General features: G+C 38.5%; 53 protein-coding genes (2 of these 53 running past the window's edge). 32 read left to right on the plus strand and 21 right to left on the minus strand.

Annotation, left to right across the window (positions count from 1 at the left end):
- From FBD94_RS20695 to FBD94_RS20715, 5 genes are all read left to right on the plus strand, one after another.
- A protein-coding gene (locus tag FBD94_RS20695) for a hypothetical protein (RefSeq protein WP_136881616.1) crosses the window boundary here: on the plus strand, positions 1-328 show its 3' portion. The gene continues 143 nt to the left of window position 1, outside the view; 328 of the gene's 471 nt are visible here — the last part of the coding sequence; the start codon falls outside the window, past its left edge; it ends in the stop codon at positions 326-328.
- 161 nt (positions 329-489) lie between these two features.
- A complete protein-coding gene (locus tag FBD94_RS20700) occupies positions 490-948 on the plus strand; it encodes a JAB domain-containing protein (protein ID WP_136881617.1) in 459 nt (152 codons plus the stop codon).
- Between the two features lie 506 nt (positions 949-1454).
- On the plus strand, positions 1455-1967 hold the full coding sequence (locus tag FBD94_RS20705) for a DinB family protein (RefSeq protein WP_136881618.1): 513 nt from the start codon (positions 1455-1457) through the stop codon (positions 1965-1967).
- A 90-nt stretch (positions 1968-2057) separates the two neighbouring features.
- A complete protein-coding gene (locus tag FBD94_RS20710; RefSeq protein WP_136881619.1) occupies positions 2058-2639 on the plus strand; it encodes a DUF4833 domain-containing protein in 582 nt (193 codons plus the stop codon).
- 36 nt (positions 2640-2675) lie between these two features.
- On the plus strand, positions 2676-2870 hold the full coding sequence (locus FBD94_RS20715; protein WP_131612536.1) for a hypothetical protein: 195 nt from the start codon (positions 2676-2678) through the stop codon (positions 2868-2870).
- Here the strand turns inward: FBD94_RS20715 and FBD94_RS20720 are convergent.
- The 5 genes from FBD94_RS20720 to FBD94_RS20740 all read right to left on the minus strand — a co-directional run bounded on the left by FBD94_RS20720 (position 2859) and on the right by FBD94_RS20740 (position 7953).
- Positions 2859-4166, minus strand: coding sequence for a sensor histidine kinase (locus FBD94_RS20720; protein WP_136881620.1), 1308 nt, complete (start codon positions 4164-4166; stop codon positions 2859-2861). The genes FBD94_RS20715 and FBD94_RS20720 overlap by 12 nt on opposite strands.
- A gap of 105 nt (positions 4167-4271) precedes the next feature.
- A complete protein-coding gene (locus FBD94_RS20725) occupies positions 4272-5210 on the minus strand; it encodes a sulfite exporter TauE/SafE family protein (protein WP_136881621.1) in 939 nt (312 codons plus the stop codon).
- Between the two features lie 129 nt (positions 5211-5339).
- Entirely contained in the window at positions 5340-6695 is a 1356-nt protein-coding gene (locus FBD94_RS20730; protein WP_136881622.1) for an MATE family efflux transporter, read from the minus strand.
- 129 nt (positions 6696-6824) lie between these two features.
- Complete coding sequence (locus tag FBD94_RS20735) at positions 6825-7448, minus strand: AlbA family DNA-binding domain-containing protein (RefSeq protein WP_131612546.1); 624 nt, start codon at positions 7446-7448, stop codon at positions 6825-6827.
- Positions 7449-7467: 19 nt separating this feature from the next.
- Entirely contained in the window at positions 7468-7953 is a 486-nt protein-coding gene (locus tag FBD94_RS20740; protein WP_136881623.1) for a DUF4442 domain-containing protein, read from the minus strand.
- 79 nt (positions 7954-8032) lie between these two features.
- Between FBD94_RS20740 and FBD94_RS20745 the strand changes: the two genes are divergently transcribed.
- From FBD94_RS20745 to FBD94_RS20780, 8 genes are all read left to right on the plus strand, one after another.
- Entirely contained in the window at positions 8033-8338 is a 306-nt protein-coding gene (locus tag FBD94_RS20745) for a phosphoribosylpyrophosphate synthetase (RefSeq protein WP_131612526.1), read from the plus strand.
- A 65-nt stretch (positions 8339-8403) separates the two neighbouring features.
- Positions 8404-8598: a coproporphyrinogen III oxidase gene (locus tag FBD94_RS20750; protein ID WP_131612524.1), complete on the plus strand. Its 195-nt coding sequence runs from the start codon at positions 8404-8406 to the stop codon at positions 8596-8598.
- A 142-nt stretch (positions 8599-8740) separates the two neighbouring features.
- The gene (gene hemF / locus FBD94_RS20755) at positions 8741-9637 is read left to right on the plus strand and encodes an oxygen-dependent coproporphyrinogen oxidase (protein WP_136881654.1); all 897 of its coding nucleotides are present in this window, start codon (positions 8741-8743) and stop codon (positions 9635-9637) included.
- A gap of 129 nt (positions 9638-9766) precedes the next feature.
- Positions 9767-12382, plus strand: a complete 2616-nt coding sequence (gene gyrA, locus FBD94_RS20760; protein WP_136881624.1) for a DNA gyrase subunit A — start codon at positions 9767-9769, stop codon at positions 12380-12382.
- A 39-nt stretch (positions 12383-12421) separates the two neighbouring features.
- Positions 12422-13498, plus strand: coding sequence for a tetratricopeptide repeat protein (locus tag FBD94_RS20765; protein ID WP_131612520.1), 1077 nt, complete (start codon positions 12422-12424; stop codon positions 13496-13498).
- A gap of 85 nt (positions 13499-13583) precedes the next feature.
- On the plus strand, positions 13584-14732 hold the full coding sequence (locus tag FBD94_RS20770; RefSeq protein ID WP_136881625.1) for a tetratricopeptide repeat protein: 1149 nt from the start codon (positions 13584-13586) through the stop codon (positions 14730-14732).
- Positions 14733-14898: 166 nt separating this feature from the next.
- Entirely contained in the window at positions 14899-17058 is a 2160-nt protein-coding gene (locus FBD94_RS20775; protein ID WP_136881626.1) for an FUSC family protein, read from the plus strand.
- Between the two features lie 57 nt (positions 17059-17115).
- Entirely contained in the window at positions 17116-17526 is a 411-nt protein-coding gene (locus FBD94_RS20780) for an organic hydroperoxide resistance protein (protein ID WP_131612514.1), read from the plus strand.
- Here FBD94_RS20780 and bioB read toward each other — a convergent pair.
- The 4 genes from bioB to FBD94_RS20800 are packed head-to-tail and all read right to left on the minus strand — an operon-like array spanning position 17523 to position 21656.
- A complete protein-coding gene (bioB, locus tag FBD94_RS20785; RefSeq protein WP_131612512.1) occupies positions 17523-18533 on the minus strand; it encodes a biotin synthase BioB in 1011 nt (336 codons plus the stop codon). The two genes, FBD94_RS20780 and bioB, sit on opposite strands and share 4 nt — an antisense overlap.
- A gap of 12 nt (positions 18534-18545) precedes the next feature.
- Positions 18546-19895, minus strand: a complete 1350-nt coding sequence (gene mgtE, locus FBD94_RS20790; RefSeq protein ID WP_131612510.1) for a magnesium transporter — start codon at positions 19893-19895, stop codon at positions 18546-18548.
- 27 nt (positions 19896-19922) lie between these two features.
- Positions 19923-21041 carry a magnesium/cobalt transporter CorA gene (gene corA / locus FBD94_RS20795; RefSeq protein WP_136881627.1) on the minus strand — a complete coding sequence of 373 codons (1119 nt, stop codon included), beginning with the start codon at positions 21039-21041 and terminating at the stop codon, positions 19923-19925.
- 3 nt (positions 21042-21044) lie between these two features.
- The gene (locus tag FBD94_RS20800; RefSeq protein ID WP_131612506.1) at positions 21045-21656 is read right to left on the minus strand and encodes a WbqC family protein; all 612 of its coding nucleotides are present in this window, start codon (positions 21654-21656) and stop codon (positions 21045-21047) included.
- A 77-nt stretch (positions 21657-21733) separates the two neighbouring features.
- Between FBD94_RS20800 and FBD94_RS20805 the strand changes: the two genes are divergently transcribed.
- Positions 21734-22576, plus strand: a complete 843-nt coding sequence (locus FBD94_RS20805) for a lysophospholipid acyltransferase family protein (protein ID WP_235884581.1) — start codon at positions 21734-21736, stop codon at positions 22574-22576.
- Positions 22576-23589: a glycosyltransferase family 2 protein gene (locus FBD94_RS20810; protein ID WP_136881629.1), complete on the plus strand. Its 1014-nt coding sequence runs from the start codon at positions 22576-22578 to the stop codon at positions 23587-23589. Before FBD94_RS20805 ends, FBD94_RS20810 begins: the two co-directional genes overlap by 1 nt.
- A gap of 3 nt (positions 23590-23592) precedes the next feature.
- On the opposite strand, the gene FBD94_RS20815 is transcribed toward FBD94_RS20810, so the two are convergent.
- Positions 23593-24558, minus strand: a complete 966-nt coding sequence (locus FBD94_RS20815; RefSeq protein WP_136881630.1) for a M20/M25/M40 family metallo-hydrolase — start codon at positions 24556-24558, stop codon at positions 23593-23595.
- A gap of 7 nt (positions 24559-24565) precedes the next feature.
- Complete coding sequence (gene aroQ, locus FBD94_RS20820; RefSeq protein ID WP_169472375.1) at positions 24566-24985, minus strand: type II 3-dehydroquinate dehydratase; 420 nt, start codon at positions 24983-24985, stop codon at positions 24566-24568.
- Positions 24986-25030: 45 nt separating this feature from the next.
- Between aroQ and xerD the strand changes: the two genes are divergently transcribed.
- Positions 25031-25930 carry a site-specific tyrosine recombinase XerD gene (gene xerD / locus FBD94_RS20825; RefSeq protein ID WP_136881632.1) on the plus strand — a complete coding sequence of 300 codons (900 nt, stop codon included), beginning with the start codon at positions 25031-25033 and terminating at the stop codon, positions 25928-25930.
- Here the strand turns inward: xerD and prmC are convergent.
- Positions 25927-26790 (minus strand): peptide chain release factor N(5)-glutamine methyltransferase, encoded by an 864-nt coding sequence (gene prmC, locus FBD94_RS20830; protein ID WP_136881633.1) that lies wholly within the window; start codon positions 26788-26790, stop codon positions 25927-25929. The two genes, xerD and prmC, sit on opposite strands and share 4 nt — an antisense overlap.
- A 47-nt stretch (positions 26791-26837) precedes the next feature.
- On the opposite strand from prmC, the gene ribD reads away from it, so the two are divergent.
- The 6 genes from ribD to mnmA all read left to right on the plus strand — a co-directional run bounded on the left by ribD (position 26838) and on the right by mnmA (position 31893).
- Positions 26838-27890 (plus strand): bifunctional diaminohydroxyphosphoribosylaminopyrimidine deaminase/5-amino-6-(5-phosphoribosylamino)uracil reductase RibD, encoded by a 1053-nt coding sequence (ribD, locus tag FBD94_RS20835; protein ID WP_136881634.1) that lies wholly within the window; start codon positions 26838-26840, stop codon positions 27888-27890.
- Positions 27887-28744, plus strand: coding sequence for an EamA family transporter (locus FBD94_RS20840; RefSeq protein ID WP_136881635.1), 858 nt, complete (start codon positions 27887-27889; stop codon positions 28742-28744). Before ribD ends, FBD94_RS20840 begins: the two co-directional genes overlap by 4 nt.
- The gene (locus FBD94_RS20845; RefSeq protein ID WP_131612488.1) at positions 28744-29358 is read left to right on the plus strand and encodes an IMPACT family protein; all 615 of its coding nucleotides are present in this window, start codon (positions 28744-28746) and stop codon (positions 29356-29358) included. The genes FBD94_RS20840 and FBD94_RS20845 overlap by 1 nt, the downstream gene beginning before the upstream one ends.
- Positions 29359-29404: 46 nt before the next feature.
- On the plus strand, positions 29405-30271 hold the full coding sequence (locus tag FBD94_RS20850) for a nucleoside phosphorylase (RefSeq protein WP_136881636.1): 867 nt from the start codon (positions 29405-29407) through the stop codon (positions 30269-30271).
- A gap of 88 nt (positions 30272-30359) precedes the next feature.
- Positions 30360-30677 carry a hypothetical protein gene (locus FBD94_RS20855; RefSeq protein WP_131612484.1) on the plus strand — a complete coding sequence of 106 codons (318 nt, stop codon included), beginning with the start codon at positions 30360-30362 and terminating at the stop codon, positions 30675-30677.
- Positions 30678-30801: 124 nt separating this feature from the next.
- Positions 30802-31893, plus strand: coding sequence for a tRNA 2-thiouridine(34) synthase MnmA (gene mnmA, locus FBD94_RS20860; RefSeq protein WP_131612482.1), 1092 nt, complete (start codon positions 30802-30804; stop codon positions 31891-31893).
- 6 nt (positions 31894-31899) lie between these two features.
- Here mnmA and FBD94_RS20865 read toward each other — a convergent pair whose 3' ends face one another.
- The 3 genes from FBD94_RS20865 to FBD94_RS20875 form a co-directional block, all read right to left on the minus strand.
- Complete coding sequence (locus tag FBD94_RS20865; protein WP_136881637.1) at positions 31900-32847, minus strand: metallophosphoesterase; 948 nt, start codon at positions 32845-32847, stop codon at positions 31900-31902.
- The gene (locus FBD94_RS20870) at positions 32825-33583 is read right to left on the minus strand and encodes a 5'-nucleotidase C-terminal domain-containing protein (RefSeq protein WP_136881638.1); all 759 of its coding nucleotides are present in this window, start codon (positions 33581-33583) and stop codon (positions 32825-32827) included. The genes FBD94_RS20865 and FBD94_RS20870 overlap by 23 nt, the downstream gene beginning before the upstream one ends.
- Before the next feature lie 108 nt (positions 33584-33691).
- Positions 33692-34204, minus strand: a complete 513-nt coding sequence (locus FBD94_RS20875) for a glutathione peroxidase (protein ID WP_131612476.1) — start codon at positions 34202-34204, stop codon at positions 33692-33694.
- A gap of 227 nt (positions 34205-34431) precedes the next feature.
- On the opposite strand from FBD94_RS20875, the gene topA reads away from it, so the two are divergent.
- The 4 genes from topA to pbpC all read left to right on the plus strand — a co-directional run bounded on the left by topA (position 34432) and on the right by pbpC (position 45644).
- Complete coding sequence (gene topA / locus FBD94_RS20880) at positions 34432-37014, plus strand: type I DNA topoisomerase (protein WP_136881639.1); 2583 nt, start codon at positions 34432-34434, stop codon at positions 37012-37014.
- 126 nt (positions 37015-37140) lie between these two features.
- Positions 37141-37545, plus strand: coding sequence for a hypothetical protein (locus FBD94_RS20885; protein ID WP_131612472.1), 405 nt, complete (start codon positions 37141-37143; stop codon positions 37543-37545).
- 88 nt (positions 37546-37633) lie between these two features.
- Positions 37634-43216, plus strand: a complete 5583-nt coding sequence (locus tag FBD94_RS20890; RefSeq protein ID WP_136881640.1) for an alpha-2-macroglobulin family protein — start codon at positions 37634-37636, stop codon at positions 43214-43216.
- 37 nt (positions 43217-43253) lie between these two features.
- A complete protein-coding gene (gene pbpC / locus FBD94_RS20895) occupies positions 43254-45644 on the plus strand; it encodes a penicillin-binding protein 1C (protein WP_136881641.1) in 2391 nt (796 codons plus the stop codon).
- Between the two features lie 2 nt (positions 45645-45646).
- On the opposite strand, the gene FBD94_RS20900 is transcribed toward pbpC, so the two are convergent.
- From FBD94_RS20900 to FBD94_RS20910, 3 genes are all read right to left on the minus strand, one after another.
- A complete protein-coding gene (locus tag FBD94_RS20900) occupies positions 45647-46336 on the minus strand; it encodes a lysoplasmalogenase (RefSeq protein WP_136881642.1) in 690 nt (229 codons plus the stop codon).
- 114 nt (positions 46337-46450) lie between these two features.
- Entirely contained in the window at positions 46451-46768 is a 318-nt protein-coding gene (locus FBD94_RS20905; RefSeq protein ID WP_136881643.1) for an RNA recognition motif domain-containing protein, read from the minus strand.
- Between the two features lie 152 nt (positions 46769-46920).
- Positions 46921-47772, minus strand: coding sequence for a dienelactone hydrolase family protein (locus tag FBD94_RS20910; protein WP_136881644.1), 852 nt, complete (start codon positions 47770-47772; stop codon positions 46921-46923).
- 400 nt (positions 47773-48172) lie between these two features.
- On the opposite strand from FBD94_RS20910, the gene spt reads away from it, so the two are divergent.
- The 3 genes from spt to FBD94_RS20925 all read left to right on the plus strand — a co-directional run bounded on the left by spt (position 48173) and on the right by FBD94_RS20925 (position 51556).
- Positions 48173-49378 carry a serine palmitoyltransferase gene (gene spt / locus FBD94_RS20915; RefSeq protein WP_131612460.1) on the plus strand — a complete coding sequence of 402 codons (1206 nt, stop codon included), beginning with the start codon at positions 48173-48175 and terminating at the stop codon, positions 49376-49378.
- A 70-nt stretch (positions 49379-49448) separates the two neighbouring features.
- The gene (locus tag FBD94_RS20920) at positions 49449-50567 is read left to right on the plus strand and encodes a hypothetical protein (RefSeq protein ID WP_131612458.1); all 1119 of its coding nucleotides are present in this window, start codon (positions 49449-49451) and stop codon (positions 50565-50567) included.
- A complete protein-coding gene (locus FBD94_RS20925) occupies positions 50564-51556 on the plus strand; it encodes an NAD-dependent epimerase/dehydratase family protein (RefSeq protein ID WP_136881645.1) in 993 nt (330 codons plus the stop codon). Before FBD94_RS20920 ends, FBD94_RS20925 begins: the two co-directional genes overlap by 4 nt.
- Positions 51557-51562: 6 nt before the next feature.
- Here FBD94_RS20925 and xseB read toward each other — a convergent pair whose 3' ends face one another.
- From xseB to FBD94_RS20940, 3 genes are read right to left on the minus strand one after another with little or no spacing between them, the layout of a single operon-like run.
- Complete coding sequence (xseB, locus tag FBD94_RS20930; protein WP_131612455.1) at positions 51563-51772, minus strand: exodeoxyribonuclease VII small subunit; 210 nt, start codon at positions 51770-51772, stop codon at positions 51563-51565.
- A complete protein-coding gene (gene xseA / locus FBD94_RS20935; protein WP_136881646.1) occupies positions 51747-53141 on the minus strand; it encodes an exodeoxyribonuclease VII large subunit in 1395 nt (464 codons plus the stop codon). Before xseA ends, xseB begins: the two co-directional genes overlap by 26 nt.
- Positions 53116-54135: a S66 peptidase family protein gene (locus FBD94_RS20940; RefSeq protein WP_136881647.1), complete on the minus strand. Its 1020-nt coding sequence runs from the start codon at positions 54133-54135 to the stop codon at positions 53116-53118. Before FBD94_RS20940 ends, xseA begins: the two co-directional genes overlap by 26 nt.
- A 350-nt stretch (positions 54136-54485) precedes the next feature.
- Between FBD94_RS20940 and FBD94_RS20945 the strand changes: the two genes are divergently transcribed.
- The 3 genes in view from FBD94_RS20945 to FBD94_RS20955 are tightly spaced (at most 32 nt apart) and all read left to right on the plus strand, a layout consistent with a single transcriptional unit that may run on beyond the window.
- A complete protein-coding gene (locus FBD94_RS20945; RefSeq protein ID WP_136881648.1) occupies positions 54486-55517 on the plus strand; it encodes a DUF6807 domain-containing protein in 1032 nt (343 codons plus the stop codon).
- A 32-nt stretch (positions 55518-55549) separates the two neighbouring features.
- Complete coding sequence (locus FBD94_RS20950) at positions 55550-56908, plus strand: 3-keto-disaccharide hydrolase (protein WP_136881649.1); 1359 nt, start codon at positions 55550-55552, stop codon at positions 56906-56908.
- A gap of 13 nt (positions 56909-56921) precedes the next feature.
- On the plus strand, positions 56922-57671 hold the 5' portion of the coding sequence (locus FBD94_RS20955) for a Gfo/Idh/MocA family protein (protein ID WP_131612445.1). The gene runs 609 nt beyond the window's last position; the window shows 750 of its 1359 coding nt (coding positions 1-750); the start codon lies at positions 56922-56924; its stop codon lies beyond the right edge, outside the window.

The following is a 57671-nucleotide window of genomic DNA, read 5'->3' on the forward strand; positions in this document are numbered from 1 at the left end:
GCTTGCGTCAACTAGTATAAACAAGGATTGGGATTTGATTGTAGGTGAGAAACGTATTCAGGTTAAGGCACACGCAAAGGCTGCTACAAATAAGAATAGAAAGACCCATATAAGCTATAGTGAAGCAGCGTTGATAGATGAACTCATAATAGTAGTGTTCACTCAGGATTATGCTTTGAGAGAGTTCTATAGTGTCCCTTGGTCAAAAGCACTTCAGTTAATTAGCCACAATAAAGGTGGTAGCATCCTTTCTTGGAATAGGCTAAAAGCTTATCGATTGGATATAGAATCACTGCCTAATCAGCCAGTTGTTAGTTTATTTAAATAGAAGATTGTATTAATTACTCCACAAAGGTAAGCTTGTCCTAGCGACACGTACAAAGAAGTTCCGGCATAAACCCACAATAGCAGCCGCACAGTCCATTTATTCCGTTGCCTCTTTACTTAGTCGTTCGGAAAGCTTGGTTGGTTACCATAATTAATAAAACTATGGTACATAACACATTATTTAAAGTGGCCGAGGTCGAGCTGACCTACAAGCCTAAGTACAAACCATCTGAACGACCTCAGATCAGTACCTCTAAGCAAGCGCATGAGGTCTTTATAGCACATTGGTCACTCGGTAAGATCGAACTCATTGAAGAGTTTAAAATCCTTCTGCTGAATAGAAAGAACAGGGTATTGGGGATAGTAGATATATCTATGGGTGGAGTTACAGAAACACTTGCCGACCCGAAGGTCATATTTGCTGTTGCTCTTAAAAGTGGCGCTAGTGGTATCATCCTCTGCCATAATCATCCGAGTGAAGAATTGCAACCAGGTAAAGCAGATGTAGACCTAACAAGGAAGCTACAACAAGGAGCACGACTCTTGGACATCTTGATACTAGATCATCTGATCGTAAGTAAGGATGCATTTTATAGCTTCGCTGATGAAGATATGATGTAAATTATAGGGACAGACACGGGGACAAAATGGGGGACAAGACCTTCAATACAGCCTCTAAATGCTATATTAGCACATACTATTAAAAGATAAGTAACAGAATTATTAACTCATGCAACACCTTAGGTGTAGAACATAACTACCTAAAAATCACCGCTTAAAAAGGTCTATAAAAAAAGAAAGAGGCGACTCATCCAAGCTCTCCTCTACTCTAACCAAATATAAACCTGTATGAACGGGTTTTCTCTTTAAGTTCTATCAGAGTTGTTAAAACATCTGAGTAGAAGCTGTTGTTTCATTATTTAATAAAACAAATATACGGAGTTATTTCTATATAGTGTATATGATACACTATTGAAATTTCAATTTTATGACACTAAAATAATATTTGTCGCAAACAACCTCTTTTTTGACGCATTTAAGCCCTTTTTTCTCATTTAGTTAACGTAGATTTATTTTAATAATAACATGAAATTGTTACACTTATTACACCATTAAAGAATAAAACCATGAATAAGAATGAAATTGTTAAGGAATTGAAAAGTACAATAACAGAATTTCAGCAGTTAATTTCATCTTTTGATGAACAGCAGCTAAACGCTGTGCCTTTTGAAGGAAGCTGGACACCAGCTCAGGTTGCCCGGCATATCTGCAAGGCAAATTCAGGCTTCGCAGAGGCATTAAATGGCCCCGTTCAAGATACAGATAGAGCGCCAGATCAATCGGTGAAAACTATTGAACGTATTATGCTAGACTTTACAACAAAAATGAACGCACCAGCTTTTATACTTCCCGAAATGAAAGCGTACAATAAGGAACGTCTAATAAATACTTTGGAAGACATAAAGGTTGATGTAAGCAAAGCGGTTACCGATCTGGATCTTACGCAGACCTGCCTGTCATTTGAGTTGCCAGGACTTGGGCAAGTTGCCCGATTGGAAGCCGTTTATTTTATGATCTATCATACACAACGACATGCACATCAACTGAAAAACATTAAAAACAAACATGCCGTAAATTAAAATAAGGTAAACCTAATGTAAAATAACCATCGTGCCATTAAGGTATGGTGGTTTTGGCTTAAATTTGATCTCCATTAAAATGTAGGAAACATGAAATCTCTAAAATCTATCGCTCATCTTCTCATATTATCTTGGTTTTTCATTGCTTTATTTGCAAATGTTAGTGCTTATGCGCAAGCTGTTGAAACCGGAAATCCATCTCCATTAAAATTTCCTACACCACAGGGGATAGCCAATCAGCTTTTTTACCTTCAAAGGGATCCGAATACGAATACAATTATATGTGAATTGAATGTAGACAAGAACGGAGAGGTAATTGAAAAAGATCCTATAAAGGTATATTGGCTTAGGTACGGTGAAGAAGGGGAGAAAGAGGATTTAAGTTATATACAGCGGAAATTTGCTTACGGTATCCAGGCTAAAGCGATTGGTGATGATCAATATGAGCTAAGATTCGTTTCGCATAAAAATCTTCCCATGTATTTGATGAAATCTGCTGAAGATAAAAAATACCATGTTTACGTTACAGTAAACAAAAAGAAAATCCAGCTAGAGCGCATATTTCTTAGAATACAAGGTGGATCGTTCTGGTTACCTAACGTGAAGTATGTAGAATTAAAAGGAATCAATACCGCTAATAAAACCCCGATAATTGAAAGAATAAAAGTTTAGTTTTTACTATCTTTAAATAACCAAATATTTAAAGTCATGGAAAAAGAAGAGATTAAATCACTACTGGAGATTATAGATCAACAAGTTAGTTCTTCAATACTTGGCGGGATGGAAGAGACCTATGAGGAACTAGAAAGACTGGGTTACATAACCATAGTAAGAGATCGTGTGCAACACTCGGCATCCCTTACACCCGAGGGATTACATTATTTAGAGATGTTAAACAGGTAAGCTTACTGTAAATTTGCTGCCTTTGTTTTTAGCACTTTGAACCTGAATGCTGCCTCCGTGCTTTTCAATAAATTCTTTGCAAAGTACCAAGCCAAGGCCAGTACCAGTTTCATTATTCGTTCCAAGGGCAGTCGATTTGTTGTCTATCGTAAACAGGTTTTCTAACGTTGTGTTATCCATGCCTATGCCATGATCAACAACTGTTATACTAATGAATTCCTTTGGTGAACTTTCATCTTTAATTTGCTCAGAAAGTACTTGTACCTCACCTAAATTTGGTGTGAACTTGATCGCATTAGACAATAGGTTTCTGAATACAGTATGAATCATATCCTGATCTGCAAAAATAGAAATATCCTGGTCTGTTAGATTATTGATCGTAATGTCTTTATGTGCGGCCACTATTTTAAGCACTTCAATGCAGGATTCTACAGTCTGATGCAAATTGAGCTGAACAGGGCTATAGGTGATATTGCCGCCTTGATTTCGAGCCCATAACAGCACATTATCTAATAATTTCGAACTATTATAAAGGCTGTTCTGCAAGAGTCGGTATACCTTTTTACGCTCAGCTTCATCATCTTCAAAACTTCCCATTTCCAGCAATTCAGCAAGTGCTAGTGTAGAGCTGATAGGCCCTTTTAAATCATGGGCAAGGATAGAAAAGAATCGGTCTTTACTTGTATTTGCCTTTTTGAGCTCCCTGGTAGATTGAGCAAGCAAACGGCCTTGAATAAATCTAGCCATACTGCTATTCCAGCTAATGATGCCCGATGCGAAAGCAATAAATGTGATACACAATCCATTGATTGCATTAAAAAAAAGCTGATGTGGATATACTTGAGTGTATGATATCCCAAAGTAAAATAACGCATAGGTAATACTTAGCAAGACAAACAGATTCAAGGGCCGAATCAACAAGCTCATAGGAGCCAATAATGAAGCCATTAAAAATGCAGTGAGGGAAGTTCCTATAGTTTGGGCGTAAATAGTAGTTAATGTTCCCCACTGCATCAAGGTAATAAATACAATGTAGGGCAAGATTGCTGCTATATAAGAATTTTTAGCCCGATATCTCCAGACGTAATTACCGATAAGGAACAGAACAAAAAAAGCAATGATAGTGTAGCTATTAACTAATACCACTTTATCCACGAAAGCCATCTCAATAGATGTATTAATGGTAAAGCTATATCGATAAAAAAGCAATACGATACTTGCTACTAGAACCGACAGTCCTGATATCAAGATTGACCCAAGAAGATTAGCTCTTCTAATCTCATTCTTGATGATCAAATTGTTTATTGCTGCACTTTTAAACTGTCTTCGTAATAGGTTAATACGCTTTGTTATTATAGGTTGAATAACAAATTTATTCTTTTATTTGATAAATAAAAGAGTTTAAATCATCTTTCCAACTGTCATCCAGATAATACGGATACTTGACAGAATTACAATCACTGCAACTCCAATAAACATTTTTTTGATAGGTAATTTACCAACCAAGCGCGCAGCTATTGGAGCGGCAACTACTCCTCCGATGATTAGGCCAATAATGGATTGCCAGTGACTAACGCCCAAGATAAAAAAGAAGGTAATGGCACTTGCCATCGTTACAAAAAATTCAGTTAAACTAACGGTACCAATCACATATTTTGGGGTGCGACCTTTTGATATCAATGTAGAAGTCACCAGAGGGCCCCATCCACCACCACCAAAGGAATCTAAGAAACCACCAGCGCCAGCAAGCCATCCTGCTCGCTTTACTTTTTGTTGCTTTGGCTTATGCTTAAAAGCATTGCTAAGTATTTTAATGCCCAGCAATAGTGTGTACACGGAGATAACTGGCCTGATCCATTGAGAAAAAGCCTCTCCAGCATAGCCAAGCAATACCGCTCCAACAATTGCACCCAGCACACCAGGAATTAATAAGGTTTTAAAAAGTTTCTTATTTACATTTCCAAAGCGGTAATGACTAAAACCTGATGCTCCACTAGAAAACATTTCGGCAGTATGAATACTACCAGATATCACTGCAGGACTTAAACCTCCAGATAGCAACAGGGTAGTAGATACTACTCCATATCCCATACCTAAGGCACCATCGACCAATTGGGCGAAGAAACCGACAGCGAGCATCCAAAAGAACTTTTCATCCATTTGAGCGTATACCCCTTGTCCTAAAGCGACTAAGGATTCGTACGTCAAATAAGAGTAAGCCGCATAACCTATAAATAAAACCGCAAGGATAAGCAAGCACAAATAAGCTATTTGGCGCCATTTTTTTTCTTGTGATTTACCGGGAATGGTTATTTCGATTTCGTTCTCTTGTAAGCCCATTATATATAATATCTATCTAATTAGTCGACAATATTAATTCAACTTTTTGAATAAACAAAATAATTCTACTAAAATAATAGACTTTGTTTTAGAATACTCGTTTAGCCGTGAATAGGGGACGTTTTTTCTTTAAGCGATTAGAACTCTGGTTTTCTTTTGAAATCGAATAAACAAAAGGGTAGAAGCGGTAAGTAGTCCGAAGGTTAGTCCATACCAGATTCCATCAACTCCTAAACCTAGCACAATACCAAGCAAGTAGCCCAAAGGTATACCAATCACCCAATAAGCAATAAAGGTAATGAGGGTAGGGATGTTCACGTCGCCAATGCCTCTTAAAACACCGAGACCGACCACCTGTGTACCATCAAATAATTGAAAGAAACCGGCTATAATCAGCAGATGTGCAGCAATATTAATTACTGCCATATCTTCTGTGTAGATATAAGGTAGAATGTTATTGGCCAAGATAAATAACAAAGCTGTAGCACACATAAACATAAGTATGACGTGGTAGCTGGCAATCGCAGATTTTCTTAGGTCAGTAAAGTTTTTCTTACCAAAGTTGTTACCAGTTTTAATGGTTGCTGCTGATGCGATACCGCTAGCCATCATATAGGTTACTGAGGCCAGATTAATAGCCACTTGATGTGCGGCTTGCTCTACGGCGCCAATCGTTCCAATTAATATCGCTGCACCGCTAAATGCACTAATTTCAAATGAATATTGTAATGCAACGGGAGCACCAATTTTTGCAATCTTTAGACTTCTTACTTTATCGATTAAGCCAAGGCGGAAACTTCTGGTGTATGCTGCGAAATATTTTGAACGAAGTACATAAATCGACATCACTATAGCCATTAAAGTACGGTCTATCAAAGTACTTAAACCAACACCTTTAACACCCATTGGCTCAATACCAAACATGCCTTTTACAAAGATTATACCCAAAATGACGTTGAGCAGGTTTCCCCATATAGAAACAAACATCGCTTGTTTGGTAAAGCCAAGTCCTTCGGCAAACTGCTTAAAAGTTTGGAATATCATTAGTGGAACGATAGATATGGCCAAGTAACCAAGATAAGGCTTAGCATAAGCAACAACTTCTGGCGATTGCCCTATATGATCAATAGCTAACAAGGTACCGAAATACACAAAAATATAGAGCAGGATAGACATCAGGATGTTTATGATCAAACTATTGGAAAGTAGTTTGCCACATTCATCATAATTTTTACGACCATTTTCTTGTGCAACGAGAGGAGTTAATCCATATGAAATTCCAAGGCCCAAAACCAAGATGAGCATAAACAAACTGTTTACCAGGGAAACGGCGGCGAGCTGAACGGTACCTGCAAAATGTCCGACAATTACACTATCCGCCAAATGCACTAGCGTATGCCCCAATTGAGACACTACAATAGGCATAGCAAGACGTAAATTATCAGAATAATAAGGTTTGTACCTCGTGTATAAGCTCTTCCACATTTTGGCAAAAGTCGGCTTTTTTGTGCTGATTTACGACTCTGTCGACCTTGTTTATTTCCGAATCCTACTTTAAAACGTTTAAAATAATATTGTAGATTATGAAATGAATTTAAGATGACACGACCTAACTCAAATCTCAGTGAAATATTCTTCCTTTTCGGAGGAATGAGGCCTGATTACACCACTTAAGATCAAACTTACGAGAATCTTTTGAGCTTGTCTGTACGAACTCCGGGTAAGTTTACTAAACTCTTTTAAAGTGATCCGACCTTTCTCTGCAAGGTATTCGAAAAGCGCTGCCTCTTGTTCCGTATAGGTAATCAGTTGTCCGGAAGTATCAGCACTCTTTTTAATGACATCTACAATGATTTTACTGGCAAGCAGACTTTTGTCCTTTACCCGGTAATACACCCACCATTTTTTATTTTCGTCAAGCGCATAATGGGGTTTGGTTTCGCTACGCGCAATACTCACAACAAGCACCAGTTTACCATCAATATGTACTTCTTCAAATTCAGGTTCAATAGCTGGTTTACAAAACTGATGTGCAGATTTCGTAATCATATAACGCTCTTCGTCTTCTGATTTTACACCTTTGATACTACCATCATCGGCAACGCCAATTAACAGTTGTCCGCCCTTATTATTGGCAAACGCAACCAGACTTTTAGCTATTTTCTCATTGCTGGTAATCGTTTTCTTGAAATCCAACATTGTGCCTTCACCTTCTAAAATTAGTCTCCTGATATTCATCTGTGTACTCCTTAAAGCGTTAATAAGCGATACGCGATTGTTCTCCCTGATGTAAACTCCTGATATAAACTTCATTCATTACTATAGCACAAAGTTCTCCCTCTGCATTGGTAATTTCCATTGGATAAGCCTTTACAAATTTGCCGTAGGTGTTTAAGGTTTCTATAGCTTCGTTCAGCATATCATCTGTAATGGTAATGGTAAAATACAAATGACCCCGACCGGGTTTTAAATATTGAATTGAAGCACTTTTAAGCCATACACGCACTTTAAAGCCGGCTCTTTGCAGGAGTTGGTCAAACAATAAAGCGTAAAATGGATCTGTTGCTGCATATATGGTTCCGCCAAAAATAGAACCGTTATAATTCTTATTCAATATGCTCTTTGCAATCTTCACATCAACCCCTCGAAAGCCCTTATGAAATTTACGAATCCAAATACGTTGGAACAATAAAGGTGGGTATAAACACAAGGCCCACTTAAGGGTTTTTTCTGATACAACCATGATGCTTAAAGATCAGAAAGATTATTGAACTATAAAATTTTATATATGATGATAAAGTAATTTTTTAGTAAATTAGGGTATGTATATATACGACACCCTTACCGCCGCAGTTGCTGATCTTGAAAAACGAGGTTATGAGTATGACTTTAACCTTTCAGCCGAATTTATTGAGTGCAAAGCGATAGATATTCAGTTGATGCCAGAAGAATTTGAAATAGACGAATTTTACCGTTTTGAGGGGATGACAGATCCTGATGACAGTTCGGTAATTTATGCCATTTCTTCTCCAGTTGGTAATTTAAAAGGAGTAATCATTGACGCTTATGGCGCTTACGCAGAAAATATATCGCCCGAGCTTTTAGATAAGCTAAAGATGCATCACTGATTTTAAATTATTAAAACCTTTAAGGGGTTTGAGTTGTTAAAAAGATGAATTTAAAACAGAACCACATGAAAAAACTAATTTTAAGCATAGCTGTTGTCGGTACTTTAACCTTAGCAGTTTCGGCATGTAATTCTACAAAGAGTGTCTCCGGTGGTACAGACACTATGAAAGTGGATACAACTATAAAGCCAGTTGATACCGTAATGAAGGATACGATAAAAACTCCGCCAGATACAACTAAAATGCCACCGGCACAATAAAAACAAACATTAAACGAGATAGAAAAGAGGTAGATCATCAGTGATTTTTACCTCTTTTTTTATGTCAAAACAATGTACTATCTACAATTTTTAGGAAGATCATTTTTTATTAAGGTTAACTTTGGACTTAGTTTTAATGGAAATGGTGTTTAAAGATCAAGTAGTAGCGGCCTATCAAAAAATTCAGGATGAGATTTGCAGCAGTTTAGAACTGGCTGATGGAAAGGCAAAATTTGAAGAAGAGGTTTGGAGCCGGGAAGGTGGCGGTGGCGGCAGAACCCGGATCATGCAACATGGAAGTGTAATTGAAAAGGGTGGTGTTAATTTTTCTGCAGTACATGGGAAATTACCAGATGCTGTTAAAAAAGCATTTAAAGTAGAAAATGATGAGTTTTTTGCAACTGGAGTTTCTATTGTGATGCATCCATCTAATCCCTTCGTACCGATCATTCACATGAATATTCGTTATTTCGAAATGGACGAGCAGACCCGCTGGTTTGGTGGTGGTATCGATTTAACTCCTCATTATGTTATAGATACTGACGTAAGGTACTTTCATCATCTTTTAAAGCAAACCTGCGATCAGTTTGACCCTGGTTTTTATCCGAAATTTAAAACCAATGCTGATGATTATTTCTTTATCAAACATAGAGAAGAAACAAGAGGTGTTGGCGGTATTTTTTACGATCGATTAAAGCCTGAAAATACGGGCTTATCCTTCGATAACTTATTAGCTTTCTCTGAAGCAGTAGGAAAAACTTTTATCCCCGTATATACAGAGCTGATTGAGCGCAACCGTGATCATGAATATACAGAGCAGGAGCAAGAATGGCAATACTTGCGCAGAAGCAGGTATGCAGAATTTAATCTGGTTTATGATTCGGGCACTAAATTTGGCCTGGAAACGAATGGTCGGATAGAGTCTATTCTGATGAGTCTGCCTCCAATGGCAAAATGGACATATAACCATCAACCTGTTTTAGGTAGCCCTGAAGCATACACGCAAAGTAGGCTCAAAAAGGGAATAGTATGGGCTTAATGGCTAAATAAAGCCAAAATTTCTAGGTTAAAATTTTTCCACAATGCGTCTTTATGGCGCATTTTTTATTAGATTCGCAAGGTTATAAGAATACCGCATTTAAATCGTTCTTAAGGAACATTACTATTTATGGCAGAAGATTTAGAAAATCAAGAAAACGACAAAATAATTAGAATCGATATTGACGAGCAAATGAGATCCGCTTACATTGATTATTCAATGTCGGTTATCGTATCAAGGGCTTTACCTGATGTGAGGGATGGATTAAAACCGGTACACCGTCGCGTGTTATACGGGATGCTTGATCTAGGGTTAGCAAACAATAAACCATATAAAAAATCTGCACGTATTGTTGGTGAGGTACTAGGTAAGTATCACCCACATGGTGATTCATCAGTATACAATACCATGGTAAGGATGGCTCAGGATTGGAGCTTACGTTATTTAATGGTTGAGGGACAAGGAAACTACGGTTCAATTGATGGTGACTCTCCGGCAGCAATGCGTTATACAGAGGCACGTTTCCAGAAGATTGCTGAAGACATGCTTGCTGATATTAATAAAGATACCGTTGATTTTCAACTAAACTTTGATGATTCATTGCAGGAGCCTACTGTGCTTCCGTCAAAAGTTCCAAACTTATTGATCAATGGTTCATCAGGTATCGCAGTGGGTATGGCTACAAACATGCCGCCACATAATATTACAGAAACCATCAACGCAACTATAGCTTACATTGAAAACAATGAAATCACTATAGCTGAATTGATGAAACATATTAAAGCACCTGATTTTCCTACTGGAGCCATTATTTATGGTTACAATGGTGTGCAGGAAGCTTTTGAGACTGGTAGAGGCCGTATTGTAATGCGCGCCAAAGCCGAAATCGAAACTCATAAAGACCGTGAAACCATTATCGTTACTGAAATACCTTACCAGGTAAATAAAGCGATGATGATTGAGCGTACCGCTGAATTGGTTGGTGAGAAAAAGCTTGAGGGCATTTCAAACATCAAGGATGAATCGAATAAAGATGGTATCCGTATCGTTTATGAAATTAAACGTGATGCAAATGCTTCTATTGTTTTAAATAACCTATTTAAACAGACTGCTTTACAGACTTCATTTAGTGTAAATAATATTGCGCTTGTTAAAGGCAGACCGCAATTGTTAAACCTGAAAGATCTGATCCATTATTTTGTGGAACACAGACATGAGGTGGTTGTACGTAGAACTAAATTTGAACTTGCTGAGGCAAAGAAACGTGCACATATTTTAGAAGGATTACTAATTGCATTAGATCATTTAGATGAGGTAATCAAATTAATCCGTAGCTCTGATACACCAGAAGAAGCCAGACTGGGCTTAATGGAGAAATTCGGCCTATCTGATATTCAAGCAAGAGCTATCCTTGATATGACCCTTCGTAGGTTAACAGGACTAGAGCGTGATAAGATCAAAGAAGAATACAACGAATTGATGAAATTAATCGATTACTTACAATCTATTTTAGATGATGAAGGTAAACGTATGCAGATCATTAAGGATGAGTTGGCTGAAATGAAAGAGAAGTATGGCGATGAGCGTAGAACGACTATTGTTCACTCGGCAGAAGACATGAGCATGGAAGACTTTATTGAGGATGAAGAGGTAGTAATTACCATTTCTCATGAAGGTTATATTAAACGTACGCCAGCTACAGAATATCGTACTCAAGGTAGAGGTGGTAAAGGCTCTAAAGGAAGTGATTCAAGAAATGAAGATTTTATTGAGCATTTATTAATTGCCTCTAACCATAATTACATGTTGTTCTTTACCGAAACTGGTCGTTGTTTCTGGTTAAGAGTTTACGAAATCCCAGAAGGATCAAGATTAAGTAAAGGAAGAGCAATTCAGAACATCATCAATATTCCTAAAGAAGAAAAGATTAAAGCCTTTATTAAGGTTAAAAATCTGAAAGATCAGGAATATCTGGAAAACAACTACATTATCATGTGTACCAAAAAAGGAACGATTAAGAAAACCTCATTAGAGGCTTATTCGAGACCTAGGGTAAATGGTATCAATGCAATTAACATCAACGAAGGTGATCAGTTATTAGAAGCTAGCTTAACTACAGGTTCGAGCGAAATTGTAATGGCTTTACGTTCTGGAAGAGCTATTCGCTTTAATGAGGAGAAAGTTAGACCAATGGGTAGAACTGCTACTGGTGTACGCGGTGTAACACTTGCTCATGAAAAAGATGAAGTAGTTGGTATGATTGCTGTGGATGATCCAGGTGCAACGGTATTGGTAGTTTCAGAAAAAGGTTACGGTAAACGTACTGACATTGAAGATTACCGCGTTACTAATAGAGGTGGTAAAGGTGTTAAAACTATTAATGTTACTGAAAAAACTGGAAACCTTGTTGCCATTAAAAATGTTACTGATGCGGATGATTTAATGATTATCAATAAATCAGGTATCGTAATTAGAATTGTGGTAAGTGAATTGAGGGTAATGGGACGTGCAACACAAGGTGTACGCTTGATTAACCTGAAAGGTAACGACGAGATTGCTTCTGTAGCTAGAATTGAGCATGAAGAGGATGAAATTGAAGAAACTGAAAGCTATGTAGTATTAGACGGTGAGCCAGCAGGCGAGGGGGAGATTGAAGAAGAACCTACCGATGATACGACAGAGGCTGAGGAGAATGACGAGGAAGAAGGTAATGCTGATGAAGACACTACCGAAGAAGAGAAATAACAACAGATATCAATAATTGTCGAACATAAATATTAGAAAATGAAAAAAGTACTTTTAAGTATTTTGTTTGTAGGTGTTGCCTCACTTGCAAACGCTCAAAAAAGTGAAATTAGTGAGGCTAAAAAGGCATGGAATCTTTTAGGCATCACCTCAGGCAAAAACTTAACGGAGCATCTAAAAGTGCTTAATGGCGGATTGGCTCATGCTGATCTGGCTGTATCCAATGAAAAATCTAAAGATATAGCTGAAGGATGGGGTTATAGAGCGCTATTTGCTTCAAGAATCGCTTTAGTTGACTCTGTTGATTTAAAAAATGCTAAAGCAAAGCAGATCATTGCTGAGGAATCAATTGCTAAAGCTAAAGAGCTAGACAAAAAAGGTTCTGAAAAAGAGAATTTGGAGCAAGCCAAAGTGAATGTAGAGAACGCCGTTAGAAATAGAGCGATCTATGCTTATAAAAAGAAAGATTTTGCTACAGCATTAGAAGCTTTTAATGAAATCACTACTAAAAACCCAAATGATACAAGTATGTATGTTAATGCAGGTGTAACTGCTAAAGAAATACAGAACTATCCAGAAGTAATTAGGAATTTCAAAAAAGCAATTGAATTGAATTATCCTGATTCAAAAGTATTGTACTCTGAGGTGATCAACATTACCTTTGATAAACTTAAAGACACTACTTCTGGATTAGCTCTTCTTAGAGATGCAGCAGCAAAATATCCAGATGATTCATACTTTATTGGTTTAGAGACTGATCTTTACATCAAAAAAGGTGATATCGCAAAATCTCAGGAAATGCTTACAAAGCTGATCGCTAAGGATCCTAAAAATGCAATTTATCAGTATTTAATGGGTGATACTTATTACAAACAAGCTTTAGCTATTCAAACTCAGAGAAATGCTTTAGACGTGAAGAAAACTAAAGAATTCAATGAACTAGGTGTTAAGATGACAAAGTTTATCGATTTATCTGTTCCTTACTACAAGGCAGCTTTAGAGATCGATCCTAAAAATCTTAACGCGCTTGAGAATCTTAAAATCATCTATCTGTTTAAGGATGACAAAGTTAACTACGAATTAATGAATAAAAGATTAGAAGCGCTGAAGAAATAATTTTAGCAGCAATAATTGATTAAAAAGAGGGGTAATTTTTATCCCTCTTTTTTTTTTATAAGTTTGTACCAAGAACATGTTTTGTATGAGTAAGATATCTTTTGTTTGCAGCGTATTTCTATTTTCTATGAGTTACAATGTTGCTTTTGCCCAAAAAAGCCAGCTTCAAATTGCACGTAATAGCGTCGGTAAACTGCAAGTTGCCATCAACACGAAGCAGGACGCTAAAAAGCAGTTAAGTATACTAGGAGAGGGGGTTAAAGCTGCTGATGCCGCTCAGAATGACAAGAAGACGAAGAAATGGCCAGAAACATGGGCGTTGAAAGCGTATTTAAGTGCTTATGTTTCGATCATTGATAGCGATGAAGGAAATGCGGATAGGAATTACATTTATGCTGTACAAGCTATAGATTCTGCCAGAAGATTAGATAAATTTCAAGCCAATTACCGGTTAATTTCAGCGGCAGCTTACAACATCAACATCAGAAAGCAAAAAAAAGGAAGTGTTGCCTTCGCAAATGGCGATTATGCGACAGCTTACGAACTACTTAAGGAAGTGAGTGACTTTATCCCAAAAGATACTTCGCTAGCTATAAATACTGCATTGTCAGCGCTAAATATCCAATATTTCGATAAAGCCTTAGTGTATTTTAAACGCGCAAAGGAAAATGGTATAGTAAATCCATTGGTTTTCCAAAATATGGCAAACATCTATACTTCAAAATTTGAACATGAATTGGCCATACGTACACTTGAGGACGGCATTAAAGTTAATCCGTACAGCGTTTTTTTAACCAATGATTACATTAATCTATTATTGGATAATGAAAAGTACACTGAAGCGATGCGCGTAATTGAATCTACGTTAAAAGTAGAATCGAACAATAAATTGCTTTATTTTTTATACGGTTATTTGCAACAGCATAAAGCTAATAATAGTACAGCAGAACTAGCGTACAACAAAGCGCTGGCGATTGATGAGAATTATTTTGATGCACTATATCAATTAGGATTGGTTTATGTAAATTCTGCAAATGAATCACTTAAATCCGGAAAAACTGAAAATGCTCAGAAATTCAAGTCTTTTATAAATAGAGCTGAAATCGCGTTACTACAAGCCCACGAGGTCAATCAAAACGACAAAGCTACTGTGCAACTGTTAATTGACATCTATACGCGTAAGAATAGATTGGATAAAGTCCAGGAGCTTAAAGGTAAACTCGAAGAGTTTTAAAGTACAAAACCCCTATTTGATGATTTAATATTATTAGTTTCATAATTAATATTATGTTAAGTAATAAATTATGATGGCTCCTTATTGCTATTGTACCCCAAAAAATGTTGATATTACTATATATAATGGTCAAGTAATTGATATGCATTAATTATAAATTTGCAGTATGTTAAATCGCCCAATCAGAAGTATTCATGATTTTTTACTAAGTACTTATTTTGCTGATGGATTGCGTATTACACTTGGCGTACTTTGTCCTTCGCTTATTATGGCGCAATATGGTCATATTGAATATGGTATGACACTTTCACTTGGTGCCTTATGTGCCAGTGTTGTAGATACACCAGGACCAATTCTACATCGCAGAAATGCGATGCTCGTTACAACTGGACTCATTACTTTGACTTTTATCATTGTCGGTCTAACCAACAGCAATGTCTATTTTACTGGAGTACTTCTTGTACTTTTCAGTTTTATTTTCTCTATGTTCTTTTTATATGGATTAAGAGCTGCGTCTATTGGTACTGCTGTTTTGCTGATTATGGTTTTAAGTATCGATGACATCAGGCCATGGCGGGAAGTTTTGTTTTCTTCAGCACTTATCTTTATTGGCAGCATCTGGTATACCCTATTGAGCTATTTTTTCTATAGAATCCGTCCCTATCGCATTGTACAGCAAACTTTAAGCGATTCTATCCATGAAGTAAGTCTATTTTTGAGAGCAAAAGCTAAATTTTACCATCAAAACATTGATTATGATGATAATTACGCCGATTTGTTGCAACTTCAGGTCCTTGTTCATGAAAAACAAGATGCTGTACGTGAGATTTTATTTAAAACTCGGGAAGTTGTAAGGGAATCTACGCCTGAAGGAAGGTTTTTGTTATTGGTTTTTGTCGATATGGTCGACTTATTCGAGCAAGTCATGTCAACCTACTACAATTACAAGCAATTGCATGAGCAATTTGATTCTACAGGTATTTTAAAGCACTATGAATCAGTTATTATAAAGATTGCTGATGAATTGGACGATATTGCTTTTTCGTTAAAAACAGGCGGGATTCCTAGTCTTCCAACTTCTCTTATTGAAGATGTAGAAACTTTAAGAAATGAGATTACTCAACTGGAGCGTAATAATACAGATGGTAAATATAATACCTTAGGCATTATTGCACTCAAGAATATAGAAGTCAACATTGAAAATATCCTGTCACGGGTTAAGACAATCAACAGTTATTTCAATAAGAAAGAAAAGAAAAACTTAAAACCCAGGGAAATAGAAGTTGAGAAATTTGTGACCAGACAAAGTATAGATCCTGAACTCTTCTATGACAATATAACCTTCAGCTCATCTACTTTTAGGCACTCACTTCGCGTGGCTATCGTAATGTTGATCGGCTTTATTGTAGCCAAATCATTGGGATTTTCTCATAGCTATTGGATATTACTTACGATCCTGGTGATCTCTAAGCCTGGGTTTAGCCTAACCAAAAAGCGGAATTACGAGCGGATCATAGGAACAGTAATTGGTGCATTTATTGGAATGGGCATACTGGTTTATATTAATGATAAAAACACGTTGTTTATTATCCTGCTCTTCTGTATGATTGGGGCCTATAGTTTTCAGCGCAAGAATTATGTGGTAAGTGTATTGTTCATGACACCATATATCCTGGTTCTATTTGACTTTCTGGGTATGGGAAGTTTATCCATAGCACGTGAGCGAATCTACGATACATTAATCGGTTCTGGTATTGCATTGATGGCCAGTTATTCGCTATTTCCTTATTGGGAGCGTGAAAAGCTTAAGGAAGCAATGCTGGATACTTTAAAAGCCAACATGAATTATTTTGAACAAGTTGTATTGTTGTATACAGATGATACGCATAACCTGACCAATTACAAGGTTGCCCGTAAAGAAGTATATGTAACAACCGCCAATTTAGCCTCACTATTTCAACGCATGTTTTCGGAACCTAAAAGCAAGCAAGTTTTGATGGCTGAGCTTCATCAGTTTACGGCATTAAATCACCACCTCTCCTCTTATATAGCTACCCTTTCCTTGTATAAAAAGGAACATGCTTTCATTGTTGAGGATTTTGAAACACTTAAACCTGTTATTCAAAACACGGATTACCTATTAAATATGGCTATAGAGAACCTACAGGCAAACAACGGTATCACCAGTAACGTTCCTTTGATTAGGCGAAATATCAGCGATCCAGCGGAAAATCAAAATGATGAAGTTATGGTTGCTGAGCAGATTGATTTGATTCAAAAAGTAGCCTACGACATCTTCAAGTTGTCAGAAAAAATCAAAATATAAAAAACTTTAAGCCTTTTTTAGCTGTTGTATCAAGAGTTACAAGAACAATAGAAAATTATGGAAAAGTTATATACAGCCTCGGTTACGGCTAAAGGTGGCAGGAATGGTCATATCAAATCAAGCGATGGTACGATAGAATTTGAGGTAAGAAAACCACGAGAAATGGGCGGACAAGGTGGTGCTACCAATCCTGAACAATTATTTGCTGCTGCCTGGGGACCATGTTACTTAGGCGCTTTGGCAGCCGTTGCTGAGCGAGATGGTGTTGATGTTTCCGAAGCTACCGTAGAAGTACATGTTTCCTTTAATAAAGATGGAAACGCATTTTTTTTATCAGCTGATCTTGATGTTCATATTCCGGGTATCCCTACAGATGAAGCGCAAAAATTAGCTGATAAAGCAAATCATGCCTGTCCTTATTCTAAGGCCACTAAAGGTAATATTGAAACTAGAGTAACAGCTATTTAATTAGCTGTTACTTCTTCAGTTTTGTTAATGGTATTTTTTGGTCTACCATTCTTAAATGCTTCTCTTGTTTTCAATCCAAGCAATTCAAACATCGCCATATCATCTACAAAAGCAGGATTTGGCGTCGTTAATAATTTATCACCTGCAAATATGGAGCTTGCTCCTGCCATAAAGCAAAAAGCTTGTTCTAAAGTACTCATCTCATTTCTTCCTGCAGACAAACGTACAACAGAGTTTGGCATAACAATACGGGCTGTAGCGATCATTCTCACCATATCCCAGATCGGAACACGTGGCTGATCTTCTAGCGGCGTACCTTTTACAGGAACAAGCGCATTTACTGGAACAGATTCTGGATGAACCTCCATATTGGCTAAAGTTTGCAGCATTGAAACTCTATCTTCAGGTGTTTCACCTAAACCGATGATTCCACCACTACAAACCGTTAGCTTTGCTTTACGCACGTTTTTAATGGTATTTAAGCGATCATCATAAGTTCTCGTAGAAATGATACGTTTATAATCATCTTCTGAAGTATCAATGTTGTGATTATAAGCATATAGGCCAGCATCAGCAAGTTTTTGAGCCTGACTTTCTGTTAGCATACCTAAAGTACAGCACACTTCCATATCCATCTCATTTACGGCTTTAACCATGTCTATAACGCGGTCAAAATCACGGTTGTCGCGTACTTCTCTCCATGCAGCTCCCATACATAGGCGTGATGCACCACCCTCTTTTGCTTTTACGGCAGCACTAACCACCTGACTTACCTGCATCAGTGGCTGAACCTCTAGATCTGTGTGGTAACGCGCTGCTTGCGGGCAATAAGAACAATCTTCAGCACAGCCGCCCGTTTTAATAGAGATTAGAGAACTAACCTGTACCTCTGAATAGTCTTTATTTTCACGATGTATAGTTGCAGCTTCATAAACTAAGTCTAGAAAAGGCTTATGGTAAATAGCCGAAATTTCTTCTTTAGTCCAGTTGTGTTTTGTTGGTTGCATATAATTGGTTAATTAAAGTAAAAGTTTGCTTGCTAGTCCTAGCAAGAGTAAAAATCCAAAAACGTCTGTAAAAGTTGTAATAATTATTGAAGATGCAATGGCTGGATCGATTCCAACTCTTTTTAGGGCTAATGGAATGCCCGCACCAGTTATACCTGCGATTAATAAATTGCCGGTCATCGCTAAAAAAATAACCAGTCCAAGCATTGGATTGGAATCAAAGTATAGTGCAAATAAAAATACAATGGCGCCAGTACAAGCCCCATTAATTGATCCTACGGTAAATTCTTTTAATACGGTTCTGTAGGCTTGACTATCCGTTAAGTCGTATAAGGAAATCCTTCTTACCGTTACCGCCAATGCCTGTGTAGCTGCGTTGCCACCCATGCCTGCAATAATGGTCATGTAGGCCGGCAACACCACGATTTGTTTTATCGTGTCGTCAAAATGACGTACAACAGAGGATGCTAAAAATGCCGTCCCAAGGTTTAAAATAAGCCAAGGCAAGCGCGATTTTACGGCTTCGACCCAGTTACCACTTAGTTCCTCATCTTCAGATACCCCGGATATTTTCAGGAAATCTTCTGTATTTTCATCTTCCAGAACGTCAATAACGTCATCAAACGTAACCCGACCTAAAAGCTTATGATCCTTATCCAATACCGGAATACTGGTAATGTTATATTGGGAAATCAATCGGGCTACCTCTTCCTGATCCGTATCAGGGTACACCCAAGCTACTTCGGCCTTTACAAGCTCCGTAATTTTGGCATTTCCTTTCGCCTTAATGATGTCCTTTAAAGAAACGATCCCCTGAAAAACATTATCATTGTCTACGACAAAAATCGTATAGAATTCTTCAATTTCCTCACTTTGCCTGATGATTTCATCAATGGCATCCTTTTTTGTTAGGTTAAGATTGATACGGATAAACTCCGTATTCATCAAACCACCGGCGGTTTCTTCGTGGTAGCTGAGTAGATTTCTGATGCTCGAAGCATCATCCTCGCTCAGGTCGGCAAGAATCTCTTTTTGCTCGTGTTCTTCCAGCTGGGAAATGATGTCTGTTGCATCATCATAGTCCAGCTCTTCAACGATTTCAGTACGCTTATCCGGATGTAATTGTAGTAAAAGTTCTTCAGGGTGAGACTCTTCGTGCATTTCCGAGATCACCTCGGAAGCAATTTCTACATCCAGTAAATTGATGATTCTTTGCTGCTCTTCCGTGGTTAAATTCTCAAATAAAATGGCAATTTCGGAGGCGTGATACTCCCCCAGAATAACTTTTAGCTGTTCATCACCACCGCTTAAGGCAAGCTTAATTCTGGATACGTCCGTCTTATCTAGTTCGAAGGATTGCATGAGGCCGTAAAGGTAAGAATAACCATGTTATTTAAACCATCCTTTACGCCAGAAATATATGATTTGTAAAACAGCAATGAGGCCCATGATGATCATGGTGTACAAATAGCCATGTTCCTGATAAAGTTCGGGCATGTTTTGTGGCAATACTTTTCCAGTTACAGGATCTTCAATCGCAAAGTTCATCCCGTAAATACCTGCAATAAAGGTTAGCGGAATGAAAATGGACGAAATGATGGTGAGCACTTTCATAATCTCATTCATTCTGTTGCTAATGATGGACAGGTACATGTCAATATTGCTAGCTGAGATTTCTTTCAATGACTCGACCATATCAATGAGTTGTATACAATGATCATAGGCATCCCGGATATACATTTTAGTCTGATCTGGGATCAGTCGGCTGTCACTTCTCAGTATGTCATTCAATTTATCCCGCTCTGGCCAAACCACTCTTCTTACATTGATCAGGTTTCTTTTAACAAGCTGGGTATCGTACATTACGCTTCTGTCCGGCTTATCAAATAAACGATCCTCTATCTGATCTAATTCTTCACTCCATTCCCCCAATATTACAAAATAGGTATCGACAATAATATCCATTAAAGCATACATTAAGTAGCTGCTACCTGCAATACGGATGTTTCCTTTTCCGGCGATTAACCTTGCGCGAACGGGATCTAAACAATCTTTGTACCCCTCCTGGAAGGTAAATAAAACATTTTCCTTTAAAATAAAAGAAAACTGGTCATTGTCCAGATTCTTTTGCTCATCAAAATGAAGCATCCTACTGATTGCAAAATCATAGGTGCCATATTCTTCGAATTTTGGGCGTTGATATGGACGTGTAATGTCTTCTAAAACCAATTTATTGATTCCAAAATCAGCACTAAGTGTATCAAATAGATCAATGGATTTAAAGCCTTTAATTTCTATCCAGTAGTTAAACTCCTTATTCGCAACTATTTCCGTTAAGTTTTCAATATTATCTAATTCCTTAACTTCATAAAAATGTACATTATAGGTATGGAAGACAATAACAGGCTTTAAAGACTGTTCATCAATAAATACAACGCCTGGACTAGCGCCGACTGTTGGTATGGAGTAATGCTTACGTTTTCGCTTATGCTTTGCTGATTTGCTCATACATCATAAATATGATTTGGTTTGCGGGCCTTGATTAAACAACAGATCAACAATGCTTAAGTTTGGCTTAAAGCCTTCCCTGTCGTCGAAAACCTGGAAATAAGGTTTGAAATCTTCGGTATTTATGGCATTTTTAAAATGTATTTTTGCTCGGAAATCCAATGCCGGATCTATTTCCTTTACATATTCTGTGGTAAAACCAATAGTCGGTTCTTTTTTAAGCTGTTTAAACAACCATTGCAAAAGCTCAAGGTTATAATCAAACAAGTATTCAAATTTCTGATGGTAGAAACGCGAAAATTCATCTTCATAAAACTCAAAGTATGCAGAGTTCCTGTAGCAGCTCTCAAAGCTCTTCCAATGTAGCCTTTGCCAGTTAAAATCATTACTAATTTTAACATCTTTCATCTTAGTGTGTACGTTTGCGCCACGAATTACAGGAATTATTAAATCCAAATGGCCATTGGGTGAATATATTCTAGCACGGTTTCTATACGTTTGCTTGGGGAAGTGTTCTTCTTTTTCTAATAAAAAATTGTAATCAAAGTCTTTCAAACCAGAGAAGTAGCTAACTGGCGGAAGATAAAAAAGAGGGAATATAGCTGAACTTTGCATCTGATATTTTATGTTTGCATTCTCAATTCGCCAAATTAATGATAAAAAAAAGCTTTTCTTACATAGGAATATTTTTTTTGAACTTTTTATCCCTACTGCCCTTATCGCTGCTATATCCACTCGCAACTTTAGGGTATTACATCATATATTATATATATCCGTACCGCAAGAAAGTTGTTCACGAGAATCTTTCTAATGCTTTTCCTCAGAAATCTGAAGCGGAGATTGTAAGTATCGAAAAGAAGTATTTCAGATACCTCTGCAACCTTATGGTCGAGGTGGTGAAAATGAGTTCTATCTCCAGATCAGAACTTAAAAGGCGGGTAAAATTCAAGAATCTGGATCAGATAGAGCAGTATTTTAATAAAGGTGAAAGCGTTTTGGCCTGTACAGGGCATTATGGCAACTGGGAATTATGTATGTTGGCTTTGGGTGCCGAATTATCGAAACCTGAGTATGTAATTTATAAACCTTTAAGCAACCAGATCTTTGATGCCTGGTTTTACAGGATTCGTACCCGGTTTGGCAATAAGTTCATTCCAATGCGTCAGACATTGAGGTCTTTAACTGCCGTTAAAAACGAACCAACTATGTTTTGCTTTGCCGGCGATCAAACGCCTGTAGGTCATGAGGCTCATTATTGGATCGATTTTATGCATCAGCCGACGCCAGTATTGTTGGGGCTTGAAAAAATCGCGTTACAGACCAATAGGCCAATATTTTATTTCGAGGCAAAAGTGATTAAAAGAGGTTATTACGAAGTGGATTGTATTCCGCTGTGCCTTAACCCAAAGGCAACCAAGGAGCATGAAATCACCCATCTTCAGTTTGCCCTATTAGAAAAAACGCTTAATGAAGAGCCAGCTTACTGGCTTTGGAGCCACAGGCGATGGAAGCATAAACCAGTTAACGCAGGATAATGACAGTACCAAGTGTAGCAGTAGTAATTTTAAATTGGAACGGAAAGGCGCTGCTTGAGCAGTTTTTACCCAGTGTAGTAAAGTCTGTCTACCCCAATTTACAGCTTATAGTGGGCGATAATGCCTCAACAGATGATTCCATCGCTTTTGTAAAAGCAAATTATCCTGATGTAAAAGTAATTGTAAACGATCATAATTATGGTTTTGCTGAAGGATATAATAGATTATTAGCTCAAGTTGAAGCTGATTATTATGTTTTGCTAAATTCTGATGTTGAAGTTCCTGAAAATTGGATTCAGCCGGTTATTGATGCCATGGAAATGGATGATAAAGTAGCTGTTGCACAACCTAAAATTAAGTGGCAGAAGAATAAAAGCCAGTTTGAGTATGCTGGTGCAGCTGGTGGGTACCTTGATTTACATGCTTTCCCGTTTTGCAGGGGACGCTTGTTTGATACCGTGGAGATAGATACAAATCAATATAATGACCAAATTGAGGTGTTCTGGGCTAGCGGTGCCGCCTTGTTTATCAAAAGCAAGTATTGGAAAGAAGTTGCTGGACTAGATCAGGATTTCTTTGCACACATGGAAGAGATAGATCTCTGCTGGCGCATAAAAAACCTGGGTTATAAAGTTATCTATTGTCCTACAGCCGAAGTTTATCATGTTGGTGGAGCTACTTTAGATGCAAGCAGTCCGCATAAAACCTATCTTAATTTTAGGAATAACCTGATTTTAATGCAAAAAAATCTGCCCGCAAACGATGCGTACTTCAGAATCTTTATTCGGATGTCCCTGGATTTTGTAGCCTGGATACATTTTCTTTTGCAAGGTAAAACCGATTTTGCCTGGGCAATAAATAAAGCGCACTATCATTTCCTTTGTAGTTTACAAAAGAACGGTGCAAAGCGTAGTGATAAGCAAATACCCTTTTTAAAGCATACCGGACAATACCCTTCTAGTATTATTTGGGCTTATTTTGTTAAAAAGATCAGGTTTTTTAGTCAGCTTTAGGTGCTATTTCTTTTCTGGAATAAAGGATACGGCTCCTTCCCGATTGGCTACACTAAAAATTGCTTTGTAAATATAATCGCAAACCAGTTTTTCACCAGGTACATTTATGTGTGCAAAATCATCTTCAGGTGTATGATATTGTGGATGACCACCTGTATGGAAGCCTAATACTGAAATGTTCTTTTTAAAGAATGATACATGATCAGAACCACCCACATCATAAGCAATCACAATTGGTTTTATGCCAATCTGGGGTCCTAAGCTCTTCATAAGCTCCATCCCTCCATTAAAAGAGGCTGCACCACCCATATACAGATTCTTCTCGCTGTTCATCCTGCCCACCATATCCATATTCACCATCAACTTGATAGCAGATAATGGAATAACAGGATGCTCGACAAAATATTTCGACCCCAACAAACCTTGTTCTTCTGCACCAAATGCAATAAGTAGCACACTTCGTTTTAAATCTTTCTTATTGGCTTGTAGTTTCTCTGCAATTTCCAACAATGCTGCTGTTCCACTCGCATTGTCATCAGCACCAAGGTGTACACCAACAGTGTCAGGCTTTTTTGACGAAGGACCACCCATTCCCAGATGGTCGTAATGAGCACCTAATACAATGTACTCCTCCTTTAAAGCCGAATCATTACCTTCAATAAAACCTATAACATTTTGAGTTTTAACAAAAGGCGTATCTGTCAGCCCCTTTTTAACTCTTATCTTAGCGGAGAATTCTTGTATATAACTACTGCCAAAAGGCTTTATGCCGGCCCTTCTAAAACTTTTAATCAGGTAATCAACCGTCTTTTTGTTCTCCCTGGTTCCCGGAAAACGGCCAGCCATCTTTTTAGAAGCAAGAAAAGAAATATGTGCAGCAATTTCATTTTCAGTGATGTCAGATTGAGCAAAAGCGCCATAACTAATCAGCGAACACAGCGTAGTAAGTAAATATTTTTTAACGGACATACTTAAATTAACCTTTTAACAGACTTTCAATAGCCAAACGATAGCCATCCATACCAAAGCCTGTTAAAACGCCTTTACAGTTTTTGCCAGTAAGCGACACATGGCGATACTCTTCACGGGCGTAGATGTTAGAGACGTGAACCTCTACCACAGGAGTTTTAATGGCTGCAATGGCATCAGCAATCGCTACAGAGGTATGTGTGTAGCCACCAGCATTAATCACAATACCATCGTAAGTAAAACCAACTTCATGAAGTTTATTAATCAGCTCACCTTCTACATTACTTTGAAAATAATCGATTTCAATAATGCTGTACATATCACGTAGCGTTTTAACATATTCATCAAAACTCTGGTTACCGTAAATACCGGGCTCACGAAGCCCTAAAAGGTTTAAATTTGGGCCATTAATAATTTGTATCTTCATCATTTCAAACTTAGCCTTAAAAACTAAGAGTATAAAATTTTTTTTGTGATTAATAACCCATACCTGCAGTCATACCGTAACTACCTTAGATTGGAACGTTCCCTTTCCAGTAATTCAATCGAAGCTTATCTGGGCGACTTAAATAAACTGTTTCAGTATTTTGAATCCTTAGGTCAAACGCCACAGGTAAAAGACATTAGTAGTACTGATCTAAAGCTTTTCATATCCTGGATTAATGATTTAGGGATGTTGGCTAGCACACAGGCACGGGTAGTATCTGGTTTGAAGTCCTTTTTTAGTTTCCTGATGTTAGAGGAACTTATTGTTGACGATCCTTCTGCCCTGTTGGAAACGCCAAGGTTGACGCGTCACCTCCCCGACACTATTGATATCCATGAGATCAATGCGATGATTGACGTGATCGACGCTTCAAAGCCTGATGGAATGCGCAATAAGGCCATTCTTGAAACCCTATATGGTTGCGGACTAAGGGTATCAGAGCTCATTAATCTTAAAATATCTGATGTGTTTGAAGAAAATGAATTTATACGTGTTACAGGAAAAGGGAATAAAGAGCGTTTGGTGCCCATAGGGAGTACAGCCCTAAAATACATCAACATCTACCGTCAGGAAACAAGGGTACATCTTCCCATCAAAAGAGGTTTTGAAGACTATATTTTTTTAAACCGTAGCGGCACACGCCTATCTCGAATCTCTGTTTTTAGTATTGTCAAGACGCTTGCAGAGCGATCAGGATTAAAAAAGAGCATCAGTCCGCATACCTTCCGGCACTCCTTTGCTACACATCTGATAGAAGGCGGAGCTGATTTAAGAGCTGTACAGGAAATGTTAGGTCATTCTAGTATTACGACCACCGAAATCTATACCCACCTGGATAGAGATTACCTGCGTGGTATTATTACAGAGTTTCATCCCAGAAGTTAAAGTTGTGCACGCTCACACTTTATCATTCTGTCTTTACCCTGCATATCTTTTCTTAATTCTATGTTAATAAATGATTTAGCAGCGAGCATCTCCATGGTTTCCTTAGCATAATGCTCATTGATTTCAAAGAATAACAAGCCCATATCACTTAACGACACCCATGCAAAATCTGCAATAGCTTCATAAAACATCAACGGCTTTTCGTTAGGCACAAACAAAGCCAAATGTGGTTCATGATCCAATACGTTATTCTGCATTTGCTCTTCCTCTTTCTCGGTAATATATGGTGGATTGCTAACGATTACATCAAATTTTTGATTAGTTGTAAACTCGCGTATATCGGCTTTAATGAAATTAATATCTACCTGATTTAAAGCTAAATTACCTGAAGCTATATCTATTGCATCTTCAGATACATCCAATGCAAAAACCTCGCTTAAGGGAAGGTTCTTTTTCAAAGAAATTGCAATACAGCCACTTCCGGTTCCAATATCGATAATACGTAGGCTAGAACCTGTAATATCTGCCAGTGAACAACAATCAATCACCCATTCTACCAACTCCTCCGTTTCAGGTCTGGGTATCAATACAGCCGGACTAACTTTAAAAGGTAAGCCATAAAACACAGTCTCTCCAAGTATATATTGTATTGGTTTACCGGCTTTTAACCCTTCCAGTACTTTTAAATAAGCGGTTTCCTGCTGTTCCGAAAGTACTTGTGAGCCCTTTAGAATAGTGTCTGCCCTACTAAAACCAGAAATATGATCAGCCGTAATGTAAAAGATGGACGAAACCTCCTCAGCACCATAAATGTCCTGTAGTTGTATTGTAAAATGTTGCAGTAATTCTTTTAAATTCATACCTCACAAAAGTAATTAAATCAAACAATATACCTTACTTTGCCTTAATGACGGATGAGTTATATATGCAAAGGTGCCTTGAACTAGCTAGTCTGGGCATGGGTAATGTAAGCCCAAACCCGCTTGTTGGTTGTGTAATTGTTAGTGATGGCAAAATCATTGGCGAAGGTTATCATGAAAAATTTGGTGAAGCCCATGCCGAAGTCAATGCTATAAAGTCTGTTACCGAAAAATATGGCGATCAGGCTGCTGCCCTTCTGGCAAATGCGACGGCTTATGTGAGCCTTGAACCCTGTGCGCATTTTGGCAAAACCCCACCCTGCGCAGATTTACTGGTAAAACATCGACTTAAAAGAGTTGTTATAGGCAATAAAGATCCCTTTGAAGGTGTAGATGGAAAGGGTATCGAAAAGCTTAAAAATGCCGGTATCGAAGTCGTGTCTGGTGTTTTAGAAGCCGAATGCAGTAAGCTAAACCGACGTTTCTTTACCCGTATTCGCAAACAAAGGCCTTACATCATATTAAAATGGGCGACTACCGCTAATGGTTACTTTGCGCCAGAAAATAGCGTACAAGAATGGATAAGTGGCCCTATGGCCAAAACGCTTGTGCATAAGTGGCGTACCGAAGAAGATGCTATTCTTATTGGAAAACGCACCGCCATTGTCGATAATCCAAAGTTAAACGCAAGAGCATGGGAAGGAAAAAATCCTTTGCGAATCCTAATAGATCGTAATTTGCAGGTTCCTCAAAGCAACCACATCTATAACGGCCTGGCCAAAACGGTCATATTTAATGAGCATAAAACTGAAGTGCACAACAATATCCATTATATACAAATGGAAGATATGCAGTATTATCTACCTCAAAAAATAGCCTTTCAGCTATATCTAATGGATATTCAGTCAGTCATTATCGAAGGTGGGGCAAACATTCTTCATCAATTTATTGATGGAAACCTATGGGACGAGGCACGGGTTTTTACAGCAAGTAAAATCTGGCGAGCAGGCGTCCGGGCGCCACAAATTAATGGCTACATTGCCGATCAGTTCACACTTAACAATGATAAAGTAACGATCTTCCTAAATAATCATTCATGATATTCCTCCTGTTCAGTATTTGCTGTAGTGTTACAGTCGCCGTATTATTAAAGCTCGCAAAACGTTATAAAATCAACATCACACAAGCCGTTACCTGGAACTATCTCTTTGCCATAGTTTTAAGCCTGATCTTCTATAAACCAAGTTTAACTGATTTGGTATCTGCACCGATCGATGGTGTCTATATCGCTTTAGGTGTGTTATTGCCGGTTGTATTTTTGTTCCTAGCCGGATCAGTAAGAAATATCGGAATTGTAAAAACTGATATTGCACAAAGATTGTCATTGTTTATTCCGCTTCTGGCGGCATATTTCCTGTTTAACGAGCATTTCAGTACCTTGAAAATAGTTGGACTATCTATTGCTATTGTGGCTATACTTTTCACTTTATACAAAAAGACAGCGCAGAAAAATGAAGGTTTAAATTGGTTATACCCAATCTTTGTCTTTATAGGCTTTGGTATTATCGATATTCTATTCAAAAAGGTTGCACAAATTAAGTCCATCCCCTATACAAGCTCATTAATTGTTATTTTCATCCTTGCTTTTATCATCTCGCTCATTTACATTTTCTATTTGTGGGTTGTTAAAAAGGAAAAATTACAGTTGATCAACTTCATTTGTGGCTGTATTTTGGGCTTCTTTAATTTCTTCAATATCCTTTTTTATCTTAAAGCGCATCGCGCAATGGCAGATAACCCTTCAGTAGTATTTGCTGCGATGAATATCGGGGTGATTATTGTAGGCAGCCTTGTGGGGATATTCATTTTTAAAGAGAAATTAAACAAATTGAATTATTGGGGCTTATTTTTAGCTCTTGTTGCGATCATACTCATCACCAATCCGTTTGCCTAATGTTATTCGACGATACTTATAAAACCATTGCCGGACCTTCCGAAGGGGTATTTAGAGACCGTGGGAGCAAATTTATAGGCTATGCCTACCCCATTCTATCCGAGGAAGAGGTAAAAGCTATTCTCTTAAAATTAAGATCAGAACACGCCAAAGCCAGGCATTTTTGCTGGGCTTTGCGATTAAGTCCGGATAGAGGCGTATTTCGTATTCAAGATGACGGTGAGCCGTCTGGTACTGCCGGTAGACCTATCTTAAATACCATGCTTTCTGCCGATGTAACCAATATACTAATTGTTGTGGTACGTTATTTTGGTGGAACCTTACTTGGCGTCCCTGGACTTATCAATGCCTATAAAACGGCCGCAGTGGAAGCGCTTCAAGCGGCCGAGATCATAGAGAAAACAGTAAATGACATCTATGAGCTACAGTTTGATTATTTGGTGATGAATGATGTGATGAGGTTGATCAAAGAAGAAAAACTAAATGTATTGTCGCAGGATTTTGATAATGCCTGCAGCATAAAAATTGAGATCAGAAAGGCCAGTCTAAATTCCATCCTAGGCAAAATAGAAAAAGTTGATGGGCTTAAAGCCAAATACCTTTTTACAGCCTAAGTGTTTACCCCCTTTATTATAGTCTTAGTTTTTATTAACTTTAATTATGGGACAAGAATTATCAGCCGCAGATTTAATTATCAATCCAGATGGCAGTATTTACCATTTAAACCTTTTGCCAGAGGACATAGCCGAAACTGTAATTACTGTTGGCGACCCGGATCGTGTGGGCGAAATATCCAAACACTTCGATAATATCGAACTTCGCAAAGGCAAACGTGAATTTATCACCCATACCGGTTACCTCGGCAAAAGGCGTATTACTGTCCTTTCAACGGGGATTGGTACCGATAATATTGATATTGTGTTTAATGAGCTGGATGCTTTGGTGAATGTCGATTTTCACACTCGTCGTGTAAAAGAAAACCTTACCTCTTTAAATATCATCCGAATTGGCACATCTGGCGCGATACAGCCTGATGTACCGATGGGTACTATACTAGCTTCATCTTTTGGACTAGGATTGGATGCATTAATGAATTATTATATTCACGAGTTATCAGGTGATGAACACAGTTTACTAGATGGCATCAAAACACATTTATCCCATTTAAAAGGTATTACTCCCTACGTTACTGCGGCCAACAGTAGCTTATTAAAGTCAATAGCGAATGATATGGAGCAAGGAATAACAGTCACAGCTCCGGGATTTTATGCGCCTCAGGGTAGACAAGTGAGAGCCAAAAATGCAGTTCCTAATCTTATTGGTCTGCTCAATTCTTTCAGGAATACGGATCACCGAATTACTAATCTGGAGATGGAAACTGCTGGTATTTATGCATTAGCAAAAGTACTTGGACACAAAGCTTTATCTGTAAATGCAATATTGGCCAGCAGGGTTAATTTCGAGTTTAGCAAGGAACCTAATAAGGTAGTTGATAAAGCGATAAAAATGGTTTTGGATAAGCTCTAGCGCACTTTAATACCTTGAAAATTGCAACGTATTAAAAACAAAATGGCTTAATAAGCGTTATTTAAGTATCTATTTTAATTGAAATTATATGTTACAACAAGCAAAAGAGAAGTTTACCTTATCCATCATAGAATCATTAGCGAAGTACGAAACAAAAGACTTGAACACCGGTAAAAGATTGATATCTGTCATTGCAGGTGTGTATATGCTACAAAAAGGCATTCGTAGCCTGAGCAAACATACTTTTCGCGGCATCGAAGAGATAGCTTTAGGAGGTGTCTTGTTATTCAGCGCGACAAGTGGACTTAATAAAAAGATCATCAAAAAGCCGTTGAATCCATCTGATGTTAGAAGAAACCAGATTCAAGGTAACGACCCTAAGTCGGGCGTGCCTGCTTTTGTGTAACCTCATTTTTTTCTTCTTTTACACCCAATTGACTACCCCTACTCAAAATTCCGCTTAAAAAGCCTTACTTTTGCGCCTTGTATTTATATGCCGGGCCTTGAACCCGAGTCAGTATTAAAAAATTATGAGTAAACGCGGTAGAATATTAGTCGCCATGAGTGGCGGTGTTGATAGTTCAGTAGCAGCTGTAATGTTGCACGAACAAGGGTATGAAGTAATTGGCTTAACCATGAAAACATGGGATTACGCTACTTCAGGAAGTAGCAGTAAGGAAACCGGATGTTGCAGTCTGGATAGCATTAACGATGCCCGTACATTAGCTGTAAATTATGGTTTCCCGCATTACATCCTTGATATCAGAGACGAGTTTGGTGATTTTGTAATCGATAACTTTGTTGATGAATACCTTGCAGGTCGTACCCCTAATCCATGTGTTTTATGTAATACCCATATTAAATGGGAAGCCTTATTAAAACGCGCTAATAAATTGGACTGCGAGTTTATCGCAACCGGACATTACGCCAACATCCGTCAATTGGATTCAGGTCGCCATGTAATTTCAAAAGGTAAAGACGAAAATAAAGACCAATCTTATGTATTGTGGGGTGTTTCACAAGAAAACCTTGCGCGTACACAGTTCCCATTGGGTTCTTTTGCCAAATCTGACATCAGACAGATGGCTTTAGATATGGGCCAGGAAGAATTGGCTAAGAAAAGCGAAAGCTACGAAATCTGTTTCGTGCCTGACAACGATTATCGTGCCTTCTTAAAACATAAAGTAGAAGATTTGGAGCAACGTGTTGCTGGTGGTAATTTCATCACCAGTAATGGCATGGTTGTAGGTCAACATAAAGGTTATCCATTCTATACCATCGGACAAAGAAAAGGTTTAGGAATTGCCTTTGGTGAGCCGATGTTTGTTACTCAAATCCTTCCAGAAAGCAATACCGTAGTATTAGGTAGAGCTGACGAACTGGAACGTAGAGAAGCGCTGGTAAGAAACGTAAACCTGGTTAAGTACGAAAATATTTTAGCACCTATGGATAATGTAGTGACTAAAATACGCTATAAAGACGCTGGAATGTTAAGCACAATTGTACAGGAAAACGACAAAATGCGCGTAGTATTTGATCACAATGTATCAGCCATTGCACCAGGACAATCTGCAGTGTTTTATGAAGGAAACGACCTTTTAGGTGGCGGTTTCCTTTGCTAAGGATATTTAACTATCTAATTCGTTTGAAATAATATAAGGTGAAGCGGTTTTAATCCGCTTGCCTTTATACCGTTCAAAATAATAATCTATTCTTCCCAAATTGATGCCCGCAAAGCCAACCTGGTTAATGGTGGTAATGCGGCCGCTTAGGTTCTGTACATCTTCGGGCTGATCCATAAAAGTGTGGGTATGTCCGCCGATAATCAAGTCAATATTTCTATTGTTTTTTGCCAGTACCTGATCTGACACTTTAGCTGAAGCATATTTATAACCCAAATGAGATAAGCAGATTACAAGATCACACTTTAAATCTTGCTTTAGCAAATCTGCCATTTCATTTGCCTTTGCAACAGGATCAATAAAAACGGTATCACCATAATTCTTACCCTCAACCAAACCTTTCAGTTCAATACCAATTCCAAATACCCCAATCTTCAATCCACTCTTTTTAAATATCTGGTATGGTTTTGTAGCCCCTTTAAGTAAGGTATTCGTGAAATCGTAATTGCTACACAATATTGGAAAATTTGCATGGGGTAATTGCTTATTAAAACCAGCCAAACCGTTATCGAAATCATGATTCCCCATAGTTGCAGCATCATAGCCCATTGCAGTCATTAGCTTAATTTCCAACTCACCACCGAACTTATTAAAATATGGTGTTCCTTGAAAAATATCACCAGCATCAAGCAATAATACGTTTTCTTCTTTGGCTCTAATCTGTTTGATCAGTGCCGAACGCCTCGCTGTACCACCTAAACCTTGTTTTTTTGAACCATCCATAGGAAATGGCTCTATCCTACTGTGAACATCATTGGTATGCAATATGGTTAACTTAAGCACGTCGCCAGCAGCGAAGCCATTTAATGAGCTTAAGCTCAATGCAGTGGTAGCAGCGGCTATCCCTCCTGTTCTGATAAAATCTCTACGATTAATCTTTAGTAATTCTTCCATCTAATTTAGGGTTAATGGTTTTGCCAGCAGCCTGATTTTCTTTTACATAGTTGATAAGTGCATCGCGAACTTTTAAGCCGAGAACCTTTCTTTCAATAGGATTCTTAAAACCCAATGCATTGTCGCCGCCACCTGCTATATAATCAGAGGTAAGCACCCGGTAAGTTTTATTTGAATCAAATGCTTTACCGTTGATAAATACATCTACAGGCTTCTTGTCTACTATCTTCAAGCGTAAACCAGCAATAGGTTGCCCATTTGTAGCTGCGATAAAATTTAACAATTGCTGAACATCAGTACCTTTTAAAGTAAAAGCAACCAGTTCATTTTCAAAAGGCATCAATTCAAATATATTGGATAATTTAATCTCACCTTTTGGCACATCTACTCTAATTCCCCCTTTTGTAGAAGGCATAGAAAAGTCAATAGTCGGATCGTATTTCAAAGCCTGTTGCAATACAGCATCAGAGAAGAAGTCTCCTAATATGGTTTCAGGAAGATCATTGTTTTTTACCATCAGTACATCAGAATAGCCAAGAATCTGGTTCATTTCCGCATCAAGCTGCTTTTTATATGGTAAATAAGTTTTAATCACGGTGCTGTCGACCGCTACATCCTTGTTAATTGGATACTCTGCCCTGTTGGCTTTCACCAACTGATAGCCAGATGAGCAGGAAGCGACTAAAAGTACAACCGATAGTGCTAAATAATTCCGGAATGACTTGATATAATCCATAGTTAATTTGCTTACAAAAATACATGAAACATATAGAATATGAAGTTAAAAAAAAGAGAAATCCGGGTTATGGATTTCTCTTTTTTTTAACAACAAAGCGATCTTTGTTTACAAATTCTTCGTGATGGCTTCATCTAAAGGTTTTACTTTCGATCGGAAACGATGTACCAGTTGTCCTTTTTCGTTGATCAGGAATTTCTCGAAATTCCAGTTGATATCTCCTGTAAAATCAGGGTTCTCAGCAGTGGTCAGGTATTTGAACAAAGGTGTAATGCCATCCCCTTTTACACTGCTTTTCTCGGCTAGCAAGAAGGTAACATTAAATTTTCCTGTACAAAACTCTTTAATTTCAGAATTGGTCGCTAATTCTTGTCCGCCAAAATTACCAGCCGGGAAACCGATCAATACTACATTTTTACCGTATTGCTTTTGCAATTTCTCCAAATCTTCATATTGTGGTGTATACCCACATTTTGATGCGGTATTTACAATAAGGATCTTTTTGCCTTTAAACTTCGACAACTTTACTTCTTTACCATCAATGGTTTTAAAAGAGAAATCGTAAACGCTCTTTGCCGGAGGGGTAAAAAGCATAGTTAGTAATATTAATAATGTATTCATGTCCTTTTGTTTTTAGGGTATGTACGAAGTTATGTAGAAATAGTTTAAAAATTTATAATGATAACGTAAAATACGCAGAACAGCTTTATAAAGCAAGATTGTTACATGCTTAATTATTACTATATATCGGATTAAATGAGCCGTTTACAAATATATTTATTATAAAAAGTCTGTCGAATTTTGAAATTAGCCTTATTTATAGCTTTATTTGCAGAAAAACGGTCTGAATGGCGAAGAATTTACTAATAGTTGAGTCACCTGCGAAAGCTAAAACCATAGAAGGGTATTTAGGTAAAGATTTCCTTGTTAAATCAAGTTACGGGCACATCCGGGATCTGGTAAAGGGAGATATGGGTATAGATATATCCAATAATTTTGCCCAAACATATGAAGTTCCATCTGATAAGAAGCAGGTAGTAGCCGAACTTAAGAAATTAGCCAAAGACGCAGAAATGGTATGGCTCGCATCCGATGAGGACCGCGAGGGAGAAGCCATATCATGGCATTTATATGAAACATTAGGACTTAAAGAAAACAAGACAAAAAGGATTGTTTTTCATGAGATCACTAAACCGGCTATATTAAAAGCAATAGAAACACCACGCTCAATAGATTACAACCTGGTACATGCACAGCAAGCCAGACGTGTATTGGATCGATTGGTGGGTTTTGAACTTTCTCCTGTACTTTGGAAAAAAATTAAACCTTCCCTATCAGCGGGACGTGTACAGTCTGTTGCTGTTCGCTTGATCGTAGATAGAGAACGTGAAGTAAATAAATTTAATGCTGCTGCCGCATTTAAAATTACTGCCGAGTTTTCGACTGGTAATGGAAAAGAGCTGGTAAAAGCTGAATTGCCACAGCGATTTGAAAAGGAAGCTGACGCAGAAAAATTCCTTAACGACTGTGTAGGCTCTGGTTTTTCTGTAGACAGCTTAGAGACTAAGCCCGCAAAACGTAATCCAGCAGCACCTTTTACAACCTCTACTTTACAACAGGAAGCTTCGCGTAAGCTAGGTTACTCCGTAAGTAGAACGATGCAGATTGCGCAAAGGCTATATGAAAGTGGACGAATTACCTATATGAGGACGGATTCGGTAAACCTTTCTGAAACCGCATTACAGGCTGCTGCTGCTGAGATCAAATCTGCTTATGGTGATAAATACCATCAGCCAAGAACTTATAAAACTAAATCTGCAGGTGCACAGGAAGCTCACGAGGCCATCCGCCCTACTTATTTTAATCACCATACCGTACCTGGCGATAGTTCAGAACAACGTTTATACGAGTTGATCTGGAAACGTGCCATCGCATCGCAAATGAGTGAGGCATTATTTGAAAAAACAACAGCTCAAATTGCCATAAGTACAAGGAAAGAGCAATTAACTGCTGAAGGTGAAGTGATGAAATTTGACGGCTTTTTAAAGGTATACCTTGAATCGTCGGATGAAGAAGACGGGGAAGATTCGGAAGGTAACAATATGCTACCTCCACTTTCACGTGGTCAGGAGCTTACTTTAAGAGTGATGAATGCAACTGAGCGTTTTTCAAGACCTCCAGCACGCTATACTGAGGCTTCGTTGGTTAAGAAATTAGAAGAGTTAGGTATTGGTAGACCATCTACCTATGCACCAACTATTTCTACCATTCAAAACCGTGGCTATGTGGTTAAAGAAGACCGTGACGGTCGTCAGCGCACCTTTGGAGCTATTGAGTTGATCAATGGTGTCGTTACGAAAAAAACAAAAACAGAAATTACAGGGGCAGAGAAAAGTAAACTCTTCCCAACTGATATAGGTGAAGTGGTAAACGATTTCTTAGTAGAACACTTTAAAGGAATTGTAGATTTTAACTTTACAGCCAACGTAGAGAAGGAATTTGATGAGATTGCACAAGGTTTACAGGAATGGACAAAGATGCTCCACTCCTTCTATACACCTTTCCATTTAGAGGTTGAAACCACGTTAGAAACTGCCGACCGTGCGAATGGTGAGCGTTTGCTAGGTGTTGATCCAACTACCGGAAAAAATGTCTATACCAAAGTTGGTAGGTTTGGACCATTGGTTCAGATTGGTGAGAATGACGATGAAGAGAAACCGCGTTACGCGAGTTTAGCTAAATCACAATCGGTAGGTACTGTTACGCTTGAAGAAGCTTTAGAACAGTTTAAATTACCTTTCCAATTGGAAGATTATGAAGGTAAAGAGGTTTCTGTAGGTGTAGGTCGTTTTGGTCCGTATGTAAAATGGGGAGAAGCTTATATTTCTATTCCTAAAAACGAAGAGCCTTTATCAATTGATCAGAGCCGTGCAATAGAAATTATTAGCGAGAAAATTACTGCTGATGCACCTGTAGCACATTACCAGGGAATGCCAGTAACTAAAGGAACAGGAAGATTTGGACCATTCATTAAATGGAATGATCTATTTATCAATGTGCCTAAGGCTTATAATTTCGACCAATTATCTCAGGTTGAGATTGAAGAATTGATTGGTAAGAAAATAGAAAAAGAAGCCAATAGGTTTATTCAACAATGGACTGCTGAGAAAATTGCAATTGAAAATGGCAGATGGGGACCATTTATCCGTTTTGGTAAGGAAATGCTGAAACTGCGTAAAAACCCAGCTACCAATGATAAGTATACGCCTGAAGAATTGGCTTCCATTTCTTTAGATGAGGTTAAAAAACTGATCGTTGAGCAAGTGCCTAATGCATTTGAGCCAAAAAAAGCAAAAGCTAAAAAAGCGACTGGCACTAAAACTGCTGTAAAAAAGAAAGCTCCGGCTAAGAAAACTGTGACGAAGAAGTAGGTATACGACTCGTCATCCTGAATTTATTTCAGGATCTCGAAAGAGAAAGGCGGTTTTGCAGGTGCGAGATCCTGAAATAAATTCAGGATGACGACCGACTGACGAATTGCATAAAAAATAAAATCAATGAAGAAGGATCTTCCTGAAAATATAGTTGAAGATGTGGCAATGGCCGTAGTACTGATCGGTGAAACGCCTGAGGTTAAAAACTGGACGGTTTATATTGTAAACCTGAAAGATGTGGCTCTGGATAATGTGCTGATTAGCTCTAAAGGATATGGTGAAAAGGACGGAAAAATGGTAAAAACATCAATCCTCCGCCATTTTATAGGTGATTTGAAACCGAAGTCCTTTGCCAGTGTTGAAGCCATAGATACTGAAGTCTTCGGCCTCACCAATGAGTATTGGCTAAGCTATTATGTAGACGGCGTTATTTACGATAAGAAGTTTATTTTCCTCCCGGAAAGTATAGTTGATGAAAATCTAATTCATGTTCCTCTGGTAAACAAACCCGGGGTAATGATTAAATAATAATCTAAAGGTGTGCTAGAAAATAGCACACCTTTTTTGTTAGATACTTTTCTTATTTTGTGGCCATCTATTATCCTAATCGAAATACATGAAAACTACCCCGCCCTCGTTTTTCCAAAAAAACAAAAAAGGTATTGTTATTGGTCTTATAGCCTTCGTTCTGGCCGGAATAGGCTCTTATTTCTTCTTTAAAAAAGAAAGACCTAAAGATTATAACCAGCAATATTCTAAATACATTGAAGCCTATACCTCAGGTACGGTTTCTAAAAAGAGTTATATCAGGGTCCATCTGGCCAATCAGGTGAAAACCATGAGTGATATTGGTGTGGCTGATAGCAGAGACTTGTTCAGCTTCTCTCCTTCTGTAAAAGGTAAATCGTATTGGATTGATGCGCAGACTGTCGAATTTAGACCTGAGGAAAATCTGAAAGCTGCCGAAACTTATGAAGCTACTTTTAACCTAAATAAGGTTACTGATACCGAAGAAGGGCTTGAATCATTTGAATTTGATTTTAGAGTGATTAAACCGGGAATGTCCTTAATTCAAAACGGGCTGGTTTCACAAAATAATACTTCATTGGATTATATGAAACTGACTGGTGAAGTGACTACATCTGATCAGGAAGATACTAAGCTGATAGAAAAGGCCTTGAAGGTGGATTTCCCATCTTCACTTAAAGTAAAATGGCAGCACGACCCCGCTAAAAATACTTCTACTTTTACTGTAGATAGTATAAAAAAGACTAAGCAAGAGAATAAGTTAAGTCTGATTTGGTCTGGCGAACCTATTGCTGCGGATAGCAAGGGTGAAGAAACTGTTATTGTGCCCGCAGTTGGTGTGTTTAAGGTATTGAATATGCGTGCCGTTCAAGATCTTGAAGATTTTGCACTCGTTCAATTTTCTGAGCCTATAAGTGTTGGTCAGGATTTAAACGGACTGGTTTCTTTGGCAGGGTTAACGGATCTGCGTTTTACCATAGACGCTAGCCAGGTTAAAATTTATTCGCCTAATACACTGGAAGGAAATTACTCGCTAACCGTAAATGAGGGGGTTGAAAATATCAATGGTAAAAGATTACAGGCGGGTAAAACGGCTAATGTTGTTTTTGAGAACAAACTGCCGTCGGTGGTTATTGCTGGTACTGGTACCATTATTCCCAATTCAGGTAAGCTGGTACTCCCATTTGAGGCAGTTAACCTAAAGGCTGTAGATGTAACGATTATCAAGATTTACGAAAACAATATTCCGCAGTTCTTCCAGACTAACAATTATAAAGATGGTGGTGAATTGCGCCGTGTGGGTAAGCCTGTTATTCAGAAAACCATCAGATTGGATGAGGATAAAGCCCTTGATCTACATAAAAAACATCGTTTTACTTTGGATCTGGATAAGATCATTCGCACAGAACCAGGTGCGATGTATCGCGTTACCATAGGGTTTAGAAGAGCATACAATGTCTACAAATGTGCAGAAACTGAGTCAGCTGAAGGCGATAGCGATAATGACTATGAACGTTACGGCGAGAAAATCGATGAAGATGATGAGTTTTGGGAACGCTACAACAGTTATTATCCAAACAATTACAGATGGGAAGATCGCGAGAATCCTTGTACCCCATCCTACTATACAAACGAACGTTGGGCGAGTCGCAATTTAATGGCATCCAATATTGGTTTGATTGCCAAAAGAGGTAACGACAATAGTATGCTGATCATTGCGACTGATTTACTGACTGCAAAAACATTAAGTGGTGTAACATTAGAATTGCTGGATTACCAACGTCAGGTGATCCATACCGTGACAACAGATGCTGATGGTATGGCTTCTTTTGATTTGAAAAGAAAACCGTTCTTGTTGGTCGCAAAAAATGGTAAGGAACGTGGTTATTTAAAGCTGGATGACGGTAACTCACTCCCATTGAGCAGGTTTGATGTTGGTGGTGATGTGGTACAGAATGGCCTTAAGGGCTTTATTTATGGCGAACGTGGTGTTTGGCGACCTGGAGATTCCGTATTTCTTTCTTTTGTATTAGAAGATAAATTAAAGAAACTACCTGGTGGATACCCAGTTACTTTTGAGCTGTATAATCCACAAGGACAATTGATCAAACGCAGTATTAACGGTAAACCTTTAAATGGTTTCTATGCCTTTAAAACAGCTACAGAAAGCACTGCGCCAACTGGAAACTGGTTGGCAAAGGTAAAAGCTGGTGGTGCTACCTTCACTAAAACCATCAAAATTGAAACGGTAATGCCTAATAGGCTTAAGATTAATTTTGACATTGGTAATCGTACTTATCTGGGCTCAGGCGGCTCTTCTACTGCTAGCCTTTCTGCTACCTGGTTGTTTGGTGCTGTAGGTAAAAATCTTAGGGCAAAAGTTGATGTGAATCTAAATACCATGAAAACTACTTTCAAAGGTTTTGATAGTTTCACTTTCGATAACCCAACCGTAGTTTTTCAATCACAGGTGAAAACCATTTTTGAAGGTACTTTAAGTGAAAACGGTACAGCAACTATAAATACCAATTTAAACGAGAACAACAGTGCTCCCGGAGTGCTTAAAGCTAACTTTACGACTAAGGTTTTTGAAGCTGGTGGTAATTTCAGCATTGATAACTTTAGTATTCCCTATCATGTGTACACCAATTATTATGGAATTAAAACTCCAGAGGGTGATAAAATGAGTGGAATGCTACTTACCGGACAAGATCATAAGATTGATATTGTAAATGTAAATCGTGATGGCAAGTTATTGCAGGGCAGTAAAGATGTTGAGGTAGAGCTTTATAAAGTACAATGGCGCTGGTGGTGGGAACAGGATGACGAAAACTCTTTTGCCAATTTTACCCAAAACTCATATAACAAGCTGGTAACAAAAGAAAATATAGCCCTAACTAATGGTAAGGGGAATTGGAAGTTTAGAATAGATGAGCCAGAATGGGGTCGTTACCTAATCTTGGTAAGAGATTTAAATGGTGGTCACGTAACCGGTAAATCGGTATACATAGACTGGCCAGGATGGGCACAGCGTGAGCAAGGTAGCAACCCTACTGAGGCTTCAATGCTTTCGTTTACAGCCAATAAAACTAAGTTTCAGGTTGGTGAAGAAGTAGTGTTAACCATCCCTTCCGGTGAAGGTGGCAGGGCTTTAATCTCCATAGAAAATGGTAGTAAAGTACTAAAGACGTTCTGGACGGACACCAAAAAAGGACAAACGCAGTTTAAGTTTAAGGCCGAAAAGGAAATGGCTCCAAACGTATTTGCCAATGTAACTTTACTTCAGCCACATGCACAGACGGTAAATGATTTGCCTATCCGCATGTATGGAGCGATTCCTTTAATGGTTGAAGATCCTCAGACGATATTGAAACCGATCATTAAAATGGCGGATAAGTTGAAGCCAGAAACGGAAAGCAGTATTACCGTTTCTGAGCAGAATGGTAAAGCAATGACCTATACTATTGCTATTGTAGATGAAGGTTTACTTGATTTAACCAGATTTAAAACTCCTGATCCTCATGCCGTATTCTATGCTCGAGAAGGTTTAGGTGTAAAAACCTGGGATCTGTTTGATTACGTGTTGGGTGCGTGGGGTGGTAATTTGGAGCGTATCCTGAGCATAGGTGGTGACGGCAGCATAAACAAGAATTTAAACCCAGCCAAAGCCAACCGCTTTGTGCCTGTAGTGAAATATTTAGGTCCTTTTGCTTTAAGTAAAGGTAGTTCGCAGACACATAAATTTAAGTTACCACAATATATTGGTGCCGTAAGGGCAATGGTCGTAGCTGGTCAGGATGGTGCTTATGGTTCGGTAGAGAAGTCAGTACAGGTTAAGAAGCCCCTGATGTTATTGGCTACTGTCCCAAGAGTAATTGGTCCAGGTGAGAGTTTCACATTACCCGCGACCGTATTTGCTACGGAAAACAACTTGAAGAATGTTACGGTACAGCTGCAGTTGCAAAACTTACAGGTACAGGGCAATAAAACGGTTCAGTTGAACTTTAAGCAACCAGGTGAGCAGATGGCTTACTTTGAAGTTAAGGCTCCTGAGATGACCGGCATCGCTAAAATAAAATTGATCGCCCAAAGTGGTGCAGAAAAAACATCATATGATGTGGAACTTGATATTCGTAATCCAAATCCTTTTGTAACGAATGTAGCATCGGCAGTGATCGAGCCTGGTCGCAATTGGGGCACTAAATATCTTCCTATAGGCATGGCAGGCACCAATTCGGGTAGTGTAGAAGTCTCTTCTATCCCACCGATCAATCTTAAAAAACGATTGAGCTATTTAGTTCAATATCCACATGGCTGTGTGGAGCAAACCACATCAGGAATCTTCCCACAGTTATATTTAAACAAGTTGATCCCTTTAACAGAACAGCAAAAAGCGGAAACGGAACGAAATTTAAAAGCAGGAATTAACAGGTTACGTGGCTTCCAGACTACAGACGGTGGTTTAGGTTATTGGCCAGGTGCAAGCAGTTCGGATGAATGGGGTAGCAATTATGCCGCGCATTTCCTTGTTGAAGCGCAGAATGCAGGATATACAACTCCCGTTGGCATGTTGGATGAGTTATTACGTTATCTGAAGGTTAAGGCCGCCAACTGGTCGCCAAACAGTAATAACTTTTACGGTGGTGATCTTTCACAATCTTATCGCTTGTATGTACTTGCATTAGCCAAAAGAACAGATATGGCTGCTATGAACAGGTTAAGAGGCTTTCAGTACCTATCTGTAAGTGCTAAGTGGCGATTGGCTGCCGCATATAAACTTGCTGGACAAGCTGATGCCGCAAATAACCTAATTAAAGATTTGCCTATTGAGGTAAAACCTTATAACCAATTGGGGGGCACTTATGGCTCTGATATTAGGGATGAAGCCATGATATTGGAGACGCTTACATTGCTTGGTCGTAAGGCTGAAGGTGCTAAATTAATTCAATCTTTAGCCATTAAATTGGGTAAAGATGATTGGTATAGCACGCAAACTACAGCATACAGTTTGCTAGCTATCGCTAAATTCTGTGGTGCCAATACAGCTTCGAATAATTTACAGTATAGCTATACCATTGATGGCAAGAGCAGTAAGGTCAATTCTAATCAATTCCTGAATAGCACTGCACTAAGCTTTAAAGCGGGTAATGGCATTGCCATCAGCAATATGGGCAATAGAGTGTTGTTTGTACGCTTGATTTTGGAAGGACAGCCGGCAGCGGGACAAAATAACTTTCTGCCTAATAATCCTGAAATCTTGGATATGAACGTGAGCTACAAATTGCTGAATGGTAAATCGCTTGATCCTGCTGTACTAAAACAAGGAACAGATTTTTATGCGGAGGTAGTGGTTAAGAATCCGGGAAAAATGGGTTATTATGAGCAAGTGGCTTTAACACAGATTTTCCCGTCAGGTTGGGAGATCATCAATACCAGGGTAAATGATAACGAAAGTATTCTTGCGGCTTCGCCTTACACCTATCGTGACATCAGAGATGACCGTGTGTTTACGTATTTCAATTTAAGAGAGAACGAGTCAGTGACTTATAAGGTGTTGTTAAATGCTTCGTATATCGGTAAGTATTATTTATCGGCCGTACAATGTGAAGCTATGTACAACAATAGCATTAGTGCTACTGAAGGTGGGAAATGGGTGCAGGTAATTAAATAAATTCAGGATGACGTCCGCTTCAGGAAAGTAAAAAAGAATGTTTAAGAAATATACTGCAATCCTAATTTCCGACGGCATTTGCCTACTGCTGCTCTTGTGGTTTTGGCTTGCTCTGCCTTCTCAATTGTTTATCAGCCCAACTTCTTATGTAGTTGAAGCATCCAATGGAGAACTATTAAGTGCATCAATAGCTAAAGATGGACAATGGCGTTTTCCTGAAGCAGATACCGTTCCCCAAAAGTTTGCGCAGTGTATTGTTGCTTTTGAAGATAAACGCTTCTATCAGCATCCCGGAGTGGATTTGCTGGCTATGAGTAGAGCCATGAGGCAAAATATGAAGGCTAAGAGCGTAGTCAGTGGTGGCAGTACATTAACTATGCAAGTGATCCGGCTGTCTCGCAGAGAAAGCAGAACTGTGGTGCAAAAACTAATAGAAGTGTTGTTGGCCTTAAGGTTAGAAATCACCCATTCCAAGCAGGATATTCTAAAACTGTATGCCTCAAATGCGCCCTTTGGCAGCAATGTAGTCGGCCTTGAAGCTGCTTCATGGCGTTATTTTGGCCGTAGTCCGGAAACGCTCTCCTGGGGCGAAATGGCTACGCTTGCAGTATTGCCAAATAGCCCATCACTAGTACACCCGGGCAAAAACTCCGTTAAACTGATCAAAAAGCGTAATGACTTGTTGGATAAAATAGCCGGGCTAAAATTTATTGATCAGACTACGGCCAACCTATCCAAACTAGAGCCTATTCCAGGAAAGCCTCAGGCTTTACCTCAGAATGCCCCTCACCTGCTTAATCGCTTTAAAACCGAGCGGCTTGCATTGAAAAACAAGAGTACAAGAGTTACTTCGACATTAAACTATGATTTACAACTGAAGATTAATTCTTTACTTAAAAGGTATAACAACCGCTATCGGGCTAACGATATCAATAATATTTCGGCTTTGGTATTAGATGTAAAGCATGGCACCGTAGCGAGTTATGTAGGTAATATTTATCAGCCTGAAAATAAAGAACTGGAAAGTCATGTAGACATGATCAGGGCGCCACGTAGTCCAGGAAGCACATTAAAGCCGCTGCTGTATGCGAGCATGATGAATGACGGATTTATATTACCGCGGACACTGATACCTGATATTCCAACGCAGATAGGTGGCTATTCTCCACAGAACTACGATTTAGGTTATGATGGGGCTATTCCTGCTGATAAAGCATTGAGTCGTTCCTTAAATATCCCTTCAGTTAAAATGCTGCAAAACTATAAGTATCAGCGATTTTATGACCAGTTAAAAAAGCTCGGCTTCAGTACGCTTAATCAGCCTGCAGATCATTATGGTCTGTCGCTTATTCTTGGTGGTAGTGAGGTCACGATGTGGGATCTGGCAAAGACCTATATGGGCATGGCCCGAACTTTAAACCATTTTAATGATTACAAAGGCAGGTATAATCCCCGTGACTATGATGCACCTGGTTATATTAAAGGTAAGAATGCAGCGCGTAAAGCGTATTTTGAAGCTTATGAGACGCAAGTAACTTCGGTGTTGGATCATGGTTCAATATGGAATACCTTTAATGCAATGGAAGAGCTAATGCGTCCAGGTGAAGAAGGTTTATGGGAACAGTTCTCTTCTTCTCAAAGGTTAGCATGGAAAACAGGAACTAGCTTTGGTTTTAGAGACGCATGGGCAATAGGGCTAAATCCAGATTATGTGGTTTGTGTTTGGGTGGGAAATGCTGATGGTGAAGGCAGGCCTGGATTGACAGGTATTGATGTAGCTGCGCCGGTGTTGTTTGATATTTTTAAGCTGCTACCTAATGCGAATTGGTTTACCCCCCCTAAGACTAAGCTTAAGAAAATGCGGGTTTGCCGCCAAAGTGGTTATAAGGCTGGTGAATATTGTAAGGATGTAATTGAAGAGCTTGTATCACCTGCTGGTGAAAAAACGGTGCTCTGTCCTTATCATAAATTGATTCATTTAGATAAAACGGGTACTTTCCGTGTTACGGATGCATGTGAATCTCCTGCAGATATGTTACATGTATCATGGTTTGTATTGCCACCCGCCATGGAATATTATTATAAGATCAAAAACAGCGAATATAAATTGCTTCCACCTTTTAAGCCTGGTTGCGGTGATGTTGGGACCAACTACGTTATGGATATGATTTATCCAAAGGACTATGCCAGCATTTATGTGCCGGTAGAGTTTGACGGTAGTCGTGGAAAGGTGGTTTTAAATGCTACGCATCGCAATTCGGATGCTAGGATATACTGGCATATTGATGGTGAATATATTGCTACTACCAAAAATTATCATCAGCTGGCTGTAAGTCCAAGCCCGGGAAAGCACACGCTTACACTTGTAGATAACCAAGGTGAAAGGCTGGTACAAACCTTTACAATTTTAGACAAGGAAAAGAAATAAGATTAGTTGGTCTGAATCAGTTTTCGTTCTACAGCACCAATGGTAATCAGGTACTGAGCAATCATGTAGGTTGCCATAATCCAGGCATCTGCATGATCAATAGGCTGTACAAATTTGTTGTAAGCCAGGATGGAATCAGATAAAAGGAAAACTAATGCACCAAAAAAGATCAGTTTAAAGCTAGAGCTGTTCACTCGGAGGTTGCGGAAACAGGCCATCATCATCATCATACTGATCACAAAAACATAAATCATTACTGGGAGTTTCATGATCCCTAGATGTGGCCGTAAATAGAAATAATAGCCAATGGCAGCTATTGCACAAAGTAAAATAGCAATCCTTGCTCCCTTTTTGTCTAATTCGGGTGCTGATTTAAAATCAAGGTAAAATGCGCTGATGTAAAAGATATGGCCAAGCAGAAATGCAGCAAGACCAAATAGGAAATAGGATTCGCCTTTCGCTGTGTACATTAGTAATACATCGCCAGCAAGAGCGAAGATCAATCCTGTAAATAAGCGTTTATGGAAACGGCCTTTTAATCCCGTACTCACATATAGCATGATGAGCAGGGATAGCACAATGCATGGTTTTATAAAATAAGCTAGATTACCGCTGCTATTACCACTAAAGGTCAGTTGCAGGATAAAGATCAGTCCAAATATGATATTAAACGTAGCGTATTTCTTCAGCATTTGTCCTTTTTAAATTAAGCCAGACGACATCTATACTAAAAAGCAGCAGTTTCGACATAAGTCATAACTGCTGCCCTATATAGATTGATACTAGAATCTGTAGAAAGAAAAAGCTTAGTAGCTTTTTTCTGTACGGTTGCTACGTCTAAAGCCACCACCACCACCACCACCTGCGCCACCGCCTGTGTTTGGTTTTTCTTGCGCTTCAGCAACTTTAATACGGTTACCATTGTAATCACCACCGTTCATACGTTTGATCGCTTCTTTTGCCTCTTCTTCAACAGGCATTTCCACAAAACCAAAACCACGACTTTGACCAGTCTCACGATCTTTGATTATCCTAAGTGATTTTACTTGACCGAAATCACCAAATACGGCTGTTAATTCATCTTCCCCTACTTCTAAAGGAAGGCCTGTAATAAATATCTTCATTAATGTTTAAAAATTTGTACAAAAGTAAGCATTTTTTTGCTTAAAATTCATGTTTAGTGTCAGTTATAAGTATAATTATCTGACAAACGTATAAACGTGTGCTAGTTAAAATTGTTTTGTAAATCTGATTTTAGCGAAGATTTTTATTTACATCAGCTAAGTTTAGCCTTAAACAGTGAAATGGTTCTTTGCCATGCCAGCGTAGCTGCCGCCTCGTTATACCGGGTTGGCGAGGTGTCATTATTAAAAGCATGATTTACGCCATCATATATAAACAACTTATAATCAACATGATCTTTCTTTAATGCAGCTTCGTATGCTGGGATCCCGGCATTAATTCGTTCATCTAGCCCTGCATAGTGTAGCATAATGCTTACCTTTATTTTTGCCACATCCTCAGTTTTGGGCTGTGCGCCATAATAAGCGACAGCAGCGAGTAATTTTGGATCTGCAACAGCTAATTTATTAGACATTCCTCCACCCCAACAAAAACCGACACAGCCCGTTTTTCCATTTCCATCTTTCCTATTGCGCAAATATTCTAGTCCCAATAGATAATTCTGAAGGTTTTTCTCTGGGTCAAGTTTACCAATCAGGTCACGTGCTTTGTCTTCATCAGCGGGTGTTCCACCAAAAGGCGAAAGTGCGTCTACCCCTATGGCGAGGAATCCTTCGGCGGCTACCCGCTTGGTAACATCAATGGTATGTGGATTTAACCCTCTGTTCTCATGGATAACTAGTACACAACCCAATTTTTGCTTATCCTTAGGCTTTGCCAGAAAAGCTTTCATCTCTCCATCGGCTCCTTTATAGGTAATATTTTCTGTATGTAGATTGTCATCATTAATGGTCGCCGCTGCCGCATAATTGTTCTCCAGCAGTGGTAAAACAGATAAAGCCAGGGCTGTACTCCCGGTAAGGATGGCTAATTTTTTCATAAAATCCTTTCTGCTGATGCCGCTATGTGTGTACTCATCGTACAGCGTAATAATTTTTTGATCCATAAGACTTGATTTTTAATGTAAAAAAGAAAACAATATAAAGTTAATTTGGTTGTCGATAATTGCACATTCCTGCATTTATTAAAAATAGTTGACCCCACTTTGTCTGATTTTTGCAAAAGAGTTCTTATTTTTGACAGGTTATTATAGATCGAATTTGAATAAATTATAAGAAAATTGTAAATTTTATATTAAAAAGTAATATATTCAAACTTGGTTCACTTCAAGTTTTGTTTTCTGTGTTTATGATCTTAGCTTTGGGGACTTTTACGAATTGACAAAATTGTTAATTTAGTCAGTAAAAAAAATGATGCGGTTTTACTAAAGACAGAACAAGTAATGCCTCATATGAAAATATAATATCAACTAAAGAGTTCTGTGATCTAAACATACAAGTACCAGCATGCGTAAAAAATTACACGATAGGATAGCAGCTTTTAAAGACGCTACGGCAATTAAGGAAAAAGGTTTATACCCTTATTTCCGTGCAATTGAATCAGCCCAGGACACAGAAGTCGTAATAGACGGGAAGAAGGTGCTGATGTTTGGCTCTAACTCCTATCTGGGTTTAACTAATCACCCTAAGATTAAGGAAGCTTCCAAAGCTGCCATCGATAAATACGGGACAGGCTGTGCTGGTTCAAGATTTTTAAATGGAACATTGGATATACATATTGAGCTTGAAAAAAGGCTTGCTGCATATGTAGGTAAGGAAGCTGCTGTGTTATTCAGCACAGGTTTTCAGGTTAACTTAGGTGTTATCTCTTGTTTGTTAGACAGGAATGACTACTTAATACTCGACGAATACGATCATGCTTCTATTATAGATGGCAGTCGTTTGTCTTTCTCAAGATCTATTAAATATGCCCACAATGATATGGATGACTTGCGCAAGAAATTGAGCAGGTTACCTGAAGATGCTGCGAAGCTGATTGTAGCGGATGGTATTTTCAGTATGGAAGGTGATTTGGTAAACTTACCAGAGATTGTGAAAATCGCTAAAGAATTTGGTGCCAACATTATGATGGATGATGCTCATAGTTTGGGTGTGATTGGTTTTAATGGTTCTGGTACAGCTTCTCATTTCGGTTTAACAGATGATGTTGACTTGATCATGGGTACTTTCAGTAAGTCACTTGCTTCGTTAGGTGGATTTATTGCAGGTACAGAAGAAACGATTGAATATGTAAAACACAGAGCACGATCTTTAATGTTCAGTGCAAGTATGCCTCCTGCTGCTGTAGCGAGTGTAATTGCTGCGCTAGATATTATTGAATCTGAGCCTGAGCGTATTGATAAATTGTGGGCAAACACAAATTACGCTAAGAAATTGCTTGTTGAAGCTGGATTTGATATCGGACATACCGATAGCCCTATTATCCCGGTTTACATCAGAGATAACGATAAAACCTTTATGGTTACCAATATTCTAAGTAACAATGGAATTTTTGTAAACCCGGTAGTGTCACCTGCTGTTCCATCTGATTCATCGCTAATTAGATTCTCTCTAATGGCAACACATACTTTCGAGCAAATTGAAGAAGCCGTTGAAAAGCTATCTGCTGCCGCAAAAGAAGTCCAGGTAAAATCATTCCAGGAAACAATATAAAACATCCTATCAAAGGCTTAATTGTAACAGATTAAGCCTTTGACTTTTTAAAACCAAACCACATAAACTAATGAAGAATATTGTTGCCGTTAGCACCAAGAAACAATTAGCAACATTTATAGATTTTCCGCACGACTTATACAAGGGAGATCCCAATTATGTACCTGAGTTATTCATAGCCCAACGAGATCTTTTAACTACCCACCCTTTTCATAAACACTCTTCACTGCAGTGTTTTTTGCTTTATGATGGGGAACAGGTGATTGGTCGAATTGCAGCTATATTAAACAATAACTATAATAAACTGAACAACACCAGTGATGGCTTTTTTGGTTTTTTTGATTGTATAAACGATCAGGAAGCCGCTAATTTATTATTGGATACAGCTCAGCAATGGGTAAAAGATAAAAGCGTAACAGGCAAGATCCTTGGTCCAGTTAACTTCTCTACGAATGAATCTTGTGGTTTATTGATTGAAGGTTTTGATTCCCCGCCAGTTGTAATGATGCCTTACAATGCTCCTTACTACGCACCTTTACTGGAACAGTGGGGCTTGCAAAAGAACGTAGATTTAATTGCCTGGAAATTTAATGGCGACAACTACGATGACCGTTCGGTGAAATTGATGGACAGCCTTGAAGAACGTTTAAAGCGAAGTAATGTCACCATCAGAAAAATCAACATGAAGAATTTTAAACAGGAAGCAGCTAGCCTGCGCGAAGTTTATAATAAAGCATGGGATAAGAATTTAGGTTTTGTGCCATTAAATGATGAAGAGTTTGATTACCAGGCTAAAGATTTAAAATTGGTTCTTGATCCTGATTTTTGTTTTGTGGCCGAACAGGATGGTAAATTGGTTGGTTTTGGCGCTGCTATTCCTGATATGAACCAGATTCAGATCAATATTAAAAAAGGTCGGTTACTGCCTACAGGAATTTTCAAATTGCTATTTGGAAAGAAGAATGTTACTGGTATCAGGATATTACTTTTAGGTGTGGTTGATGGCTATCGTAAAATGGGTATTGAAGCCTGTTTATATGGTAATATTATTAAGTCTTATCGTGCAAAGAACTTTAAATATGCCGAAGCAGGATGGACATTGGAACATAATGATTTGGTAAATAACGCGATTAAGGCGATAAAAGGTGATCCTTATAAAAAATATAGGATCTATGAGAAAGCAGTATGAGTAAAAAAAGGGTATTAATTACCGGTGCGAGTGGTTTTGTGGGTTATCATTTGATTGAAGAAGCTTTAAAAGCAGATCTTGAAGTATATGCGGCCATCAGGCCAAGTAGCGACCGGTCACATTTAAAAGGTTTTAATGTACAGTATGTTAATCTTGATTACAGTACCGTTGATCATTTAAAGCGGGAACTGGAGGATAAGCAATATCATTATATCATCCATGCTGCTGGTATTACCAAAGCAAAAACCAAGGCGGAATACGATCTTGTTAATGCAACCTATACCCGTAATCTAGCTACTGCTGCACTAGAGGCGAATATCAATTTAGAGAAATTTGTTTTTCTAAGCAGTTTAGCCGCCTTAGGTCCCCTACCTGATTTATCGGCTGAAATTCAAGATAGTAACACACCTCAGCCGGTAACAAATTACGGCGCCAGTAAAATGTTGGCCGAACAGTATCTGGCTGAATTTACAACACTTCCATTATTAACTATACGTCCCACGGCCGTTTACGGCCCTAGAGAAAAGGATCTGTTCATTTTGTTTAACAGCATTAACAAAGGACTTGAACCGCATATTGGCAGCTTTAAACAGCAACTCAGCTTTGTATATGTTAAAGATCTGGTTAATGTAATAGTAAAGGCTCTGACTGCTACAGCTGTTCATCAGCATTACAATATCTCCGACGGTGAGATATACGACCGTTATGCCTTGGCTAATTTTACAAAAAAGGCATTGAACAAGAAAACCTTTAAGTTTCACCTTCCTGTACCATTGGTAGGCTTGCTTGCGGCCATTATGGACTTTATATATGCAGGGAGTAAAAAGACGCCTGCCTTAAATAAAGAAAAGATGGCTGAGCTTACAGCTATTAATTGGGCATGCAGCATTAAAGGTGCTCAAACAGATTTAGGCTATACTCCAGAATATAACTTGGAGAAAGGTATAATGCAGACCATTAAATGGTATAAATTAAATAATTGGCTATAATTGCCTTTAAGCAGGTGGGTTCTCCATCTGCTTAATAATTTTGTTCACTTCAGTTTCTGTCGCACGGAGTTTGGTCTGGCAAAATTCAATCAAATCTGATGCACGTTTCACCTTTTCTGCTAAAACATCTACCGATACTGCTTCTGTTTCTATTTCCTGAGCTATTTCTGTAAGCTCTTTGTAAGCGCTTTCATAGGTTAAATTCGTCGTTTCCATCTAAAGTTGATTTGGAGTTTACTGTTGTTTTAATTTCTGCCGAAGCCAATCTGACGGTAAGTGCTGTTCCCGGTTCAATATGATCGGCATTGCTTACAATCTGGCCATTTACCTTAAGGATGGCGAAGCCCTTATTTAATATGTTTTGTGGACTCATTAACCTAACCAACGATTGAAAATGGCCAATATATCCGCTTTTATTAGCAAAATACATCCTGTTGTAAGCTTTTAGATTACAGATCACATTACTCAGGTCTTTTTGCTTGTTGGAAATCATGATCTTAGGATTGGTCAATACCAACCGCGATAAGTTAAGGATATTCCTATGCTGCTCGTGCAACAGGTTACGGGTAGTGCTGATTGTGATCTGATTGATGTGCGTTAGCCTATCCTTATGATAATTGATCAGCTGATAAGTTTTGATCAGCACTATTTTTTGCAAACTAACCAGCGCTTCTTCAAATGCACGGTTGTGCGCAATGATCAATTCTGCAGCTTTTGTTGGTGTTTTCGTAGACGTATGTGCCATTAAATCGGCAATGGTTTCGTTCTTTTGGTGCCCTATTCCTGTGATGACAGGTATTGGGAATTTAGCAATCGCCCTGCTCAAATCATAATTATCAAAAATAAGAAAGTCCATCTGTGCGCCACCTCCCCTGATAATCACTAGCGCATCATAAGGTTTCCCGGATTGAAATACTTCTACAATTTTAGCCAGAAAAGGCTTTGCATTAGTTTCACCCTGCATTAAAGTAAAATAATCATCAATTTGAAAGCGATAACCAAAGGAGTTATTGTCCAGCGTATGCTTAAAATCCTGATAACCGGCTGAAGTAGCTGATGAGATGACCGCAATATGCTGCAAAACTTTATTTAAAGCTAAACTATTGTTTCGGGTAACATAGTGATCACCCGATTTCTGTATAAAATCAGGATTTTCCTTGAGTAGCCTTTCCAGCGTTTCTTTTCTTTGCTGCTCAAACAGGCCCAAAGTAAAATTGGTATCTATGTCAACAAGGTTTAACTGTAGTCCGAATGCCGGATTGTACTGTACAGAAACCTGAATGAGTACATTGATGTCGTTTTTAAACTTTTGACCTGTGGCCTGTTCAAAATTGGAAATGTTTACAGAAGCATTTCCCCAGGCTCTGCCCGCTATCTTGGTCAGGATTTTCGCCGAAGTTTTATCTTTTTCTACGAGTTCAAAATAGTGATAATTGCTTTGCTCTTTATAGGTATGGCTGGTTACATCTGCAATTACCCAGAAAGTCCGGTTACCAAATACCCCATCAATTGTCTGCCGGATCTGATTTGTCAGTTCCGAAAGCCTTATGGCAGCAGGGTTAGATTGATACGAGTGAACTTCCATTTGCATCTACATTGAGTATGTGTTTTGTGCCACATTTAAGTGCAAAGTTATTCTTTTGGTGGCCTACAGGGAAATCAAAACACACTGGATAATCATATTCCTTAATTTTTTCTGTAATCACCTCATATACAGTTCTGCCAAATTCTTCACCTGGATCATCTGGTTTTACTTTAAAGCCGCCAATGACGAGTCCTTTTAACTTTGCCAGTTTTCCACTGCGTTTCAGGTTCCAAAACATTCTGTCAATACTGTACAAGTACTCACCTGTATCTTCTACAAAAAGGATCTTTCCATCGGTATTGATATCCGATACTGTTCCAGCAAGAGTTTCTATAATACTAAGGTTGCCACCAATCAGGGGAGCCTCTACCCTGCCCATTCTATTGTAACTTTGGGCTACTGCCTTATATTTAATCGCTTGCCCACTTAATACTTGCCTAATTGAAAGTATGGTTTCTATTTGTATCGGCTCAGCCAATAACCAATCCTTAGGAAAGCTATTACACATTTTAGAGTGGATTGAGGCTATATTTAGCTGACTACTTAAGTGACAATGCAATACAGTAATGTCGCTAAAGCCAATGATCCATTTTGGTTTAGCCTTAAACCTATCGAAATTAAGCATATCAATGATTCGTATCACGCCATAACCACCTCGGGCACACATAATGGCCTTGATATTGGGATCGTCTAGCATTTGCTGAAGGTCTTGAACGCGCTCCGCATCAGTTCCACCCATACAGTAATCTCTTTTACCAATAGTACTACCAATCTGTATTTTAAAGCCCCAACTTTCCATCAACTGTATGGCTGGCTGTATCTCGTCCATGGTCATGTAGCCTGCCGGAGTCGTCACTCCAATGGTATCACCGGGCCGTAAATACGGTGGTATCACAGCGTCTTTACTTGATATGGCAGGATTACTCCATGCTTTTAAAGTGCTCATTGTTGAGCCAGCGATTGCGAGGGAAGAAAGAAAATGTTTGCGGTTCATTGTCTTTGTTTTAGGACTAACAATGATAAGGCTTATTGCCGATAATTTTTAAAAATTTACTCAATCGTTTTCGTAATTTTTTGGGTATAGAGGGCAATTAAAGAGTTGATTATATTTTAAGAAAGGTATATTTAGCTAAAACTTAACCAATAAATGATAGTGTTTCATTGTTTAAATCGATCGTCATCCTGAATTCATTTCAGGATCTCGGAAGAGAAAAACCGAATAGCCTGTGCGAGATCCTGAAATGAATTCAGGATGACGATGCGTATAAAGAATAGCATGATCTGGATTAATGATTCAGCTTGAACGGTCTTACAAGAAACAACTAATTTTAAAACCAAATGTAAATGAACAAATACCTGATCCTTGGCTGCTGCTTTGCGAGTTTGCAGCTAACCGCCCAAACCAAAAAAGTAAGCTTTCTTGAAAATGCAAAACAGCAAAAGGTTGATGTTTTGATTGATGGTAAGCCTTTTACAAGCTTCCTCTATCCTGATAATCTGGAAAAACCAATTTTATATCCTTTACAAACAGCCAGCGGCCTGACAGTAACCAGAGGCTTTCCTTTGAATAAACGTGGCAACGAACGTACGGATCACCCCCATCATGTGGGCTTATGGTTCAATTATGAGAGTGTAAATGGACTTGATTTCTGGAACAATTCCTACAACATTCCTGCTGCTAAGAAATCATCCTACGGATGGATTAGGAATGTGAAAGTTGCGGCTGTTAAGGATGGCAAGACTAAGGGTAGTTTAAACTATACCGCAAACTGGGAAAGACAGGATAAAAGGGTGCTGCTAAAAGAGGCAACTACCTTTGTGTTTAGTGGTAATGATGATACAAGAACTATTGATAGGGTAACTACGCTCACTGCACAAAAGGATACTGTTTACTTTAAAGATGTTAAGGATGGAATGTTGGGTATTAGGGTGACTAAAGAATTGGAATTACCATCTGATAAGGAAGAATCTTACACTGATAATAAAGGTATCGTAACCAAAATCGCACCTACTAAAAATGGAGCCAATGGCGATTACCTGACGAGTGAAGGTAAAAAAGGTAATGATGCCTGGGGAACACGTGGGAATTGGTGTGTATTGTTTGGGGTAAAGGAAACTCAACCGGTTTCTATCGCGGTTGTTGATCATCCTAAAAACCCAGGCTACCCTACTTACTGGCACGCCAGAGATTATGGTTTGTTTGCTGCCAACCCGCTTGGTCAAGCTATTTTTAGCAATGGCAAAGAACATATGAACCTGACCTTGAAACCTGGTGAATCGGTTACTTTCCGTTATCGTATCATCATCGGATCAGCCAAAAAGCAAACTGCAGAACTACTAAACAAACAAGCGCTTGATTTTGGAAAACAAATTTGACCTATAAAATATAAAACCAATAATTAACACAAATGAAGACTAGATTACTAATTTTAACAGGCTTGATGCTGGGGACGTCCCTAACGTCCTTACATGCACAAAGCGGCAAATGGCAAAACCTATTTAACGGAAAAGATTTAACGGGCTGGAAGCAGCTGAATGGGAACGCAAAATATGTGGTTGTAAATGGAGAAATTGTAGGAACTACAGTTAAGGATACACCTAACTCCTTTTTAACTACAGAAAAAAACTATGGTGACTTTATTTTTGAGGTTGAATTACTAGTAGATAATTCAATGAATTCTGGGATTCAGTTTAGAAGTTTGAGTAAGCCAGATTACAACAATGGAAGGGTTCATGGTTATCAAATGGAAGTTGATCCTTCGGACAGAGCTTATAGTGGTGGTATATATGATGAGGCTCGTCGTGGATGGTTATACCCTACCGACATTAATCCTAAGGCGAAAACTGCCTTTAAAAAAGGAGAATGGAATAAATACAGAATTGAATGCATTGGCAATTCAATCAGAACCTGGGTAAACGGAATCGCTACAGCCAATTTGGTTGACGATCTAACGCCTTCTGGTTTTATCGCTTTGCAGGTACATGCTATCGGTAAAAATGATGAACCTGGTAAGCAGATCAGATGGAGAAATATCCGTATTCAAACTGAAGGATTGAAACCTACAAAAACGGATAACATTTTCGTAGTGAATACAATTCCGAATAACTTATCTGCTGCAGAAAAGGCAAACGGTTATAGCCTTTTATGGGATGGAAAAACCACTAATGGATGGAAAGGCGCTTATAAAAAAGGATTTCCAGAAAAAGGTTGGGAGATAAAAGATGGCTTACTGAGTGTTGTTAAGTCTAACGGAGCTGAATCAACCAATGGTGGTGACATCGTTACAGAAAAGCAGTATGGTGCTTTTGCATTGAAGTTTGATTTTAAATTGACTGAAGGTGCCAATAGTGGGATTAAATACTTCGTAACCCTTACTGAAGGCAATAAAGGCTCTGCTATAGGTCCTGAATATCAAATCCTTGATGATGTAAGACATCCAGATGCAAAGTTGGGTAAGAACGGTAACCGTACTTTGGGTTCATTGTACGACCTGATAACGAGCAAAAAGATACCTAACTCGCAAAGAAAGATTGGTGAATGGAATAAAGGTGTAGTTATAGTCTATCCAAATAACAAGATAGAATATTATTTAAATGGCTTTAAAATCCTTGAATATGTTAGAGGATCGGCCGAATTTAACGCCTTGGTTGCGGAGAGTAAATATAAAAACTGGAAAGATTTTGGGATGGCACCTAAGGGACATATCCTGATTCAAGACCATGGTGATAACGTTTCCTTTAGAAGTATTAAATTAAAAGAACTTTAAAATTTTAGCAACAATGTTAGATTCAAGAAGAAAATTTATTAAACAATCTGCTATTGCAGCAGCAGGAACCTATTTAGGAACCATGGGCATAAGTGCAAAGAGCTATGGTAATATCATAGGTGCAAATGATCGCGTAAGAGTTGGTGTAGTTGGCTTTTCGGATCGTTTTAAAGACTCACTTTTGCCTTCATTTTTAAATCACCAGAAAGAATTAAATTTTGATATCGTAGCGGTATCTGATCTTTGGAACTACCGCAGGGGTTTAGGTGTGGAGACTTTAAAATCTAAATTCGGTCATGATATTACCGGTTGTCGTAATAATGATGAGCTATATGGGTTAAAAGATATTGACGCTGTGATTGTAAGTACCGCGGATTTTCAACATGCCACTCATGCTGCGGAGGCTGTGAACAATAAATGCGATGTATATTGTGAAAAGCCATTTGCAGAAACAATGGAAGATGCGCGTATGGCTTTGAAAGCTGTTAAAGCGTCTAAACAAATTGTTCAAATTGGTTCGCAGCGTAGGAGCGGTAACAATTACCATGCAGCTAATAAATTCATTAAAGATGGTAAGTTCGGAGATATCACAATGGTTGAACTGAGCTGGAATGTAAATCAACCAGGCCGCTGGCGCAGACCTGATCTGGTAGCAAAATTGAAACAAGAGGATACAGATTGGAAACGTTTTTTAATCAACCGCCCTTTTGAAGCATGGGATCCAAGAAAATATCTAGAGTACCGCTTGTTTTGGCCATACTCA

The organism is Pedobacter hiemivivus (assembly GCF_005144565.1).
In the GTDB taxonomy this organism is placed as follows: Bacteria; Bacteroidota; Bacteroidia; order Sphingobacteriales; family Sphingobacteriaceae; genus Pedobacter; species Pedobacter hiemivivus.

Bases quoted from the DNA above. Each gene is read 5' to 3' on its own strand.
- FBD94_RS20765 (WP_131612520.1), top strand. From the start codon at position 12,422: ATGAAAAAAGTACTTTTAAGTATTTTGTTTGTAGGTGTTGCCTCACTT.
- FBD94_RS20800 (WP_131612506.1), bottom strand. From the start codon at position 21,656: ATGCAAAGTTCAGCTATATTCCCTCTTTTTTATCTTCCGCCAGTTAGC.
- spt (WP_131612460.1), top strand. From the start codon at position 48,173: ATGCGTAAAAAATTACACGATAGGATAGCAGCTTTTAAAGACGCTACG.
- FBD94_RS20715 (WP_131612536.1), top strand. From the start codon at position 2,676: ATGGAAAAAGAAGAGATTAAATCACTACTGGAGATTATAGATCAACAA.
- bioB (WP_131612512.1), bottom strand. From the start codon at position 18,533: ATGCAACCAACAAAACACAACTGGACTAAAGAAGAAATTTCGGCTATT.
- FBD94_RS20870 (WP_136881638.1), bottom strand. From the start codon at position 33,583: ATGGATTATATCAAGTCATTCCGGAATTATTTAGCACTATCGGTTGTA.
- pbpC (WP_136881641.1), top strand. From the start codon at position 43,254: ATGTTTAAGAAATATACTGCAATCCTAATTTCCGACGGCATTTGCCTA.
- FBD94_RS20905 (WP_136881643.1), bottom strand. From the start codon at position 46,768: ATGAAGATATTTATTACAGGCCTTCCTTTAGAAGTAGGGGAAGATGAA.
- FBD94_RS20780 (WP_131612514.1), top strand. From the start codon at position 17,116: ATGGAAAAGTTATATACAGCCTCGGTTACGGCTAAAGGTGGCAGGAAT.
- FBD94_RS20770 (WP_136881625.1), top strand. From the start codon at position 13,584: ATGAGTAAGATATCTTTTGTTTGCAGCGTATTTCTATTTTCTATGAGT.
- FBD94_RS20850 (WP_136881636.1), top strand. From the start codon at position 29,405: ATGGGACAAGAATTATCAGCCGCAGATTTAATTATCAATCCAGATGGC.
- FBD94_RS20700 (WP_136881617.1), top strand. From the start codon at position 490: ATGGTACATAACACATTATTTAAAGTGGCCGAGGTCGAGCTGACCTAC.
- corA (WP_136881627.1), bottom strand. From the start codon at position 21,041: ATGAGCAAATCAGCAAAGCATAAGCGAAAACGTAAGCATTACTCCATA.
- mnmA (WP_131612482.1), top strand. From the start codon at position 30,802: ATGAGTAAACGCGGTAGAATATTAGTCGCCATGAGTGGCGGTGTTGAT.
- FBD94_RS20740 (WP_136881623.1), bottom strand. From the start codon at position 7,953: ATGGTTGTATCAGAAAAAACCCTTAAGTGGGCCTTGTGTTTATACCCA.
- mgtE (WP_131612510.1), bottom strand. From the start codon at position 19,895: ATGCAATCCTTCGAACTAGATAAGACGGACGTATCCAGAATTAAGCTT.
- FBD94_RS20845 (WP_131612488.1), top strand. From the start codon at position 28,744: ATGTTATTCGACGATACTTATAAAACCATTGCCGGACCTTCCGAAGGG.
- FBD94_RS20725 (WP_136881621.1), bottom strand. From the start codon at position 5,210: ATGGGCTTACAAGAGAACGAAATCGAAATAACCATTCCCGGTAAATCA.
- FBD94_RS20910 (WP_136881644.1), bottom strand. From the start codon at position 47,772: ATGGATCAAAAAATTATTACGCTGTACGATGAGTACACACATAGCGGC.
- hemF (WP_136881654.1), top strand. From the start codon at position 8,741: ATGGTGTTTAAAGATCAAGTAGTAGCGGCCTATCAAAAAATTCAGGAT.
- topA (WP_136881639.1), top strand. From the start codon at position 34,432: ATGGCGAAGAATTTACTAATAGTTGAGTCACCTGCGAAAGCTAAAACC.
- aroQ (WP_169472375.1), bottom strand. From the start codon at position 24,985: ATGAAGATACAAATTATTAATGGCCCAAATTTAAACCTTTTAGGGCTT.
- FBD94_RS20940 (WP_136881647.1), bottom strand. From the start codon at position 54,135: ATGAACCGCAAACATTTTCTTTCTTCCCTCGCAATCGCTGGCTCAACA.
- FBD94_RS20735 (WP_131612546.1), bottom strand. From the start codon at position 7,448: ATGAATATCAGGAGACTAATTTTAGAAGGTGAAGGCACAATGTTGGAT.
- FBD94_RS20900 (WP_136881642.1), bottom strand. From the start codon at position 46,336: ATGCTGAAGAAATACGCTACGTTTAATATCATATTTGGACTGATCTTT.
- FBD94_RS20875 (WP_131612476.1), bottom strand. From the start codon at position 34,204: ATGAATACATTATTAATATTACTAACTATGCTTTTTACCCCTCCGGCA.
- FBD94_RS20885 (WP_131612472.1), top strand. From the start codon at position 37,141: ATGAAGAAGGATCTTCCTGAAAATATAGTTGAAGATGTGGCAATGGCC.
- FBD94_RS20745 (WP_131612526.1), top strand. From the start codon at position 8,033: ATGTATATATACGACACCCTTACCGCCGCAGTTGCTGATCTTGAAAAA.
- gyrA (WP_136881624.1), top strand. From the start codon at position 9,767: ATGGCAGAAGATTTAGAAAATCAAGAAAACGACAAAATAATTAGAATC.
- prmC (WP_136881633.1), bottom strand. From the start codon at position 26,790: ATGAATTTAAAAGAATTACTGCAACATTTTACAATACAACTACAGGAC.
- FBD94_RS20865 (WP_136881637.1), bottom strand. From the start codon at position 32,847: ATGGAAGAATTACTAAAGATTAATCGTAGAGATTTTATCAGAACAGGA.
- FBD94_RS20710 (WP_136881619.1), top strand. From the start codon at position 2,058: ATGAAATCTCTAAAATCTATCGCTCATCTTCTCATATTATCTTGGTTT.
- FBD94_RS20810 (WP_136881629.1), top strand. From the start codon at position 22,576: ATGACAGTACCAAGTGTAGCAGTAGTAATTTTAAATTGGAACGGAAAG.
- xseA (WP_136881646.1), bottom strand. From the start codon at position 53,141: ATGGAAGTTCACTCGTATCAATCTAACCCTGCTGCCATAAGGCTTTCG.
- FBD94_RS20920 (WP_131612458.1), top strand. From the start codon at position 49,449: ATGAAGAATATTGTTGCCGTTAGCACCAAGAAACAATTAGCAACATTT.
- FBD94_RS20815 (WP_136881630.1), bottom strand. From the start codon at position 24,558: ATGTCCGTTAAAAAATATTTACTTACTACGCTGTGTTCGCTGATTAGT.
- FBD94_RS20890 (WP_136881640.1), top strand. From the start codon at position 37,634: ATGAAAACTACCCCGCCCTCGTTTTTCCAAAAAAACAAAAAAGGTATT.
- FBD94_RS20775 (WP_136881626.1), top strand. From the start codon at position 14,899: ATGTTAAATCGCCCAATCAGAAGTATTCATGATTTTTTACTAAGTACT.
- xseB (WP_131612455.1), bottom strand. From the start codon at position 51,772: ATGGAAACGACGAATTTAACCTATGAAAGCGCTTACAAAGAGCTTACA.
- FBD94_RS20750 (WP_131612524.1), top strand. From the start codon at position 8,404: ATGAAAAAACTAATTTTAAGCATAGCTGTTGTCGGTACTTTAACCTTA.
- FBD94_RS20950 (WP_136881649.1), top strand. From the start codon at position 55,550: ATGAAGACTAGATTACTAATTTTAACAGGCTTGATGCTGGGGACGTCC.
- FBD94_RS20840 (WP_136881635.1), top strand. From the start codon at position 27,887: ATGATATTCCTCCTGTTCAGTATTTGCTGTAGTGTTACAGTCGCCGTA.
- FBD94_RS20945 (WP_136881648.1), top strand. From the start codon at position 54,486: ATGAACAAATACCTGATCCTTGGCTGCTGCTTTGCGAGTTTGCAGCTA.
- FBD94_RS20855 (WP_131612484.1), top strand. From the start codon at position 30,360: ATGTTACAACAAGCAAAAGAGAAGTTTACCTTATCCATCATAGAATCA.
- FBD94_RS20705 (WP_136881618.1), top strand. From the start codon at position 1,455: ATGAATAAGAATGAAATTGTTAAGGAATTGAAAAGTACAATAACAGAA.
- FBD94_RS20730 (WP_136881622.1), bottom strand. From the start codon at position 6,695: ATGTGGAAGAGCTTATACACGAGGTACAAACCTTATTATTCTGATAAT.
- ribD (WP_136881634.1), top strand. From the start codon at position 26,838: ATGACGGATGAGTTATATATGCAAAGGTGCCTTGAACTAGCTAGTCTG.
- FBD94_RS20925 (WP_136881645.1), top strand. From the start codon at position 50,564: ATGAGTAAAAAAAGGGTATTAATTACCGGTGCGAGTGGTTTTGTGGGT.